Below are 57,671 nucleotides of genomic sequence, written 5' to 3' on the forward strand. Positions count from 1 at the left end.
TCACCGAGGAAGAGTACGACGAGGCCCACAAGGACTTCCAGGATCGCCTCGAACGTGCCTTCGCGGAGACGCATGCGGCGCAGACCAACTCGATCCCGATCATTCCTGCCGACGGCAGCGCGCCCAGCGATCTCGGTCAGCCCGAGGCACAGCAGGCATCCGATAGCGCCGTCGAGCTCGACACGACAGGCATCGACACCTCCGTGCTCAGCCTGATCGGTGATGCGTTCAACAACCCGCCTGCCGGCTTCACGGTGCATTCGAAGCTCAAGCAGCTTCTTGCCAAGCGCCTCGAGATGAGCCGCAACGGCAACATCGACTGGGCGTTCGGCGAGTTGCTTGCGCTGGGTTCACTGCTCGTTGAGGGCACGCCCGTGCGCATGGCCGGCCAGGACACGCGTCGCGGCACCTTCGTGCAGCGCCACGCCGTGCTGCATGACCGCGAGAACGGTCAGGAATGGCTGCCGCTGGCCAACCTCAGCGACAACCAGGCGCGCTTCTGGATCTACGACTCGCTGCTCAGCGAATACGCGGCCATGGGCTTCGAATACGGCTACTCCGTCGAACGCCCGGATGCCCTCGTGCTGTGGGAGGCGCAGTTCGGCGACTTCGCCAACGGCGCACAGACCGTCATCGACGAGTTCATCTCCTCGGCCGAGCAGAAGTGGGCACAGCGCTCCTCGCTCGTGCTGCTGCTGCCGCACGGCTACGAGGGTCAGGGCCCCGACCACTCCTCGGCACGCATCGAGCGCTACCTGCAGATGTGCGCGGAGAACAATATGACCGTGGCCCGGCCCTCGACGCCGGCGTCGTACTTCCACCTGCTGCGTCGTCAGGCTTACGCCCGGCCGCGCAAGCCGCTCGTGGTGTTCACGCCCAAGGCGATGCTGCGTCTGCGCGGCGCAACCTCGAACGTCGAGGACTTCACCTCCGGCCGTTTCGAGCCGGTCATCGATGATGCACGCGTCACCGACAAGGCGGCCGTCAAGCGGGTGCTGATTGTGGCAGGCAAGCTCTACTACGACCTGCTGCAGGCGCTGGACAAGAACCCGAATCCCGAGATCGCGCTGGTGCGCCTGGAGCAGTACTACCCGCTTCCCGGTGCCGCGCTCAAGGCCACCGTCGACACGTACCCGAATGCGGAACTGTTCTGGGTGCAGGACGAGCCGGAGAACCAGGGTGCGTGGCCGTACATGATCCTGGAGACGTCGAAGCTCGGCCCGCGCCCCCTCGGCGTGATCTCGCGTTCGGCCTCGGCGTCACCGTCCACCGGTTCGGCCAAGGTTCACGCGGCAGAACAGAGCGAGCTGATCCAGCGCGCCCTGAGCCTGTAGGTCTTTCGGTCGCTGAGCTTGCCGAAGGGCCCTTCGGCAAGCTCAGGGGCCGGGCTACCTGAGGTTGCCCTCGCTCGCAGGCTCGCTCGGCGCTGGGGTCGCGGAACGCTGACGCGTTCCCCCAAGCTCCACCGCGCGCGACAGCGCGCTCGGCCACCAGATCGCGCGGCCGATGTCGTGACCCAGCGCCGGCACGAGAAGCGAGCGCACGATGATCGTGTCAATGAGCACGCCGAACGCCACGATGAACGAAATCTGGGCGAGGAACAGCACCGGCAGCACGCCAAGCGCCGCGAACGTCGCCGCGAGCACGATGCCCGCCGAGGTGATCACGCCGCCCGTCGCCACGAGCCCGCGGCCGATTCCCGAACGCGTACCGTGCAGCACCGACTCCTCCCTCACGCGCGTCATGAGGAAGATGTTGTAGTCGATTCCGAGCGCCACGAGAAACACGAAGCCGAACATCGGAACCGTCGGGTCCGCGCCGGGAAATCCGAACACGCCGTTGAAGACGAGCGAGGAGACGCCCAGCGCCGCCGCATACGACAGCACCACGGTGAGGATCAGCAGCACCGGCGCCAGAATCGAGCGCAACAACAGCATCAGAATCACGAGGATCACAGCGAGCACCAGCGGAATGATGAGGTTGCGGTCGTGAATGGCCGCGTCGTTGGTGTCGATGGCGGTGGCCGTCACGCCGCCGATGAGCACGGCATCCGCCCCCTGCTGTGCATACGGGGCCTTCGCGAAGGAGGCCCTCAGCGCGCGCACGGTCTTCTCGGCCGGTGCGGTATCGCCGGCGTCGTCGAGTGTCGCCTGCAGCATCACCGTACCGTCGATCACCGTCGGTTCCCCGGATGCCCCATCCGGCCCCGGCTGCACGCCCGCGGTCGTGACCGGCAGCGTTCCGCTCGGCGAGTCCGCGGAGATCACGGTCAACGAGGAGACCCCCTTCGTTCCGAGAACGGTGTCGGACATGTCCTTCAGCCTGGACTGCGGGCCAATCACCATGGCGGGAGTGCCCGCCCCACCGGGGAAGTGAGCGCTCAGCGCGGCCTGGCCGTCGCGGGCCTCGGAGTGGCCAATCACGAAGTCACTCTGTGGCACCCCGTCTGCCTTCAGCCCCGCGAGGCCGAGTGCGGCGACGCCCAGAAGCACCGCGCACGCCACCCACACGGTGCGGGAGCGCCTGGAGACCAGCCGCGCGACGCGGGGCCAGATACCCCGGGCACCGGCGCCATCCACCGACGGATGCGTGGAGCCGAGTTTCGGACGCACCGGCCAGAACGCGGTGCGACCGGCCCACAGCATGAGCGCCGGCAGCAGGGTGAGCGCCGCGAGCAGGGCGAAGCCGATGCCTATGGCCGCGACGGGGCCGAGCGCCTTGTTGGAGTTGAGCTCGCTGAAGAGCAGGCAGAGCAGCCCGACAATGACGGTTCCCGCCGAGGCGAGAATCGCCTGCCACGAGCCGCGCAACGCGGCCCAGGTGGCATCCCATTTGTGTTCATAGTCGCGCAGCGCCTCACGGAAGCGCGCCACGTACAGCAACGAGTAGTCGGTGGCGGCTCCGATGACGAGAATCATCAGGATGCCCTCGGTCTGTCCCGAGAGCACGACGAGATTGGCCTTCGCCAGCGCCACGACCGTGAACATCGCACCGGTGAGCGCCACAAGACTGGTGCCGAGCACGATGAGCGGCAACAGCGGAGAGCGGTACACGATGATGAGAATGATGAGCACCGCGGCGAGAGCCACGAGCAGCAGCATGCCGTCCAGCCCACTGAACGCACCCACAATATCGGCCGAGAGTCCCGCCGGCCCGGTGACAAAAACCGAGAGTCCGGCGGGCAGACCGGTCGTCAGCATCGCGCGCACGGTCTTCACGGTGTCAGCAGGCTTGACGCGGGTCTCCATCGGCACGATGACCTCGGCCGCCTTGCCGTCCTGTGACACGATCGCCGGCGAGACGCCCTTCTTCACGACGCCGTCGAGCGCGGAGACCTGTGCCAGTTGCGCATCGATCGCCGTGCGATCGGCGGCGGTCAGGCCGCCCGTGCGCTGATACACCACGACGGCCGGGATGACGTCGTCACCGCGGAACTGCGACTGCAGCTTCTGCACCTGGGTGGCATCCGCGCTGGCGGGCAGATGCTGGATCTGGTCGTTCTTGGCCACCGTGTTCACCTGGCTGAACGAGGAGCCGCCGGCGGAGAACACCGCGAACCACACCGCAATCAGCACGACGGGGATCAGCACGCGCAACCAGCGCGGAACTCCCCTTCTCGGTGGTCGGTGTTGGAGAGAGGTAGGCGGGGCAGAGGGTTTGGAGTCAGTCGTAGTCACACTTCGACGCTACGGATGCCACCCTGCCCCGGTCTTCCGTCGAAAGTTTGAATCTGCGAGCGTCAGTGCGTGGCCTGGAAGCCCCGGAGCCTGGCCAGCACTTGGGCGCGCAGTTCCTCCGGTGCGGTCTCGCTGCAGGCCCGCTTCACGGCCTCCGTCAGCACAAGCCCCACGTGGTGTTCTTCGGTGCAACTCGTGCAGTTCTCCAGATGCTCGCGAATGTCGCTCGCATCCGCACCGCGCAACTCGTTGTGCAGGTATTCCTCGAGGTCCGCCTTGGCCTTGCTGCAGCCACAATCGGTCATTTCGTGCTCCTGGGGGTTCGCGCGGCGGGTACGGCCGAGACGGCGTGACCACGCTCCTGCGCATAATCGGCCAACAGGTCCCGCAACATGCGCCTGCCACGATGCAGTCGGCTCATCACGGTTCCAATGGGGGTTTTCATCATGTCGGCGATCTCCTGGTAGGAGAAGCCCTCCACATCGGCGAAATACACGGCCATGCGGAAATCTTCGGGAATCGCCTGCAGCGCGTCCTTCACGGCACTGTCGGGCAGGTGGTCGATGGCTTCCGCCTCGGCCGATCGCGTCGACGACGACGCGGTGCGCGACTCGGCGCCGCCCATCTGCCAGTCCTCGAGCTCGTCGATGGCGCCCTGGAACGGCTCGCGCTGCTTCTTGCGATAGGTGTTGATGAAGGTGTTCGTGAGAATGCGGTACAGCCACGCCTTGAGGTTGGTGCCCTGCTCGAACTGCTTGAACGCCGCAAACGCCTTGACGAAGGTCTCCTGTACCAGGTCCTGCGCATCCGCGGGGTTTCTGGTCATGCGTAGCGCAGCCGCATAGAGCTGGTCCATGAACGGGAGTGCCTGCTCTTCAAAGAGTGAGCCGAGGTCTTTCGTCGCGGTCGTCATCACCGCCCAGTCTAGTTCTGCGGGCATGAGAGACGGCGGCGCGTCGAGAGCAGCGGATGCTGTGGTCACTACTCGTCCTCCGTTTCAGACCAAACGCCTATACCCTGAATAAACAATGCTGATCTCGAAATATTCCTCTCCGGACTTCAACCCGTACGGTGACACCGATCCGGTAGACACCGCCGCGTTGTGGCCGGCGCCGACGAGCGCGGGACCCGTCGACGCCGTTGTCGCGTTGCCCGGGTCCAAGTCCCTGACAAATCGGGAACTCGTGCTCGCCGCCCTCGCCGACGGACCCTCGCTCTTGCGCGCGCCGTTGCACTCGCTCGACAGCAGCAATATGGTCGGCGCGCTGCGGGCGCTCGGCGCGAGCATCGAGGAGCGGCCCGCGTCCGGTGCGTTCGGTGCCGACTGGCTCGTGACGCCCGGCGAATTGATCGGCAGCACCACCATCGACTGCGGCCAGGCCGGCACCGTGATGCGCTTCGTGCCGCCGGTGGCCGGCCTGGCGCTCGGCCCGACCACCTTCGATGCAGATGACTCGGCCCGCGGCCGCCCGATGGCGACCGTGATCCAAGCGTTGCGCGCGCTCGGGGTCGACGTCAACGACGACCGGCGTTCGCGCCTGCCGTTCACCGTGCACGGCACCGGATCTGTCGCCGGCGGCGCCGTCACGATCGACGCCTCCTCCTCCAGCCAGTTCGTTTCCGGGCTGCTGCTGGCCGCCCCGCGCTTCACGAACGGCCTGCAGCTGACACATGAGGGCGAGCGGCTGCCGAGCCTGCCGCACATCGACATGACCGTCGCCGCTCTCGCGGCTCGCGGTGTCGAGGTCTCCTCCCCCGCCGTCGGCCAGTGGGTCGTTGAACCGGCACCGATCTCAGGTGCCGAGATCGATATCGAACCAGACCTCTCCAACGCCGCACCGTTCCTGGCGGCGGCGCTCGTCACCGGGGGCAGGGTCACCATCAGCGGATGGCCGCAGGCGACCACGCAGGTCGGCGCCCATTTGGCCGAGCTGCTGCCCCTTTTCGGGGCGAGCGTGACACTCGAGAACGGCGCCTTGACGGTGAACGGTGGCGACGGCATCCGTGCGGTGCAGCTTGACCTGACGACCGGCGGCGAGTTGGCTCCGACCCTGGTGGCGCTCGCGGCGCTGGCCGACGGGCCCAGCGAGATCACCGGCATCGGCCACATCCGGCATCACGAGACCGACCGGCTTGCCGCGCTGGTCGCCGAGATCAATTCTCTCGGCGGCAACGTCACCGAGCTGCAGGATGGCCTGCGCATCGAGCCGCAGCCGCTGCACGGCGGCGTCTGGCGCAGCTACCACGATCACCGCATGGCGACGACGGGTGCTCTACTCGGCCTGGTCGTGGCCGGCGTCGAGATCGAGAATGTGCAGACCACCGCCAAGACGCTGCCCCAGTTCACCCAGCTGTGGCACGAGATGGTGGGCGGGAGCACCGCCTAGATGACGTGGTGGGACGCCGACCCCGACGACGACGATGAGGACGACGAGTTCGACGAGTCGGATGTTCGGGTGCGCCCGAGCCGCAAGGGCTCACGACCGCGCACCAAGATTCGGCCTGAACACAACGACGCGCAGACCGGGCGGGTTCTCGGCGTCGATCGTGGCCGATATTCGATTCTCATCGACGAGAGCACACGGGATGAGCGCCAGCTGACAGCGGCGCGAGCCAGCGAGCTGCGACGCAAGTCCGTGGTCACGGGTGACCGCGTCGACCTCGTCGGCGACCTGAGCGGCGACGACGGAACCCTGGCCCGCATCGTGCGCATCCAGCCGCGCACGACGTTGCTGCGACGCAGCGCCGACGACACCGACGAGGTCGAGCGCGTCATAGTGGCCAATGCCGACCAGATGCTCATCGTGGTGGCCGCCGCGAACCCGGAGCCACGCATCCGTCTCGTCGATCGTTATCTGGTGGCCGCCTACGACGCGGGCATCTCCCCCATCCTGTGCATCACCAAGACCGACCTGGCCGACCCGGCCGAGTTTCTGCGGAACTTCGCCGGCCTCGACCTGCCGATCTTCACGAGCAGCGAGGGAAATCTGCCGGTCGACGACATCACCGCATCGCTCATCAACCACGACACGGTCTTCGTCGGCCACTCCGGTGTGGGCAAATCGACGCTCGTCAATGCACTGGTGCCCGAGGCGAAACGCGCCACCGGCGTTGTGAACACCGTGACAGGACGTGGGCGACACACCTCCTCGTCGACCGTCTCACTTCGATTGGCAACGGATGCCGGTCGCGGCTGGGTCATCGACACCCCGGGCGTGCGCTCGTTCGGCCTCGGCCACATCGACACGGACAACATTCTCAAGTCGTTCACCGACCTGGCCGCCATCGCCGAGGACTGCCCGCGTGGCTGTACCCACCTGCCGGATGCGCCCGACTGCGCGATCAACGAGGCCGTCGCGGCGGGTCGCCTCGGCGAGACCGGCAAGGGCAGGCTCGACTCCCTGCAGCGCCTGCTCACGACCTTCGCGAAAGCACCCGGTCACTGATCGCCCGCGCGGCGGGTCGAGTAGCGTGGAGTCATGACTTCACCACGCCTCGAAGCCGGCGACACGGCCCCCGCATTCACCCTCACTGACCAGGACGGGGCATCCGTCTCACTCGGGGACTACTCCGGGCAGAACGTCATCATCTACTTCTACCCGGCGGCGATGACGCCCGGCTGCACGAAGGAGGCCTGCGACTTTCGGGACAACCTGAATTCCCTGCAGGCCGCCGGCTACCAGGTGCTCGGCATCTCGAAGGATGCCCCCGCGAAGCTCAAGACGTTCCAGGAGCAGGAGGGGCTCACCTTTCCGCTTCTCTCCGACGTCGACCTCACCGTGCATCAGTCGTACGGCGCCTACGGCGAGAAGTCGCTGTACGGCAAGACGATCACGGGCGTGCTGCGTTCGACCTTCGTCGTGGGCCCGGATGGCACGCTGAGCCTCGCCCTCTACAACGTGAAGGCCACGGGGCACGTCGCCATGCTGCGCAAGCGGCTCGGTCTGGCCGCCTAGGGCCGCGTTCCGTCGTCCTCGGGCTCGCGGATGCGCGCCGTCGCCGCGATCACCGACGGGGAGACGGCGAGCGCTATACCCGCCAGCGCCGGCACGAGCAGCGCCCACGCCACGCCCGGGCGGGCATCCGCGCCCTGAAACAGTCCGATGGCCACGGCGATCTGCAGAACCTGCCAGGTGACCGCCGCCGCGCGCACCCAGGACCGTGCGCGCAGCGTGTTGAACGCCGTGATCGAGAGCCAGACGGCCGCGATGACGGCGAGCACCAGAATCGCCAGGCCGCCCGCAAAGGAACTGGCCCGGGTGGTGAGCAGTTCGATGAGCAGCCACACCGCAATTCCGGTGAGCAGTGCCGCCTCTGCCCAGAGCAAGCCGGCAAGAATGCTCAGCAGTAACGGTCGTCGGTGGGCCGCTGTGGTGTCGTCGTGCATACCATCCCAAGGTTTCGTATCGGGGGTTAACAGGGTTATCCCAAGTAAAACCCTTGATTTGACCGATGCTCTATGGGAGCATATTTGAGGTCGAGTTATCGCTCACAGGGTCGTGGGCAGGTCTAATCCCCATGGATCACCCACCCTGAAACTCGACGCTTCCCTCGCATTCTAGGCCGTTCGGCCATGCACTCAGCAATAAAGGAGCACCCCCATGGACTGGCGCGACAAAGCCGCCTGCCTGACGGCCGACCCGGAACTCTTCTTCCCCGTAGGCAACACCGGCCCCGCCGTCGATCAGATCGACAAGGCAAAGGCGGTCTGCGCCCGCTGCACCGTCACCGAGGTGTGCCTGCAGTACGCACTCGAGACCGGCCAGGACTCGGGCGTCTGGGGTGGCCTCTCCGAAGACGAGCGCCGCGCGCTCAAGCGTCGCGCCGCTCGCGCCCGCCGCGCCTCTTAGGCCGCACCGCCGACCTGTTCGGCCTCACCCTCATTTCGCAGCGCACCCCGTCCTGGCGAGGGGTGGCACACGAAATTGTCGTGATTTCGCGTTACTTGGCGTTGAGGTAGCGCAGGGGAACCTCGATGGTGACCTCGGTGCCCTGGCCCATCATGGTGTGCCAGTCGATGATTCCGCCGAGTTCGCCCTGGATGAGGGTGCGCACGATCTGCGTGCCGAGGCCCGAGCCGACCTTGCCTTCGGGCAGCCCCGATCCGTTGTCGACGACCTTGACCACGAGGGTGTCCTCCGAGCGCTCGGCCGTGATCTCGACCTCGCCCTCGCGCCCCGCCAGGCCGTGTTCCACGGCGTTCGTCACCAGTTCGGTCAGTGCCAGGGCCAGCGGAGTGGCGTACGCACTCGGCAGCTCGCCGAAGCTGCCCGACGACTTCGGGTGCACCGTTGTGTTGTGGCTCGCCGCCACCTCGGCCACGAGCAAAAGAACCCGGGCGAACACGTCATCGAAGTCGACGATCTGCGCCAGTCCCTCCGAGAGCGTGTCGTGCACGACGGCGATGGCCGCCACACGCCGCTGCGCCTGATTGAGCGCCTCCCGCACCTCGTCCGAGTGCGAACGCCGGGCCTGGATGCGCAACAGCGACGCGACGGTCTGCAGGTTGTTCTTCACCCGATGGTGAATCTCGCGGATCGTCGCATCCTTCGTGATGAGTTCACGCTCCTGATGCCGCAGCTCGCTGACGTCGCGACAGAGCACGATGGCGCCCACCCGCTCGCCGCGGTTGCGAATGGGGATGGCCCGCAGCGAGACCGTGACCCCGCGCGCTTCGATGTCGGTGCGCCACGGCGCCCGGCCGGTGACCACGAGCGGCAGCGACTCGTCGACGGTCATGCGGCCCGCCAGAAGCTGCGTCGTGACGGCCGCCAGCGACTCGCCCTCGAGTTCTTCCGTGAAGCCCATGCGGTTGAACGCCGAGAGCGCGTTCGGACTCGCGAAGGTGGTGATGCCATCGACGCCGAGCCGAATCAGACCGTCGGATGCGCGTGGCGCGCCCCTGCGCGGCCCCGTCGGCGCGCCCAGATCGGGAAAATCCCCCGAGGCGATCATCGCAAAAAGATCGTTGGCACACCCGTTGAAGGTGAGCTCCTGGCGACTGGGTGTGCGCGCCTCGCTCAAGTTGCTGTGCCGGGTGATCACCGCGACTGGAATGGGGTCGGTGTCCGGAGAATGCGCGCTCAGGCGACGGATGACGGGAACCGCGCGCACTCGCGTCGGGGTCTCCTCGTACCAATCCGGCGCAGCCGAGTCGACGATGACCGCCGTGCGGTATGCCTCGGTCACCTGGGCGCGCCACTCCGCCTTGATCTTCTGCCCGACGAAGTCCCGGTAGAAGAGGGTGGCCGCACTCGACGGCCGGGCGTGCGCGACGGCGACGAAGTCGTCGTCATCCGTGGGAACCCACAGCACGATGTCGGCAAAGGCAAGGTCGGCCAGCAGCTGCCAGTCACCGACGAGCATGTGCAGCCATTCGACATCCACCGAGGAGCGGCCCTGGGCAAGGATGAGTTCACTGAGCGTCGACACGGATCTACAGTAGCCGCTTGCGCGTCGACGATCAGCCGTGACCGGCGGACTCCGCCGGGGATTCGGCTGGCGATTGAGACGGCAACCGTCGCGGTTGCCGTCTGCTGAATCGGGCGGCCCGTCTTCCGGCGCGGGGTGCCGGATCACCAGCGGGCAGCAGGGTCGAGTCGACCAGGCGCCGTACGGCGGCCCTTGCCGGTGATCTCGGTGCGGTATCGCGCAGTGTCTTGCCTGCGAGCACCGCAGCGTCGAAGGCCTGGGCATCGTGCGGCACCAGCACCGGAGACTCGATGCCGGCGAAGCGGGCCAGGGTCGAGGAGACCTGCCCGAATGGGTTCAGCCCGACGGCCGCCGCACGCACCCGGTTCATCACCACGCTCACGCGAGCCTGGGGAAACTGCTCAACGAGGTCGACGTGGGCTCGCAGGAAACGCGAAATGCCCACCGGGTCGGCGAGCCCCACCGCGACTATTCGATCGGCCGCCCCCAGTGCCGCGATGGTTGCAGCGTTGCGCCTCGGTGCGAAAAGATCGCTGGAGATCTCCTCATCGCTCTCAATGCTGAAGCCGGTGTCCATCACGAGATAGTCCACCCAGTGCCGGCATGCCTCGATCGTTGTCGTGACCCGATCCGCCGTGAGCTCCGGCCATCGCGTCGGGCGGCCGATTCCGCTGAGCACCCAGAAGGCCCCCTGTGGTGAGGAATAGCGACCCGCGATGCGCTCGAGTTCGGACTGGTTGAGGCTGTCGGTACCGGCGAGCCGGCAGGCCGCGGCGAAGCCGGGCGCCTCGTCGAGCATTCCGAGCGCGGGTGCAACGCATCCGCCGTAGGTGTCGACATCGGCAAGAGCCACCCGGTGCCCGCGCGCGGCAATCTCCGCGGCGATGGTAATGGCCAGCGAGGTGCGGCCGGGCGCCCCTGCCGGGCCCCAGACGGCGATGACGGTTGCCGCCCTGCCCGTCGTGCGCGGGCCGAGCCGCGAGGGAACGGCGGGCCCACCGGTCAACACCGTCTCGATCTCTCCCCAGGGCGCCGCCGCATCGACGACCTCATACAGGCCGAGGGATGCCGCGTGCCGCCTCTCCAGGTCGCTTGAGGCGAGGGCTATCAGACGAACCGCGCGGGCGTCGCAGGCCGCGATGAGCCCCTCGCTGAGATGTTTGCGCGAGGCGCCGACAAGCACGACGTCGGGCAGGTGCTCCTGGAGCAGCGCGATGATCTCGGCCGCTGAACGCAGCCGCGCGATGATCTCATGGCCGCCTGCCACCATCTCCGCGCCGAGCCGGTCTTCCACCCGGTGGTCCAGGGCCAGGGCGAGGGTGACCATCTTCAGTGCCCCAGCGGCGTGCTGACCGCCACGACCGAGATCACGTCGCCGTTGGCCTGGGCCTGCAACACCGCAGCGATCTTCGACTTGGGCACCCGTACTTCGAGCGAGGCGGAGTCGCTCGTGCTCACCATTCCCTTGTCGGTGATCAGCCGCACCACGGTCGAGGAGCCCGCGAGCACCGTGGGTGCACCGTAACTGCCGTGTTCGAGCTCCGATGCCGACCACACGTCGACGACCGCCCCGGGCACTATCGAGGCGGCGAGCACCCCCTGAACGCTGAGCACGACGCTCGCGGTCGTGGCCGAATCGACGGTGCCGACTGCCGAGAGCGGTACCAACTCTCCCGGAGCAATCGCACGCGTCACCACGAGACCGTCTTCGGGGAGACGGTCCACGCTCAGGTAGCGCTTATCGAGGGCTCCGAGGCGCACCTCCGTGCGGTCGAGATCAGACGCTGTCACCCGTTGCCCCGCCGTGAGTGCCGAAGACGCGGCATAGACGGTGGTGGTGTGATCGGCGGCGGAGACGACGGCGTACACACCGCCGACGGAGGCGACGACGAGCAGAATTCCTATGGCGAATCGGGGATCGAACCAGAACGTGCGGCGGGCGCGGCCCGGGGCGGCTTGGGTGGCCATCCGTCTCCTTCGCGGTGCATCATCGGTGGATGTTCGTGTCTCTATGGTGGCTTTTCCGACAGACGCGCGTGAAAGTTATCCACAGGCGCGCGATGAGGGGTGGCTCGGGGCGATAATCGAGTCATGGGGATCGACACACCTGAATCGCTCGGCCGCTTTTTGACGGTCGCCGACGCTGCGGAGATCCTCAACGTGCTGCCCGCAGACGTGCTCACCATCGTGCAGTCCGGCGAATTGCCGGCCATCAAGCTCGGCGCAACGGGCAAATGGCGCATCGAACGCGTCGTGCTCGAGGCGTACATCGACGCCATGTACGAGGAATCCCGGCGACGCAGCCTCTGGCAGCAATCCGACTTCGCCAACATCCCGGAACTCTCCGGAGGCAAGATCATCCGTTCGGAGGGCTGAGCCGGGCCGCACGCTCGCTCACGGTCGCTGCGGCATCCGCCCGCCATACGGAAGAATCGCAGGATGCCCACGACGCCATTCGCCATCGCCCAGCTTGTCGTCTGCGTCGCCCTCGCGATCGTCTTCGTCGCGATGGGGACCGCCCATTTTCGACCGAGGTCTCGCCGTGTCATGGCACGAATGATTCCCCCTGCCCTGCGCTTCGACGGCCTCGCCCGTCCGGAGATACTGGTGGCATTCACGGGAGTGTGCGAGATCGTCGGCGGCGTGGGGCTGCTGATTCCTGCCGTGCGGCTTGCGGCCGGCGTCTGCCTGGCCGTCTTCCTCGTCGCGGTTTTTCCGGCCAATGCCTATGCCGCCCGCAATCGCGACCGCTTCGGCGCGCTGGCCGTGCCGCTCATTCCGCGGCTCATCGCACAGATCCTGCTCATCGCCCTCTGCATCGTCGCGGTCATCTAGGGCTCCAGCGACGAGCACCCATCCATCGTCAGAGGCGCACGAGGCAGAGCTGCTCCAGCGGAATCACGCGGAGTTGTGCGACGGCGCTCGCCCGCCGGGCGACACCCGATTCGTGCACGGCCAGATCGAGATGATCGCGCCCGACACGGTCGATGGTTCCGTGCAGGATGCCCGCACGCGTGTGCACTTCAACACCGGCCCTCCTGCGACACAGGTCACGCAGCACGAACGCGATACCGATGCGATCGACCAGCTGTGGGGCGCTCGTCTGCCGCGTCTCGGGCTCAAGGCTCTGCCGGGCCTGGGCGGGAGTCAGCAGCACTGCGGCTATTGCGCCCAGCGGAAGCACACACTGCGAGTCGCGTCTCGATTCCTCGATGAGGTCGGCGGCGAACCAGTCTTTGCCGAAGGTGCCGGGGCGCACGTTCACGATCAGGCCCGTCACGAGTTGCACCGAGATGCCACCGTATGACCCCGGCGGCAACCCCCTCGTCAGCGCTGAGATACGCTCACGCAGCGAGATGCGGCCGAGGCGCAGCCTCTCTTCCTCCGCGCGCAGGTCGACCTCCTCGGCGCCAAGCTCTTGCTCAAGCTGCGACTCGAGGTCGTCGAAGAGGTTGTCCCAGCGCATGCAGCGACCGTACCGAATACGCGCGCCGCGCAGGAAAGTTATCCACAATCACAAAGTGAACGTAGACAGTGGCGGGCGAAATCTGGTTGAGTTACCTCTCGTAACGGGTCTACCCCCATTAAGGGGTAGACCCCGAGAACGTCACTCGAACCACCCGCATGTTTTGGGCATCCGGCCCAGACAGCAGCCCCACGGGAGTCAGCATGAGTCACGCCGCGTCTTCGTTCCGTCCCGAGGACGGACCACGCAGAAACGGCGCGAGCAGCGAGAGCGAACCCTTCGACCCGGAGTCGTTCTTCGGACTACAGCGAACGCCCGGCCATGAGCTGCCCGATCCGGCGCCCCTTCTGGAGAACCTCAGCCGCTGCGTCATCGAGGTGCTCGCGGGCGCCAGGGAACTCGACCAGCTGGCGCGGTGGGTGACCGACGATGTCTATCGCCATCTGCTCAAGCGGGTCGTGCTAGCCGCCCGCGCCAGGCAACTGAAGTCTGCGCCGATTCGCCGACCGCAGATCACGATAGGCCGAACGCTGCTCTGCCGCCCGCGCCCCGATGTCGTGGAGGCCGTGGTGATGGTGCACAACCGGGCGAGGTCCCGGGCGGTGGCCATTCGGCTCGAAGGACTCGACAGCCGCTGGCGGGCCAGTGTGGTCTCGGTGCTCTAAGACACCACCGCGGCGGCGTCTGCCGTCTTGCCCGCCGCGGTGACGCGCGAACCAAGGGCGAGGAACAACAGCACCATGCCCGCGGTAAGCAGAATGTGACCCAGACCTGCGATGCCGGAGATGGCGGCACTCGTCTCGGCGCCCACGACGCTCTGCATTCCGTGCACGACCATCATGGCGGCCGTCACCAGCAGGCCGACGTTGTACACCCAGAAGAACCACGAGAACAACGGACTCTTCGAAAGCGTGAAGACCTTCTCGAGCACGAGCACTATCAGCAGCACGACGAAGCCGAGCACGAGCAGGTGGGTGTGCACGACGGAGAGTTGCGTGAACGTCGCATCCGTGACGTGGTTCGCCTTGGTGAACTCACGGTAGAAGAAGCCGGATGCGACTCCGAGCACCATATAAGCGAAGGCGGCGTAGAACAGTTTCCTCATGGGGTTTCTCCATCTCTTGACGATGGATCCCAGTCTCACCGAACACACCCGCACGGCGAATCGTCCGAAAGTTCTAATCGCCGCGTGCCAGCGGCGGCAGCAGGCTACCGCGGTCGCGTTAGTTCTTCTTCTTGCCCTGGGCTCGACGCTCGGCACGATTCGCCGGCGCCTCGGCGTTGCCATCGACCCGCTGGCCGAATGCACCGCGCTGCGGAGGCCCCTGCTGCTCGGGCGCCTCTTGCTGGCTCGCTGCGCTCTCTGCCTGCCGCTCCGCCCGCTGCGCGCGCGCCGTCGCCGCCTGCTCGATCTGGCCCCGGTCGTTGCGCACCTCGACGCCGCCGGAATCACTCGGCGCGGAATAGCTCAGCTTGTTCTCGTCGGATTCGCCACGCGCCAGGCCCTTCGCGGCAACCTCGAGCTCGCCGGGAGCCTGGTTCACCTCGACCTCGAGGTTGAACAGGAAGCCGATGGTCTCTTCGCGAATCTGCCCCATCATCTGCTGGAACATCGCGTAGCCCTCGCGCTGGTATTCGACGAGCGGATCGCGCTGAGCCATGGCCCGCAGGCCGATGCCGTCTTTGAGGTAGTCCATCTCGTACAGGTGGTCTCGCCACCGGCGGTCGATGACCGAGAGAACCACACGGCGTTCCAGCTCGCGCATCGCCGGGGAACCGAGCGTCTCCTCGCGGCGCTGGTAGGCGAGCCGGGCATCCGAGAGAATCTCGCGGCGCATGAAGTCGCGGTTGACGCGGCCGCGGCTGCCCGCCTCGGTGATGACCTCGTCGATCGAGACGTCGACCGGGTAGAGCGTCTTCAGCTCGTTCCACAGGGCGTCGAAGTCCCAGTCGTCGCCGTTGCCGTCGCCGGTGTGCACACCAAGAATCTCGTCGACGACGCTGGTGAGGAACGCCTGCGTGCGCTCGTGCAGGTCGTCGCCCTCGAGAATGCGCCGACGGTCGCCGTAGATGGCCTCGCGCTGCCGGTTGAGCACGTCGTCATACTTGAGCACGTTCTTGCGAATCTCGGCGTTACGCGCCTCGACCTGGCTCTGGGCGCTGCGGATGGCTCGGCTGACGACCTTCGATTCGATGGCGAGGTCATCCGGAACATTGCTGCGACCCATGAGGCTCTCGGCGGCACCCGAGTTGAACAGGCGCATGAGATCGTCGGTGAGCGAGAGGTAGAAGCGGCTCTCCCCCGGGTCGCCCTGGCGGCCCGAGCGTCCGCGCAGCTGGTTGTCGATGCGGCGGGATTCGTGACGCTCGGTGCCCAGCACGTATAAGCCGCCGGCATCCCGAACCTTCTCGGCCTCTTCTTCGACCTCGGCCTTGACACGGGCGAACGCCTCATCCCAGGCGGCCTCATATTCCTCGGGCGTGTCGACGGGGCTGAGCCCCTGGGCGTCGAGTTCGGCGACGGCAAGGAATTCGGCGTTGCCACCGAGCATCACGTCGGTGCCACGACCGGCCATGTTGGTGGCGACGGTCACGGATCCGAGCCGGCCGGCCTGGGCAACGATGGCCGCCTCACGCGCGTGGTTCTTGGCGTTCAGCACCTCGTGCCGCACGCCCTTCTTGGCCAGCAGCCTGGAGAGGTATTCGCTCTTCTCCACGCTCGTGGTGCCCACGAGAACCGGCTGGCCCTTCTCGTGACGCTCCACGATGTCTTCAACCACCTGACCGAACTTCGACTCCTCGTTCTTGTAGACGAGGTCGGACTGGTCCTTGCGCACCATGGGCTTGTTCGTGGGAATCGGCACGACGCCGAGCTTGTACGTCGACATGAACTCGGCGGCCTCGGTCTCGGCCGTACCGGTCATGCCGGAGAGCTTCTTGTAGAGACGGAAGTAGTTCTGCAGCGTTACCGTTGCCAGTGTCTGGTTCTCGGCCTTGACCGCCACGCCCTCCTTGGCCTCGATGGCCTGGTGGATGCCCTCGCTGTACCGGCGACCCATCAGGATTCGACCGGTGTGCTCGTCGACGATGAGAACCTCGCCGTTCATCACGACGTAGTCCTTGTCTTTCTTGAACAGCGCGTTCGCCTTGATGGCGTTGTTCAGAAAGGAGATGAGCGGCGTGTTCGCCGACTCGTACAGGTTGTCGATGCCGAGGTAGTCCTCGACCTTCTCGATGCCGGGCTCGAGCACGCCGACGGTTCGCTTCTTCTCGTCGACCTCGTAGTCCACCTCGGCGGTGAGCCGCTTGGCCAGGCTGGCGAACTCGTTGAACCACCGGTTGGCCTCGCCGGATGCCGGCCCCGAGATGATGAGAGGGGTGCGCGCCTCGTCGATCAGGATCGAGTCGACCTCATCGACGACGGCAAAGTAGTGGCCACGCTGCACCATGTCGCTCTCCTGCCACGCCATGTTGTCGCGCAGGTAGTCGAAGCCGAACTCATTGTTGGTGCCGTAGGTGATGTCGGCGGCGTACTGTTCGCGGCGTTCCTCCGGGGTCTGACCGGCCAGGATCACACCCGTGGTCATGCCGAGGGCGCGGAAGATGCGGCCCATCAGCTCGCTCTGGTAGCTGGCGAGGTAGTCGTTGACCGTGACCACGTGCACACCACGGCTCGTGAGCGCGTTCAGGTAGGCCGGCAACGTTGCCACGAGGGTCTTGCCCTCACCGGTCTTCATCTCGGCGATGTTGCCGAGGTGAAGAGCGGCACCACCCATGAGCTGCACATCGAACGGTCGCATGCCCAGCGTGCGCTTGGATGCCTCGCGCACCGCCGCGAACGCCTCGGGCAGCAGGTCGTCGAGTGATTCGCCATTGGAATAGCGCTCGCGCAACTCGACGGTCTCGCTCTTCAACTCGTCATCGCTGAGGTGGCCGAAGTCTTCCTCGAGCGCGTTGACGGCCTTCGCGTAGTTCTGCAAACGACGCAGGACGCGCCCCTCACCAACACGAAGAACCTTTTCCAGAACTGAGGCCACGGATGCACTCCACTTGTTGTCTCGGCGCCGCCGGCGCCTGTCGTCCGGTCGGACGCGCGAGCAACCGACCGCAGCCGGCAACTATAGCAATGCTAGCGGGGTGCAGGGTGTGTGGCCGCTCAGTTCGCGAGCTTGCGGCTCGCGGTGGCGACCTCCTGAAGTTCTTCGGCATTCTCGTCGAGGGCTATCACGCCGTAGTCCCAGCCCTTGCGCCGATAGACGACGCTCGGCCGGTTGGATTCGTCGTCGATGAAGAGATAAAAATCGTGGCCGACGAGTTCCATGTAATAGAGCGCGTCGTCCACCGACATCGGAACGGATGCGAAGACCTTCTTGCGAATGACGACGGGACAGTATTCGTCGTCAGCGTCGACGAGCTGCTCCGACTCGGGTGCCGTGGATCCGGCGCCGACTCGCTCCAGCACCTCGGCGGATGCCGGCGTGATGTCCACGACGTCGAAGCCTCCCGTGCTCGCCTCGCGCAGCGAGGTCGGCCGGTGGTTGCCGCGATGGATCTTTCGTCGATCCTTGGCCCGACGCACGCGTTCGAGCAGACGCCCCATGGCAACATCCAGCGCGGAATACTTGTCCGTCGCTGTGGCCTCTGCGCGCACAATCGGTCCCGGCCCGATGAGGGTCAGCTCAACCCGGTCTTCGCCGCTCTGTCCGCTCGGCTTCTCGTTGTGGCGACTGACTTTGATCTCCAGGGCGAGCGCTCGCTCCGCAAGATGAGAGACCTTGCCGGCCTTCTCGGATGCGTATTCCCGAAATCGATCAGTAACCCCCAGGTTGCGTCCGACGATGTCAATTTCCATGACGACCTCCCTGATCTAACGTGCCACCCGCCCGGCTCGTCAGGGCGGGTCATCCACGCCTTTACCCCTACCGTAGTGCCGACGTCTGGATAAGTCATCAGCCGAGCCGAGACTCACAGTCGCCTCGCTCGCCTCAGCGGCGTGTGGGCTATCACGGCCGCCCCGAGAACCCTGCCACCGCACGCCCGAATGGCCCGCTCGGCCTCAAGCAGGGTTGCACCGGTGGTGAGGATATCGTCGATGAGCAGCCAGTCACTACCCGCTGCATGCGCGTTCGACCGCAGGGATCCGCGGCGGTTCTCGGCCCGCGCCGAGAGCCCGAGCCCGGCCTGGTCTTCGGTCTGTCGCACGATGCGAAGCGGATGCGCGGCGCGCAGCCTCGCACGCGCGAGCACGAGTTCCACGGGATGGTAGCCACGCCGTCGGTACGCCAGCCGCGTGGACGGGATGGTTGCCAGCCGCACCGGGCGCCCGGGTGGGCTCGGTGATGGCCGGGTGGCGAGCGCCGCAACGACGGCGGCTCGCAGGGCAGGCGCGAGGGCGGAGGCGGCATCCGTTCGCCCGCCGTCCTTGTATGCCAGGAGCACACGACGCGCCACGTCGCCGTAGTCGAGCGCTGCGCACACCCTCAACGACGCCTCATCCCCGAGCTGGATCTGCCGTGGCACCGGAGTGAGCGCGCCCCGGCAGGAGTCGCAGAGCGCACGGTCGTGTGCGCCGCATCCGCTGCATTCGGTGGGGGCGAGTACGGCTAGCGCATCGAGTAACGCGGGAATTCTCACCCGGCAATCGTGGCCGAGCGCGGGGAGCCGCGGCCGGTATCGGGTTCACTCTGTGCGATCTGCCCTCGATCGCCCCGCTGTGCAGGAGGGGTTCACGCGGCGCGTCAGCGCGGTGCGCCGAGCTGGGTCGCCAGCACCGTGACCTTGCCCACCCGTTCCTGCCATCCGGTGCCACTGACCGCCTGCACGGAACCCGCAGCGGTGAGCACCCAGTACGCCGGAGACCCGGCCGCGCCGACAATCGTCTTTCCACCGGCCGGGCCGCTGATCTGCTGGCTCACTCCCCCGATCTGCTGGGTGGTCACGGTGGTCTCACCGCTTGCCGACGTTCCGAGCATGGCAACCGTCAACTGGTCGACCCAGGTGGCCGACACCGGGGTGCCCGCGCCGATGCTCAGTTCGAGAGGCTGGCCCAGTCGAGTGGGCACATTCCCCTCACCGCGAATGACGGCGGCCGCCACGAACGTGGTGACCGAGCCGGTGCGCAGCAGGGCGATGACCCGCGTGCCGTCGCGCGAGACCGAGAGCGAGATGATCGAATCGGCCCCGGTCCAGTTCGTGGCGACGGCGGTCTGCACACCATCGTTCGACGTTGCCATCAGCGCCCCGGGCTGCCCGCCCGGCACGCTCCACGTGTAGCCGTACACATCCAGAGCCGGCGCTATCAAGCCCGGCCGCGCATCGACCCGTGTCGCCGTCTCGGAGGCGCCGTTCACCGCGAATACTCCGGTTTCCGCGAGCACGGCTGCGGCATCCTGTGCGGCCGAAACCGTGACGGACTTCGGATGCAGCGCCGCAATCTTGGTGGACAGCCCCGGGAGCATTGCGATGCTGTTGCCGCTGGCGAAGCCGAATTCGGAGGCGTACTGAACGAGCGGTCGCGGGTCGACCTGCGGATCGCTCACGGGCAGATTACCGCCGGAGAGGTCTGGAATAGGCTGCTTCGCGCCGTCGATGAGCACGTCGACACCGCCGACGGATGCGCCGTCGAGCAGGCTGCGCTGAAGCTGATACTTCATGCGTTCGAGAGTGACCTGGTCCGCCGCGGCGGCCGCATCGTTGAGGTCGACCTCGGCCCGCCCGTTGGGCGCAGGAACGGAATCCACGGTCAGTTGTGTGCCCTGCGGGAAGGCGGTGGCTACCGCTCCCTGGCCAAGCCATTTCGCCGGGCCCGCCAGTAACGCCTTGACGATGCGCGTCGGGGTCGACACGCGCGCGGGGAACCAGCGCAGGTCGGGCACGAGCGAGGTGAAGTTGGGATTGTAGAAGTACAGCGTGCGTGAGCTGAACACCGTCTTGAACGTGGAGAGGTCGATGACCACTCCGTTGGGCGCGGTGGAGATTCGCCACTGGCCTGCGGAATTCTTGACGAACTGATAGCGCAGCGTGACAGGCGTCGACGCCTCCGATTCACGGTAGGCTCCCGTCGCATCGATGTCGGCCACCGGGCGCACGGAGAGCTGCCAGCCCGCCGAGGCAAGCTCGCTGTAGTCGCGGCCGGAGCCCTGGTCGACGGTCACGCTCTCGTCGGGATTCCACGTTGCCTGCAGCTTCGGTGTCAGGTATTTGCGCGCCGTCGCATAGTCGCCCTGCGGGCTCGACGCCGCCTCGACGAAACCGTGCAGGATGTCACTCTGCGATGCGTCTTTCGCGGGGCCCGCTGGAATGTAGTCGAGCGTGAAATCCTGGTTGTTCGAGGTGATGGCCGCGCCCTCCTTGACGCCGCCAGAACTCGGAATGCTGGCGCATCCGGCGAGCGCAAGAACACCGACAAGAGCGAGAAGTCGGATGCCGTTCCTCATGATTCCCTCTCTTCCGTCTCGCGCACCGCTGTCTCGTGCGCCGCCGTCTCGTGCGCCGCCGTCTCCTGCTCCGCCGTCTCCACGGCAGCGGTGCCGAGCGATCTGCCGTCGACGACCGGCGCGGTCTCGATCGTTCCCGCGTCCTCGGGCGGCAACGGAAGCGGCGAGCTGAGAATTGCACCACCGGTCTCGCGGGGCAGGGTGAGCCTGAAACACGAGCCCTCTCCGGGGGCAGACCACAACTGCAGCCAGCCATTGTGCGCCGTCGCGTCCTCCAGCGAGATGGCGAGTCCGAGCCCGGTGCCGCCGATGGTGCGCTTGCGCGAGGGATCCGCCCGCCAGAAGCGGTCGAAGACATGCGTTGCCGCCTCCGCACTCATGCCGGCCCCGTAGTCACGCACCGAGAGAGCGACGGCGCCCTCGTTGCTGTCCACCGAGACGACGATCGGCCTGCCCTCCCCGTGCTCAATCGCGTTGCCGAGCAGATTGCGCACGATGCGACGGATGCGACGCGGGTCGAGCGCCACCTCACCGTAGCCGCCGGGGGCATCCATTCGAATCGGCGAGCCGTTCTGCTCCGCCAGCGGTTGCATGTCTTCCACGCACTCCTCGACCAGCCTGACGAGGCTCGTCGGCTCGGCATCGAGCATGGCCGAGCCGGCGTCGTAACGGCTGATTTCCAGCAGGTCGGAGAGCAGCAGGTCGAAGCGTTCCACCTGGGTGTGCAGCAGCTCCGCCGTACGCGCCGTCGCCGGCGGAAAATTCTCGCGCTGGTCGTAGATCACGTCACCGGCGAGCCTGATCGTCGTGAGGGGCGTGCGCAACTCGTGTGAGACATCCGAGACGAAACGCTGTTGCAGCTGCGAGAGCGTGGCCAGCTGGGTGATCTGCTTTTGCAGGCTGTCTGCCATGCCGTTGAACGAGGCCGCGAGCGATGCGAAGACATCCTCGCCGTGTTGCGGAATGCGCACGGCAAGATCTCCGGCGGCCAGCCGTTTACTGGTCTCGGCCGCCACCCGGATCGGCTGCACGACGAAGCGCACGATCACCCAGGTGACGGCGCCGATCAGCAGGATGAGGGCCAGTCCGGCCAGCAGCAGGGTGCGCTGCACGAACGCCAGGGTGCTCTCGGCGTCGCTCAGGTCGTAGCCGATGTAGAGCTCGTAGCGACCGGCCGTGGGCAGCGAGAGTTCTGAACCGACGACGATGCCGGGATCGCTCGAGCCGTCCTCCGCGTTCAGCGCAACGGACTGGTAGTACTGGTTCACCGAATCCTTCTGCGTGCCCGACTTCTGCACCGCCGTGCGCAGCTCCGCGGTGATGTCCTGTTCGCTCAGGCCCGGGCTGCGAAAGTCCTGCGGAGCCAGCGCCGCCGCATCCTGGCCCGGGGCGCGATAGGCCGCCACGAGCCGGCTCGAGGTCGCCGTGCCGATGGATGCGAGGGCGTTGTCGAGCAGGTGGCGCACGGCCGCACCGTCGGAGACATCCGCGGCATCGAGCGTGCTCTGCGCCGACGAGGTGGCCCGGGCCGAGTCGCGCAGCGCCTGATCGAGCCTGGACTTATAGAGGTCGTTGCCTATCGAGAACGACATGTAGATGCCGGTCAGCAGAATGGCGAGCCCCGTGAGCAACAGCGTGATGGCCACGGTGCGCAGCTGCAGTGAGCGCCGCCACGAGCCGGCCACGGCCGACGGCCACGACCGCCAGTTGCGCCAGTCGACACCGAAGAGTCGACTCAGATCGGTCATGATCGGCTGAGCTACGCGACCGCGGCGGCCGCGCGGTATCCGACCCCGCGCACCGTCATGACGATCTGGGGATTGTCCGGATCGTCCTCGATCTTGGCGCGCAGGCGTTGCACGTGCACGTTGACCAGCCGCGTGTCGGCCTTGTAGTGGTATCCCCACACCTGCTCGAGCAGCATCTCGCGGGTGAACACCTGCTGCGGCTTGGAGGCGAGCGCGAGCAGCAGGTCGAACTCGAGGGGCGTGAGGTTGATACGAGTGTCGCCACGGCGCACCTCGTGTGCCGCAACGTCGAGGTGCAGATCACCGATGGCCAGCCGTTCCGCGGCCGGCTCGGTGGCAGGTGGGCGCAGCCGAGTGCGGATGCGTGCGACAAGCTCCTTCGGGTTGAACGGCTTGACCATGTAGTCGTCCGCTCCGGATTCGAGGCCCTTGACGACATCCGCCGTGTCTGTTCTGGCCGTGAGCATGATGATGGGAACACCCGATTCGGCCCGGATGCGCCCACACACCTCGATGCCGTCCATGCCGGGCAGCATCAGGTCGAGCAGCACCAGGTCGGGTCGCGCACTGCGGAATGCCTCGAGGGCCGCCGCCCCGTCTTCGCAGAACTGCGTGTCGAATCCCTCCGTGCGCAGCACGATGCCGATCATTTCGGCCAGGGCCGTGTCGTCGTCGACCACCAGAATTCGACCGTTCATATACCCGTTTTCCGCCGGGGCCCGTTGCGACAGTGCCGTGGGCCAGAGTGTGTCTGGCACAAGAGTAGTCGAGACACCTGCGCGGCGGGGTAGACGATGCCTGCGCGAGGCCCCGTGTGTGCCAGCATGGAGGCGCACACACGCACACCTATCCCGTTGACGAGGAGAACCCGCGTGGCAGACGATCAGGGCTGGCAAGCACCCGGTGAGACGCCGAGAACACCACCGCGCTACGGCGAGTACGCGCCGCCTGGCCAGCACGCCGGCGCCGACCAGCCCGGTTTCGGTGCGGGCCAGCAGCCCGGCACACCATACGGTTCGGCCCCCGGCTGGACGCCGCCGCCGAAACCCGGGCTGATCCCCCTGCGACCGCTGGGCTTCGGCACACTCATCGGGGCACCATTCCAAGAGCTGCGGCGCAACGCGAGGGCCGTGGTGGGCAGCGCACTGCTCATCCAGGGCATTCTGCTCGTCGTCTCCGTCGTGGTGGTCGGCGTGGTGAGCGCCATCGCCCTGACCCGCATCAGCATGGCGGATGCCGCCGATCTCGACGCGGTCACCAGCGGTTCCGTCGCATCCATCATCGTCTCGGCACTCGTGCCGGTGGCGCTCAGCCTGGTGGGCTCGGCCTTTTTGACGGGGATCATCGTGAGCGACGTCGCGCGCGGAACCCTCGGTGAGAAGCTCAGCCTGAAGGAACTGTGGCGTCTCGCCGGTCGTCGGCTCTGGCCGCTGACCGCGTGGGTGCTCATCGTGGCGGGTGTGCTGCTGGGTCTCATCGCCGTCGTCGGCGGCGCGGCGACGGCGCTCATCCTGGTCGGCAACGCCGTGACTCTCGCACTCGGCATCGTCGTAGCCATACTCGGTGCGCTCGCGCTGGTCGCGCTCGGGGTGTGGCTGTACACGAAGACCTCGCTGGTGCCCTGCCTCATCGTGATGGAGCGGCTCGGCGTGCGCGCATCCATTCGTCGCTCCTGGTCGCTGACCCGTGGATACTTCTGGCGAACGTTCGGCGTGCAGTTTCTGGTTGCGGCCATCGTGAACATCGTGGCGCAGGTCGTGACGACGCCCGTGGCTCTCGTGTACGGCTTTCTCGTGTCCCTCATCGACCCCACCGGCAGCGGTCAGCTCAATGGCGGGGCCATCACGGCGGCGATCGTCTCCTACGCGGTGCTGCTGCTGGTGTCACTGGTGATCGGCGCCGTCACGACGGTGGTGCAGTCCTCGGCCATCGCGCTCATCTACATCGATCTGCGCATGCGCAAGGAGGGGCTCGACCTGAAGCTGGTGCGCTTCGTCGAGGCCCGGCAGACCGGGCGCACGGATGTGGCCGACCCGTACCTTGTCGAGACCGCGGCTGCGGAAGCGCCAGGTACTCCGGGTACGCAACCGCCGGCCGAGGGCTCGCCCTGGGCATGATTCTCGTGCCGGTCGGGGAAACGCTCGCGCTGGGGGCGGCGGCCGTCGTAGCGCGCCTGGAGGACGTGCCCGTCACGCCCGACGGGCCGGATGCGCGCCGCTGGCTTCTCGACGAGCTCTCGAAGGCGCCCTACCAGGCCGCAAAGCCGAACTGGTTCGACCTGCTCTCCCAGGCCGTGAAGGACTGGATCGGCTCACTCTTCGGCCCCAGCTCCGGCACCCTGGGACCGCTGTTGATCGTGGTGCTGGCCGTGCTGATCGTCGCGCTCATCGTTGTGGCGTTCGTGGTGTTCGGACTCCCCCGGCTGAACCGCCGAAGCCGCACGCCCGGCGAGGTCTTCGGCGAGACGGACAGGCGTGACGCGGATGCGCTGCGGCGCGCCGCCGAGGCGGCAGCGGCATCCGGGGACTGGACGACGGCGATCGAGGAACTCTTTCGCGCGCTGGCACGCGGGCTCGCCGAACGCACGATTCTCACGGTGAACCCCGGAACGACGGCGCACGGTTTCGGCGCGCGCGCCGCATCCGCGTTTCCGGCGGAGCGCGTGCGGCTGGGCGAGGCGGCCGGGCTCTTCGACAGGGTGCGCTATCTCGGCGTGGCGGGCACGCAACACGACTACACGACCCTCGGTCAGTTGGAAGCCCGGCTGCGCACGGCACGACCGGATGCGCTGGCGCCGCTCGATGAGCAGGCCGTCGAGCAGCGCGTCGGGCAATCCGGCGCGCATGGCGGTGCCTCACGATGAGCACGGCGCTGCGACCACGCGCGGCCGCCTCATCGACGCCCTCGCTGCGCCAGGCGGGCCGTCGCGCCAGGTTCTGGGTGGGGTTCGCCGCCGTGGCGCTCGTCATCGTGATAGTGGCGATAGCGGTGCGCGGGGGCGGGGATCCGGCGGCCGGCAGCCCTCTCGCCGCCGACAGCGCCGCGCCGGGCGGGTCGCGTGCCCTCGTGCAGGTGCTGCAGCGGCACGGCGTGAGCGTGAAAACAGCCGCGACGCTGTCAGAGGCGCGAGCGGCGGTCACGGCAGCGGGCGCCGCTGATGCGACGGTGCTGCTCGCGGATCCCTCGAACTATCTCTCGAGAGCACAGCTGCGGAGCGTGGCCGAGCTCGGCGCCGCCGTCGTCATCGTGCAGCCCTCCTTCGCTGCGCTCGAGGCGCTGGCCCCCACGGTCTCGGCGGCGGGTGCGGCGAAGAAGTCCTCTGATCTGCCGACCCGCTGCGAGGTGCCTGCCGCCGTGCGAGCCGGCAGTATTACCGCACCGGGTCAGGCCTATCGCGTGGCCGGCGCGGGCTCCACATCGGGCACAGCCGACGTCGTCGGCTGCTTTCCAACGAGCGACGGGGCGTATGCGTACGTGCACACGCGGAACGCACAGAGCGGCTCCAGCGTCGATGTGCTCGGTTCCACGAAGGTGCTCAGCAACGACGGCATCGACCGCGCGGGGAACGCCGCCCTCGCTCTCAATCTGCTCGGCGGCACCCACACGCTCGTCTGGTATCTGCCCACCATTGCCGACGTTGCCGCCACCGGGCCGCCGAGCCTGGGCGCGCTCACTCCGGGCTGGGTCACGGCCGTGATGGTGCTGCTGCTGGTCGCGGCGCTTGCCGCGGCGATCTGGCGCGGTCGGCGCTTCGGACCGCTCGTCGTCGAGAACCTGCCCGTGGTGGTGCGCGCCGAGGAGACCATGGAAGGCCGCGCGCGGCTCTACCAGCGCTCCTCCGCCCGGCTGCGGGCGCTGGACGCGCTTCGTGTCGGCGCCGTCGCCCGGCTCGCGAGGCTGGCCGGGCTTGCACGCACGGCGAGCGTCATCGAGGTTTCGGATGCCGTTGCCGCGCTCATCGGAGGTGACCCCGCCACCGTGCGTGGCATCCTGCTCGGCACCGTGCCGCACAGCGACGCCGAACTGCTGCGGGCATCCGACCGGCTCGCCGAGCTGGAGACCGCCGTCATGAGGCGGACCCGCCCAACGGCTTCTCCGACACCGCAGAACTCGCCGCCCCGATCGAACGAAGGAGAATGAATCCATGACCGAGACCGCAGAAACAGACCGCCTCCGTTCCGCGCTCACGCAGGTGCGCACCGAGGTGGGCAAGGCCGTCGTGGGCCAGGACGGCGCGGTCACGGGCCTCATCATCGCGCTGCTGGCGCGTGGCCACGTGCTGCTGGAGGGCGTGCCCGGCGTCGCGAAGACGCTGCTGGTGCGCTCGCTCAGCCACGCGCTGAACCTGCAGACGAAGCGCGTGCAGTTCACCCCCGACCTGATGCCGGGCGACGTGACGGGCTCGCTCGTCTACGACCCGCGCGCCGGCGAGTTCGAGTTTCGCGAGGGTCCGGTGTTCACCAATATCCTGCTGGCCGACGAGATCAATCGCACCCCGCCGAAGACGCAGTCTGCCCTGCTCGAGGCCATGGAGGAACGCCAGGTGAGCGCCGACGGGGTGAGCAGGCCCGTGCCGGACCCGTTCATCGTGGCCGCCACCCAGAACCCCATCGAATACGAGGGAACGTACACGTTGCCCGAAGCGCAGCTCGACCGCTTTCTGCTCAAGCTCACACTGGATCTGCCCGAGCGCGAGAGCGAGGTGGAGGTGCTGCGCAGGCACGCCGCCGGATTCAACCCGCGCGATCTGGCTGCGGCCGGGGTGACTCCGGTGCTCGACGCCACCCGGCTGGCCGAGGCGCAGGCGGCAGTGGCATCCGTCGGCGCGAGCGCGGATGTGCTGGCCTACATCGTCGACCTCGCCAGGGCCACCCGGCAGAGCCCTTCGGTGAAACTCGGCGTGAGCCCGCGCGGCACCACCGCGCTGCTCGCCACCGCGCGCGCCTGGGCATGGCTCTCGGGCTACGACTCGATCACGCCGGATCATGTGCAGGCCATGCTGCTGCCCACGTGGCGGCACCGGCTTCAGTTGCAGCCCGAGGCCGAGCTGGAGGGCGTCGCCGTCGACGCGATCCTGCGCTCGATCGTGCAGCAGGTCCAGGTTCCGATCTAGGCCGGCTCTCATGACCATCTCCGGCCGCTTCGTTCTGCTCCTCGCCCTCGGCGTGGTGCCCGTCGTTCTGCTCGGGCGCGACGGAAACGTGGCGGCGCTCGTGATGGTCGGGTGGATCGTACTGTGTCTGGTTCTGGGCTTCGTCGATCTGTCGCTCGCGGCATCCGCCCGCCGGCTGTCGGTGCAGCGGGCGCTGCCCGCCCGGGTGCGGCTCGGTGAGAGCGTGACGAGCGAGTTGTATCTGACGAATCTGGGCGCGCGCGCGCTGCGCGGGGTGGTGCGCGACGGCTGGGAGCCGTCGGCGGGCGCCCCGACATACTCGCCGGGCTCGACTGGCTCGACTGGCTCGACGCGGGGGTCTGGGTCGACGCGTGGGTCTGGCTCGACGCGGGGGTCTGGGTCGACCTCGACTGCGGTGCGGATGCCGGTGCGCATTCCCCCGGGCGAGCGTCGGCTTGTCTCCCTTCCGCTCACCCCGACACGTCGCGGCGAGCGTCGCGTGCACCAGGTGACGGTGCGGTCGCGGGGACCGCTCGGGCTGTTCGGCCGGCAGGCCACGCTGGTGGCGCCGGGGCGCATCCGGGTTCTGCCGCCGTTCACCTCGCGCAAGCACCTGCCGTCTCGGCTCGCCCGCCTGCGGGAGCTCGACGGGGCGACGAGCGTGATGGTGCGCGGACCGGGAACCGAATTCGACTCGCTGCGGGAGTACGTGCGCGGCGACGACGTGCGCTCCATCGACTGGCGAGCGACGGCGCGGCGAGGGGCGGATGTCTCGGGAAGCGTCGACCGGCTCGTCGTGCGCACCTGGCGCCCCGAGCGCGACAGGCGCGTCGTGATAGTCATCGACACGGGCCGTACCTCGGCCGCGCGCATCGAGGACGAGCCGCGCATCGACACCGCCTTCGAGGCCTCGCTGCTGCTGGCCGCCCTGGCGACACGGGCGGGCGACCGCGTCGATCTCGTGGCGTACGACCGCCGCGTGCGGGCTCGGGTGCAGGGCGCGAGCGGCGCCGAGTTGCTCTCGCGCATGGTCGACACGCTCGCGGTCGTCGACCCCGAGCTGATCGAGATGGACTGGACGGCCGTGCCCGGGCAGGTGCGCGCCCTCACGAGCCAGCCCGCGCTCGTGGTACTGCTCACCTCGATCGACTCACCGGGCGCGAGTCGCGGGCTGCTGTCGGTCTTGCCGCAGCTGACGAGACGGCACACAGTCGTCGTCGCATCCGTCACCGACCCCGAGGTGCTGCGTGCGGTCGCCGAACGGGGGGACAGGGAGCAGGTGTATCGAGCGGCCGCGGCCGAGCGGGCGCTGCTCGACGTCGCGCGCGTGTCGGCGGCCGTGCGCCGTCTCGGTGCGGAGGTGGTCACGGATGCCCCGGCCCAGCTGCCGCCGGCGCTGGCCGACCGGTATCTGGCGCTGAAGGCGGCGGGCCGACTCTGAGGGTGCGACCGCCGAGGCGAGCGCTGGCCGACGGCGGCCGGGGTGGTTTCAGTTCCACGATGATGCACTGAGCGCGCCCTTCGAGCCCGTTTCGACATACGGCGAGATGTTCGGCGTTACCGTCCTGCTCTCCAATACGGTGCTGTATGCATCACAAAGCATATTCACGGCTTAACTGACATAAAGGAATCGCTCATGGCCGACACCACGGCATCCGCTGAACACACAACCGTCTCAACGCTCGGCGCCCGGCTCGGCGCCGAGGCGCTGGGAACATTCGTTCTCGTCTTCGGCGTGGTCGGGGCCGTACTCTTCGCGGCCGGCTTCAACGGCGGCGAGGGCGGCCTGAACATCGGATTCGTCGGTGTCTCGCTCGCGCTCGGCCTTACGGTCGTGGTCGGAGCGTACGCCTTCGGGCCCGTCTCGGGCGGCCACTTCAACCCGGCAGTGACCATCGGTCTCGCGGTCGCCGGTCGCTTCGCCTGGAAGGACGTGATCAGCTATATCGTCGCGCAGATCGTCGGCGGTATCATCGCCACCGTGTTGCTGTTCGCGATTCTGGCCGGCGGCAAGAACAGCGACCTGACGGCACAGTTCAAGGGTGCCTCCACCGGATACGACGCAATCTCCCCCGGGGGTTACAACCTCGTTGCCGTGCTGCTGATCGAGATCATCACGACGGCGATCTTCCTGTACGTCATCATCGGCGTGACCAGCTCGCGCGCGGCATCCGGCTTCGCACCGCTGGCCATCGGCCTCACCCTGACGCTGCTGGCTCTCATCGCCATCCCGGTCTCGAACGCCTCGTTCAACCCGGCCCGCGCCATCGCGACAGCGATCTTCGGAGGCCCGGAAGCGCTCGGCCAGCTCTGGGCGACCGTCGTCGCCCCGATCGTGGGCGCCATCATCGCCGGCGCCACCTACAAGTTCATCTTCGACCGCACGAAGAAGGCCTGACCCCACCCCCCCGGGGTTGACCACAACGACGGAGATTCTGCGCGATTTGGGGCAATACGCATCCCTTGCTGCCCGATATCCGCAGAATCTCCGTCGTTGTGGTGTGCGCGGTGGGGTGCGGGCTGGGCGGGACCGGCCGGGGCGTCAGGGCTCGGGGGCGGCACCCGGCAGGGTGCGCATGCCCAGCAGTGGAGAGAACACGGCGAAACCGGATGCCGCGAGCGTGCCGATTGCGCCGATCCACAGCGTCGGCACCACTCCGATGCTCGAGCCCAGCACCCCCGCGATCAGGCTGGCGATGGGCATCACGCCCCACACCACGAAGCGGATCGACGCGTTCATGCGCCCCAGCAACCGCGGCGGGCAGACCCTTTGGCGAAAGCTCACCTGGGCGATGTTGTAGACCAGCACCGAGAACGAGAACAGAAACTCCGCGAGAATCAGCAGCGGCAGGGAGAAGGCGGGCTCCAGCGCCGCGGCGGGCCAGAGCAGAATGGCGAGGCCGCTCACGACCGCCGCGAGCGGGATGACGGTGCCCTCGCCGAGCCGGCGCGACAGCCACGGCGTCGCGAGCGCGCCGAGCAGTCCGCCGATCGAGCCGACCGACATGATGATGCCGAGGCCCACGGCGCCGAGATCCAGCTCGCGCAGGATCAGCAGCGTGAGCAGCGTCGAAGCGATCCCGCCGAAGAAGTTGCTGGCCCCGGTGGTTGCGGTGATGGTGCGGATCAGTTTGTGGTGCCAGACGAACGACAGGCCCTCACGAATCTCGTGCCATAGCCCGGCGCGCTCGGCAGGATCGGCCGGCTTCTCTTCGTCCCGGATGCGCCACAGGAACAGAAACGACAACACATAGCTCAGCGCGTCACCCAGCAGCAGCAAGGGCGCACTGACGATCGTGAGCAGTCCGCCGCCGAGCGCGGGGCCGCCGATGCGCGCGATCTGGGCGGTGGATTCGAGCCGGGCATTGGCATCCGGAACCTGCGTGTGGCGCACCAGGATGGGCACGTAGCTCTGGTAGGAGACGTCGAAGAAGACGGTGGCCATGCCGATGACGGCGGCCACCACGTAGACGTGCCACATCTGCAGAGCGCCGAGAACCCACAGCAGCGGGATGGCGATGAGGGCTATCGCGCGCACGGCGTCGGCCGCGATCATCACGCGGCGCTTCAGCCAGCGGTCGACCCAGGCACCGGCGGGCAGGCCGACCACCAGGAATGCCGCGGTCTCGGCCGCGCCGAGCACGCCGACCTGGAACTCGGTGGCCTGGAGCAGGTTGATGGCCAGCACGGGAACGGCGAGCTGGGTGAGCTGGGTGCCGAGCTGACTGGCCGATTCGCCAGCCCACAGCTTGAGGAAGCCGCCGTGCCGCCACAGGCTGGGGCCGGATGTTTCGACGGAAGCACTCGTACTCGTTGCGTCTGCCCGATGGCTCGATTCGGGGTCGGAATGGGCGAGAGACTCGACGACCGGTTCGGCGATCGATTCCTCGCCACCCTCAAGAAATTGCTCGCTCACGAATCAAGTATCTCCGACGGCGCCCCGCTCTCGGTCATGATCGCCATGCACCCCGACCGCCAGGCCGGCTGAACGCACCCCGCACCTACGCCCGACCCGTCGTCCTGTCAGCTTCCGGCCTGTCACCGCGCGCCGCTCCCGCACATAACTCATGCAGTTCCGATGCAGCCACGGACGGCGGCCCGAAAAGACGCGGAAGTCCGACGCCGCCGCGTCAGATTGCATGAGTTATGCGCAGCGCTGGCCGCTCAAAGCGAGGTGGCCGGGCGGGCCAGGAGGCCGGCTGAGCGCGGCTCAGCCGACGATGAGGCGGCGGGCGCCGGCCTCGAACTCGTCGAGGTCCCCGGTCTCTCCGGCGCGCACGGCGCGGCGGCCGACGACAAGCATGTAGACGAAGAATGCTGCAAGCGCGAGTGCGCCGATGCCGATCTTCACGGGCCATGGCCAGGGCGCCGGGGTCACGAAACCCTCGATGACACCCGAGACCAGCAGCGAGAGCACCAGCCCGATCACCACCGTGAACAGTGCGCGGCCGTCTTCGGCGAGCGCCTGCCCGCGCGTGCGCGCCCCGGGCGCCACCCACGCCCAGAAGATGCGCAGTCCGGCCGCAGCGGCCACAAAGATTGACGTGAGTTCGAGCATCCCGTGCGGCGCGATGTACAGGAAGAACACATCCCCCTTGCCGTAGGCGAACATGATCGCGCCCGTCACGCCCACGTTCATCGCGTTCTGCAGAATAATGACCGGCACGTACAGCCCGAGAATGCCGAAGGCAATACACTGCGCGGCAATCCAGGCATTGTTGGTCCACACCTGGCCCGTGAACGACGCTGCGGGGTTCGCCGAGTAATAGTCGGTGAAGCTGTGGTTCACGAGTTGCTTGAGGTCGGCATCCGACCCGTAATTGGCGAGCACCTGATGGTCGCCCAGCGTCCAGGCCGCGTAGAGGCCGCCGACGACCACCGTCACGAGCGCGACGGCGAGCGTCAACCAGCGCAGCCGAAACAGCGCGGCAGGCAGCTGGATGCCGAAAAACCGTGGCAGCTGCGAGAACAGATTGCTGCCCGCGCCCGTGAAGCGCAGCCGGGCCGTGGACAGCAGGATCGACAGGCGGTCGCCCTGGGGCGTCGACCCCGCCTGCGTGCGGATCGCCGACAGCTCGGTGGCCCCGGATTGGTACAGGTCGATGAGCTCGTCGGCCTCCACCCCCGAGAAGGTGCGTTTGCGACCGAGCGCGGCGAGGCGATCCCACTGATCACGGTGGGCAGCAGTGTATGCGTCGAGGTCCATCTGCTTAGATGATATCCATGGTCGACAGCGGTGCGCCCGAAGTGCCGGGTCTGGGCGACAGCGGCGCGCCCGGGTTCTCCGGCATGGATGACGGCTCCGAGAACGAGTTGATGACCGGCGAGGCCGTCGCGCTCGACGTTCGGCCCGCGAGCTTCATTCTGCGCGCGGCCGGATCAATGATCGATTGGCTGGCGTACGTGGCGCTGCTGGTGGGACTCGTGCTGGCGATCCTGTTTCTCGGCGGCGGCCTCGACACGGCGTTGCAGACGGCGCTCGTCACGATCAGCCTGGTGTTCGCCCTCGTGATAGTTCCGATGACGGTTGAGATCGCCTCCCGGGGCCGGTCACTGGGCAAATGGGCGGTGGGCGCACGTATCGTGCGCGACGACGGAGGCGCCACCCAGTTTCGGCACGCATTCATTCGCGCGCTCACCGGGGTTCTCGAGATCTTCATGACCTTCGGCGGGCTTGCCGCGATAGCCGCGCTGCTCAACGGCCGCTCGAAGCGGCTCGGCGACCTGCTCGCCGGAACCTACAGCCAGCACGAGCGCGTGCCGCGCATTAACGACGTCATATACGGGGTGCCCGAGCCGCTCACGCAGTGGGCGACGATTGCGGATGTCGCGCGGCTGCCCGACCGCCTCTCGCGCCGCATCGCCGCGTATTTGCATCAGGCGGCGCAACTCACGCCTCTCGCTCGGGCCGGGTTAGCTGTGGAGCTGGCCGGGGAGGCATCCGCGTTCGTGGCGCCGTTGCCACTCCCGTCGAGTGGGTCCGCGGTGGACGCCGAACTCTTTCTTGCGGGGGTGGCTGCGCTGCGTCGCGAGCGCGACACCGCCGCGCTGCGCCTCGAGGCCGAGCGGATGTCGCGCCTCGCGCCGGTGCTCACCGAGCTTCCGCACGCCTTCCCGTCCCGCTGACCCACGCCTCGCCGCCCGCCCGAGGCGGGTCAGTAGCGGTAGTGGTCGACCTTGTATGGGCCCTCGACCGGCACGCCGATGTAGGCGGCCTGCTCCGCGCTGAGCGTCGTCAGCTCGACGCCGAGGGCGTCCAGGTGCAGCCGCGCCACCTTCTCGTCGAGGTGCTTGGGCAGTACGTACACGCCAACCGGGTAGTTCTCGGGCGACACATACAGCTCGATCTGTGCGAGCACCTGGTTGGTGAACGAATTGCTCATCACGAACGACGGATGCCCCGTGGCGTTGCCCAGGTTCATCAGCCGCCCCTCAGAGAGCACCAGCACCGACCGGCCGTTCGGCAGCCGCCATTCGTGCACCTGCGGCTTGATCTCCACCTTCTCGACACCGGCCAGCGCCTCGAGGCCGGCCATGTCGATCTCGTTGTCGAAGTGGCCAACGTTGGAGACGATCGCCAAGTGCTTCATCGCCAGGATGTGCTCGAGCGTGATCACGTTGAGGTTGCCCGTGCACGAGACGAAGATGTCCACCTCGCCCACCACGGACTCGAGACGCGCCACCTGAAAACCGTCCATGGCCGCCTGCAGGGCGTTGATCGGGTCGACCTCGCTCACGATCACCCGAGCACCCTGGCCGCGCAGCGCCTCGGCGGCCCCCTTGCCCACGTCGCCGTACCCGACAACGAACACCACCTTGCCGCCGATGAGTACATCGGTGGCGCGGTTCAGCCCGTCGGGCAGCGAGTGCCGAATGCCGTACTTGTTGTCGAACTTGCTCTTGGTGACCGAGTCGTTCACGTTGATCGCCGGGAACAGCAGCTTGCCGTCGCGCGCCAGCTCGTACAGGCGGTGCACGCCGGTCGTGGTCTCCTCGGTGACACCGCCGATCTCCGCGGCAATCCGCGTCCAGCGGTCGCCGGATGCCTTCAGCGACTCCCGAAGCGCCTCGAGAACCACGCGGTATTCGTGGGAGTCGCCGTCGGCCGCATCCGGAACAGCGCCGGCCTCTTCGAAGTCGCGACCGAGATGCACCAGCATGGTGGCGTCGCCGCCATCGTCGAGAATCAGGTTGGGGCCGATCCAGTCGGCACCGGAGCTTTTGGCTTCAGCCGACCAGTCGAAGATCTGCTGGGTGCACCACCAGTACTCCTCCAGGCTCTCGCCCTTCCAGGCGAAGACCGGCACGCCCGCGGGCGCGTCAACCGTTCCGTTCGGCCCGACGACAACGGCCGCCGCGGCTTCGTCTTGCGTGGAGAAAATGTTGCAGCTGGCCCAGCGCACCTCGGCGCCGAGGGCGACGAGCGTCTCGATGAGCACCGCGGTCTGCACGGTCATGTGCAGGCTGCCGGCGATGCGCGCTCCGGCGAGCGGCTGGGATTCGCCGAACTCGGTGCGCAGGGCCATGAGGCCGGGCATCTCGTTCTCGGCCAGGCGCAGCTGGTGGCGGCCCGCGGGTGCCAGCGAAAGGTCGGCGACCTTATATGCGAGCGCGGTCGTGTCGGGGGAAGCGGCAAGAGTCATGCGTCTATTCTCGCATCACCGCGCTGCTGTGCGTGGAGGCCTACGCGCGAATGAGCGCCAGCACGTGGTCGCGGATGCGTGCCATCGTGGGCTGGTCCGCGGCCTCGACGTTCAGGCGCAGCAACGGCTCCGTGTTGGAGGGGCGCACGCTGAACCACCAGAACGGCTCATCGGGGCTCACCATGCCGGTGACGGTCAGTCCATCGAATTCGTCGAGATCGGCGATGGACGAATACGCCTCGACGATACGCGTATACGCGGCCGGAACATCCGCAACGGTTGAATTGATCTCGCCCGAGCCCGCGTACGGATCGAAGCGCTCGGCAAGCTGCGAGAGCGGCGCATCCTGCGTGCCGAACTCGGCGAGCAGGTGCATCGCGGCGAGCATGCCGTTGTCCGCACTCCAGAAGTCGCGAAAATAATAGTGCGCCGAGTGCTCCCCACCGAAGATCGCGCCGGTGGCCCGCATCTCATCCTTGATGAGCGAATGCCCCACCTTGGTGCGAATCGCGGTGGCTCCAGCCGCCTCGATCGTCTCGGCAACGATATTCGACGTGATCACGTTGTGCAGCACGGTGATCTCCGCATCCGGATCGGCGGCACGCACGCGCGTGATCTCCCGCAGGGCGACTATCGCCGCGACGGCCGAGGGGGTGACGGCCCGGCCGAGCTCGTCTACGACGAAGCAGCGGTCGGCGTCGCCGTCGAACGCCAACCCCAGGTCGGCGCCGTGCTGCACCACCGCCTTCTGCAGGTCGACAAGATTCGAGGGCTCGAGCGGGTTCGCCTCGTGGTTGGGAAAAGATCCGTCGAGTTCGAAATACAGGGGGATGACCGTGAGCGGCAGCGCGGGCAGCCCGGCAGCCTCTTCGAGCACGGCGGGAACGGTGAGCCCGCCCATGCCATTGCCGGCATCCACCACAACGGTGACGGGGCGGATGCCGCTGAGGTCGACGAGAGAGCGCAGGTACCCGGCGTATCCGGCCAGCACATTCTGCTCGCGGAACGTTCCCGGGGCCGGAGTCGAGACAAGGCCATCGGTGAGATACGCCTCCGCCCTGTCGCGAATGGTGCCCAGCCCGGTCTGCATGCTGATGCCCTGCGCACCCGCACGAGCCAGCTTGATGCCGTTGTACGTTGCAGGGTTGTGACTGGCTGTGAACATCGCCGAGGGGGCGTTCAGAATGCCGGATGCGTAGTACGACTCGTCCGTGGAGCACAGCCCGATCGACACCACGTTGGCACCGCGGGCCTGTGCTCCTGCCGCGAATGCCGCCGCGAACTCCGGCGAGGAGTCACGCATGTCATGGCCGACCACAACGTCGCCGCCCGCCGCCCCGACCTCGTCGACGAAACCCGCCGCGATGGCCGTCACGATCTCAGCCGTCAGTGATTCGCCGACGAGTCCGCGTACGTCATAGCTCTTGACGACGGCATTCAGCTGGGCCCGAATGCTGCGGGCCGACGAGCTCATGCCCCGAAACCGCTCTCACCGAGCACCGAGTGGCGCACCACCTGCCAGCCCTTCGGGGCGGAAAGACGCTCGGCATGAACGGTGCACAGATCGTAGCTGTGTGGCTCGTGCGCCATGCTGAGCGGCCCGAGCACGGCCATCGAATCCGCGTACACATAGGTCAACGTGGAGACGGCATCGTTGCTGCACGCGGCTCGGGAACACGGACGATTCGGCATCGCCCTCCAGACTATCCCGAGCCCTTCCGCCGTAGGATGTCGACATGCCCCGTTCCCGTCATGCCAGCGTCGAGCCGTCCCCGCGCAGCGCGTGGCGCAGCAGGCACGGACACGGCGCACGAGGCCCCGTCACCGGACCCCACCTGCCCATGCTGCACAGCCGCATCGACTTGTTCGAGTCGACCGTGGCATCCACCGCCGACTACCTCAAGGGGCTCTGGCCGACAGACCTGGCGCAGGTGCGCTTCGAGGTGGCCTCGGCACCGATCTCGACCACGGATCCGCGCGGGGTCGAGCGCTGGCGGGTCGACCCGCAGACCCACACCGTGATTCTCTACAGGGTGCCGATCCAGCGGCTCAGCAAGCTGCACCGCAACGACGAACTGCACCAGCGGATGCTCGTGGAGAGTTGCGTTTTCCGTGCCGTCGCCGAGTTGCTCGGCAAGGACCCGTGGGATTTGGCTCCCGAGAGATTTCGCCACTTCTAAGCACGGGACGGGGCCGCAATGCGGCCTACGCAACGCTGAACCTTGACGCCCGAGCGGTTCAGGCGCTTCTAGGCGTGGCCGGCCGGTATCCGGCGCGCCACGCGTCTACCGCGGATACACCGTGATGGCACTCGCCAGCGGCGCGGCAGGCTGCAGGGCGAATGACGCGAGCTGGCCGTCGCCGCTGTATCCGACCGAGGCGACGAGGCCCGCGGCGCCAGCCACCGCGTACACCCCCGCGGTCGGGAGCGCGACGCTCGTGCCGGCGCCAGCAGGCACCGTGACCTTCTGCGCGACGCCCGCCCGCGAGGTGATGGTGAGCGCGGCATCCGTCGTCGCGGTGTTGAGCAGATGCAGCGTGGCACCGGGGCCGGCGCTGATCGGCGCGAGGAAGGCATCCGACAGTGGTGAAGACGCCGTGAACCAGGCGAAGTCTTTTGCGGTGGCGCTTGCCGTCGAGGTGCGCGCGGCGGCAACGATCGGCTGATCGGAGGTGACATCGAGCGTGTAGTTGCCGTCGCTGAGTGCGTCGAGCGGGATCTCGGTGACCACGCCTGGCTTCAGCGTGGCAGTGTAGGCGTCGCCGGTGGCCGTGCCGGTCTCGCCTACAACGCCGACACTCACCTGGGCCGGCTTGCTGCCGGGCACGAGCACTCGCAGGGCGGGGAGGTTGCTGCCGTAGCCCTCGCTGGACTGGCTGGCCTTCAGGGCGGACAGCGTGCGCACCATCATCCCGGCGATCTGCTGGTGGGTTGAGGGAGCGCCCGTCGCGGCGGTCATCTCGACGCCGCCCGGTTCGATGCCCTGAACGACGCTCTGCTGCATGGTAGCCAGCACGCGGCCCCCATGGGTCTGCACGTGCACGACGGGGGCACTGACGGATGGCGCCAGCCCCGCGAGCGGCACGATCTTCTGCGCGCCGGCGGGCACCGAGATGCCGGTTCCGCCGGGGGCGCTCACCGGACCGGATTCGCCGTAGACGGTGAGGTCGACGGTGGCGAGCGCCGCGCCCGGATTGGTGAGGAGCACCAGGCTGGTCTGGCCGAGGCTGGTGGCTCCGGCGACCAGCCAGCTGTCTGCGGAGGCGTCGTCGCAGGCCGCTGCCGCGAGCCCGCTCAGATCCTCCTGGGTTGCCCGCTGGCTCTGGCTGCCGACGATGAGCGGCGGCCGGGTCGCGCCGGGGGCCACCGGAACGGTGATCAGCAGCGGCGCGCCGTTGTGGGAGCTGCTGCCTCCGGTCTTGAGCGCCTTCCTCTGCGGATTCGCCTGTTCGGCACCGGTTTCTGTTCCGGTGCCCGTGGCGGCTCCGGCGTCTGTTCTGGCGCCGGCGACCGTCGCCGGCGTTCCGAATGCGGATGCCGCTGCGGCGTTGCTCGAGTCGGCCGCAAGCGCCAGGATCGGCCCGGGGCACACGCGTGCCTGGTCAGTCGGAACGGGCGTGACCTTCACCGCCGGTGGCGCGACGGTGTGGGAGGGCAGGGGTACCCAGAGCGCCACCGCGACGGCCGCCGCCGCGACGGCGATGCCCACGACACCGGTGACCGCGCGCGCGCTCCCGCGCACGATGCCCTGTCTAGTCGACACGTTCGCCCCCGCTCTCCCCCGCCGCGTGGCTCTCGCCCGCCCCTGGGCTCTCGCGGCCGTGGCCGCGTTCGTCCCCCCGACCGTGCTCGTCGAAAACGACGGAATTATTGGCGCTGTGCGCATCTGACGAGGCTTGAGCACGCGCATCCGCCTCTGTCTCCGTCGTTTTGGACGGGACCGGGCTCAGGTCGACGCCTGCAGAAGCGGATGCGCGCGGCTCGCCCGCGGCATCCGGAGCGTCCGCCTCTCCCCGGCCTCGTTCCAAAACGACGGAACTATCTGTTTTTTCGTCCGTTATTGAAGGATCGCTCGACCCTTCATCGCTTTTCTCCGTCGTTTTCGACGGCACGGCCGGGGACGGGACGGAGGGCTCCACCGGGTCGGGCGGCGGCGAGCCCTTCGGCGACGCGGCGGCGCGCGAGCGGGGCCGGCCGCGGCGCGGCTCGGTGAACTCGGTCACGCGACCGGTCGGAAGCGCCAGCAGCAGGAAAATTCCGAAGATCACACCGAGCACAACGAGCGACAGCGGGCGCGCCGCGCCACCGGCATCCGGGGGAATACGTGCGGCGGCAGGAATCGCCTTCTCGTCACCGGCATCGAAGCTGAACAGCGCACCGTAGCCAGTCTCGGCCACGTCGGCCAGGTGCGCGTTGGCCGTGAGAGCAGTGGATGCCCGCGTGCTCGTCGCCACGGCCTCACGACTGGGGTCCTCGTGCGCCGCGTGCGCGGCCGGCGCGAGCAGTACGAATCCGATGCCCAGCCGGGACAGCTGCTCAGACGGGTCCTGCCCGCTCTGCGAGGCGAGATTGCCGGCCAGGGACGCGAGCGCGCGCTCGCCCGATCCCGCACCCTCCCGGGTACTCAGCAGGGTGCTTTGGCTGTCCAGGGTGTTGCCCGTTCCGCGAAGCAACTCCGCAGCGATGCCGCCGTCAGCTTGTGGGGTCAGGCGCAACGTTCCGATGCGCGGGTTTGTGGCGGCATCCGCTGTCACGACGGCGGGCAAGGTGCGCCCGTCACCGCCTGCGACGACGGTTGTGCCGAGCGGCAGGCTGATGGCCGCGGGGGTGATGGCGACGGCAACCGCAACGACGACGACCCACGCGGGCACCAGCGCCGCGCGACCGAGAGCGCCGAGCCCGATAGTGGCCGCCCCGACCAGCCCGAGCCAGTAGAGGCTCAGCCCTGCCCCCGCCCACACCGCAACGGATGCCGAGCCGACCGTCGCGACGGCCAGCTGGCCGGCAGCAATGGCCGTCAGGAAGCCGAGCAGTGCCACGCCGAGACTGAGCATCGCACGAGCCGACCCGCGCAGGAACATGGCCAGGAGTGCCAACACCCCGAGCGGGATCAGCAGGATGGGCACGATGAACACGGGAGCGACGCCGGATAGTGAATGTTCGGACAGGAACTGCGCCCAGCCGCCGAGCGAGGCATCCGGGAACCCGCTGACAAGCTCCCAGGCGTGAGGTCGGTTACTGGCGAGTGGAACCGCGGGATCCGCCATGAGCGCCAGCCAGTTGCCTACGGCGCCCTGCTGCCACACGAGCGGCGCGAAGAGCGCCAGCGCCGGCAGGGGCATCACGATGAGCCGCGCAATATGGCGGCCCGCCAGCACGAGGCTCACGATCCAGAGCACGATCAGCGCCGGCCCCAGCGAAGGTGCGCAGGCCAGCGTCGCGGCCGCAAGAATCGCCGTGGTCGCCGCAGCCGCCCACGATCGTGACGCCGAAACGCCGGCGAAGAACAGCCAGGGCAGCAGCAGGTGCACCAGAACCGCGGATGGCCGGCCCGTCTGCAACCCCAGCAACAGGCTCGGCGCGAGAGCCCACACGACGGCGGCGGTCGCACGCAGGCCCATTCGGTCGGTGACGCGGCTCGCGGCGATCCAGGCGCCGAGGGCGGCCAGAGGCAGCGCGGCAATCCACACGATCGTCAGAGAGAACGACGGCTGCCAGAAGGTCAGCGAGCCGAGAACGGCAAGCACGGCACTGAACGGATCCGCCGCGCCGACGAATCCGAGGCCGATGTCGCGCCATCCGTAGCCCACATGATCCCAGAGGGCGGCGACGCTGCCGGAAAGCGGCAGCAGGGATCCGCCGGTCAGAACGGATGTGCCGAGAAGCGGAACGCTCAGCGCCACGCCGATGACGGCCATGACCAGAACGACCCAGACTCCACCGCCCGAGAAGAACCGCAACTCCTTCTTTTCTCCGCGATAGCGCAGCAGAGCGGCCTCGCGCTTCAGCGCGCGTGCCCGACGCTCCTCGGCATGCGGAATGCGCAGCGGCTTGACGGCGGCAAAGCCGACGACCTTACTCCGGGCGATGGCACGGCGTGCGGAAGTGGTGCTCACCGCATTGAACGCGGTGGCGAAAGCTGCCGCGAGTTCACCGATGATGGCGCCGGGCTCCTTGCGCACCAGGCGAGCGAGCGAGCGAGCGATGGCGAGCGGCACCAGGGACAGCCAATGCAACGGCACGGCGGCGGCGGGCGCGTATGCCATGCGCCGGTGCAGCTGCGCGGCGCGGCGCACACGGAAGAGTCGCCGACGATTTCTGCCCTTCGTGGAGCGGCTCGGCCCCGCAACGCCGTCGGCAGCGAACCCCACGCGCGCGGCGGGAACAAGCACGACCCGAGATCCGGCCAGACGCACGCGCACACAGAAATCGAGGCCGTCGTCAACGAGGGGAAGGCCCGGGTCGAAGCCGCCCAGCCGCTCCCACAGCGTGTGTCGCACGAGCATGCCGCCGGGCGCCACTGCCAGCACGTCGCTCAGCCCGTCGTGCTGCGCCTGGTCGAGTTCGTCCTCGACCAGGGGCACGGATGCGCCGAGCGGCGTCATCGCCTCGCCGAGGCCGCGCAGTGTGCTCGGTTCGTTCCAGTCGACCAGCTTCGGCCCCGCCACCGCGACCGATGGCGACACCTCGACCGCCGCGAGAAGCATTTCGAGTGCACGAGGCTCGGGTGCGGTGTCCTGCGCCAGCAGCCAGAGCCACTCGTGATCGGAGACGGCCTGCCCGACCGAGCGCAGGCCCGTCGCCACCGCCGCGCCGAACGGCAGCGTTTCGCGCACAGAGACGATCTGGGTCAGCGAGTAATTCGCAAGAACAGCGGCGGAATCGTCGCTGGCCGAGCACATGACGGCGACCACGACATCCGGCTGCCTGCTTTGGGCTTTCAGGGCGTCGAGCGTTCGCGTCAGGTGCTCGCCGCCATTGCGGGCGACAACAATCGCGGTGACTCTCGGATACATCGGGGCAAGCCTAGGTTGCCCCCGGCGAATCGCCGCTCAGGCTGCGCGGGTGTCGCGCATCGAGATGCCTCGACACGGTTCGCGCCGCGTCACGCTAGACGGCGCGTTTGCGCAGCTTGCGCCGCTCCCGCTCCGAGAGGCCGCCCCAGATTCCAAAACGCTCATCGTTCGCCAGTGCATACTCAAGGCACTGCGACTTGACCTCGCAGGAGGCACAGATCTTCTTGGCATCCCGCGTCGATCCGCCCTTTTCGGGGAAGAACGCTTCGGGATCCGTCTGCGCACACAGCGAATCGGACTGCCATGCCAACGGGTTCTCGTCGTCGGTGACGGAACGAACCCCAGGCACCCCCAACCGGACAGGATCAATGAACCAGTCATCGGGTACCCCAGAGCGATATTCAGGTATAGCCATATCGATCTCCCACCCATGTCTTGCGTTTACAACGGCAAACGCGTTGTTAGTAATTACACCGGTGTAGTTCAGTCGCGTCAAGTCGCGAATCGTAAAGCCTCAACTTGCGATAGAGAGTTTGCGACGCGCCGCAGCTCTACAACATTCGCGCCACGACCATCACTTCCACCCCCGTGCCGTTGTCCCAAAACGACGGATGTTTTGCTCGCGTGAGCGTATTTGCTGCGTTTCGCATCGCGATCCGCCTCTTTCTCCGTCGTTTTCGTTCGGCGCACCACCCCGTCCCCTGCGACCCCTCCCGTCGCCACGGCGCGATCCAAAACGACGGGGATACACGTAATTCGCGGGTATTCAGCGCGCTTTTTTGCGGCGGAAGCCACATTCTCCGTCGTTTTTGGGCGGAGGAGCGGTGGGAGCGCCAGCGGACTCGCCAAGCGCAGCTCGCCCAGGCCGGGCGCGGTCGGTCTGCCCTAGCGGACGGCCTGGCGCGCCGCCCACGCGCTGGAGACCATCTCGGCGAGCGAGTGTCGCATCCGCCAGTCGAGGTCGCGGGCCGCGAGTTCACCGGATGCGACGATCCGCGCGGGATCGCCGGCCCGCCGCGGCCCCACTTCTGGGGTAAACGAAATTCCCGTCACGACGGCGACCGTGGACATGATCTCGCCCACGGAGACGCCATCGCCACTTCCGAGGTTGTACACGGCCTCGATCGACTCGCCGCCGTCGAGGCGTTTGGCCGCGGCCACGTGCGATACGGCGAGGTCGGCGACGTGGATGTAGTCACGCACGCAGGTGCCATCCGGGGTCGGATAGTCGATGCCGTTAATGCGGGGCGCCCTGCCTGCCACGAGCGCATCGAAGACCAGCGGGAACAGGTTATGGGGGCTCGTATCGGAGAGCTCGGGGGTTCCGGACCCGACCACATTGAAATAACGCAGGCTGGTGTGCCGCAACCCGGCCGCGACTGCCTGGTCGCGCAGCAACCACTCGCCGATCAGCTTCGACTCGCCATACGGGGACTGCGGGTTCTTGGGGGTGTCCTCGGTCACCAGATCCGCATCCGGGGTGCCATAGACAGCGGCACTCGACGAGAACACGATCTCGCTAATACCCGCATCCTGCATCGCCGCAAGCAGCGTAGACGTGCCCGTCACGTTCTGTTCGTACGTATGCAACGGTCGCTGCACCGAGACACCGGCGTATTTGAAGCCGGCCACGTGCACGACGCCGGTGATGTCGTGGTCGCGCAGCGTCGCATCCAGCAGCGGGCGATCGAGAATCGTGCCTCGCACAAAGGGCACGGACGCCGGCACGAATGACTCGTGCCCGCTCGAGAGGTCGTCGATAACGACGGTGTCGATGCCTTCGCTCTGAAACGCCCGCACGACATGCGCACCGATGTAGCCCGCTCCTCCGGTGACCAACCACGCCATGGGCATCCTCCGCTTCGCCTTCTCCGCGTCACACTGCGGCGAGACGGATGCGGCCACGCGCTTCGCAGCCACCGCCACACTACCGTCTCGCCCCGCTGCGCCTCCCTGCGCCACTCGACGTCTCGTGCCCGCTTCGGCCCTCCACAAAACGACGGACTTTTCGATCCAAAGACCCCTTCTGCGCCTGCCATCGCGGTGATTCGTATCGCTTTACCGTCGTTTTCGCGAGCGCGAGGTCTTCGGCGAGGGCCTGGCGTAACATCGCCTCGCAGAGATGCCATTTGCCGCGGAACATGCGGTAGCGAATCCTGAGCGTGCGTGTGCCCAGCACCGTCGACTTTGCGTCGCGGTCGCGATCCGTCTCGATCGCGTCGAAGTTGTCATGCGCCGAGCCGCCGTCAATCTCAACATAGGTGTGTGGGCCGATCTGGCCATCGGCATGGCCCACACCCGGCAGAAAGGGCTGAGGGAGAAAGGGAAGACCAGCCGCCTGGCAACGGAGTCGAAATTCGGTCTCGCCTCCGGCGCCTGCCCGGCCGTCGACGTCGTATCGCCACGATTGCACGCGCTGTGGCGCCCGTGCAAAGATCTCTTCGAGCTGGCCGGAGGTGATTCCCTCCAGACCTTGATCGCTCGCGTGCAATGCAGCATCCAGGCACACAATCGCCGTCACGCGCTCGGCCGTTCGGAGCACGTGCACGAGGGCATCCACCACGGGTACGCGCCAGGCGCAGGGGTCGAATCGTTCGGCTGCGCGATCGGTCCACGAGACCACGCAGTTCTGGTTGTCGGACGGTTTTCGGCGAACTCTCATGTCGTTCATCGAGCGCAGGGCGCGCGCATCCGCCGGAACCGTGACATGCAGCGCTTCAGTCTCCGGAGTCCAATGCCCGTAGCTCTTGAGAGCACTCAACCCGGTGAGCCGGCCGCCAACGCGAACGGCACGGATCGCATCCGGTGGAGCGTTGCTGGGGCAATACCATCCCTGTCGGGCGCGCATGATGACGCCGCCACGGCGAGCATTCCGGATCTGCGCGTCACTGTGTCCGAGTGCGAGCAGGTCGCGCCGTCGCAGGAAGAGTCCGTTGCCTCTGAACGTCTCGAGAATCGACTGCATGTCACGATCATGCCGAGCCGACGCCTCGCGCATCCGCACCTGCTGCCATTCTGTGCACAACTCGTCACGCGCACCCCCTGTGCAGGACGGGCGGGCCTTGCGCGCAGCCTTGAGTGCCGTCCCGTCCAAAACAACGGAGAAAAGCCCTCCAACGCCCGATTCCTGCGCAAAATCAGCTCTGCAGTCAACAAACTCCGTCGTTTTGAAGAAGCTCGGGCGGGGACACGAGCGCGCGAAGGCCGCAGCGCTACGCGTTCGCAGTCGCGAAGAAGACGGCGCCGGCGCCCGAAACAGTGATGGATGCCTCCTGGGGCGTCACGTACACCGACTCGCCACGCCGCAGCACGCACAGGCCCGTTGCGCCATCGAGTTCGACCGCGCCGTCGACGCAGAGCGCAATCGCGGCTCCCCTCAGCGGAATCGTCGCGGGCGGTGCATCCGGCACCACCGGCGCCGGGACGACCAGAAGGTCAGGCGACCCGGCCATCACCTCGGCGAGTGGAATCCCCGCGGTGCTTGTCGAGGCCACGAACCCGGCATCCGACGCACCATTCGTCAGCGCAGCATCCGCACCGTCCCAGGCATCCGCAGCATCTCCGGCTCCCCCGGCATCAGCACCATCCACGCCGTCCGCGGCTCCCTCGGCACCCCCGCCGTGCCAGCCGCCCGAGGCGCCCGCACCGTCCGCGCCTCCCCCCGCACCTGCCCCGTCCTTGCCAGCCTCGACATCCGCCCCCACCTCGACACGCCACAGCGCGAAATCGGGCACGTCCGGCCGAAACTCGTCAACTCCGGGCGCGACATGCACCGCGGCAATATACGGCACGGGAAGCGGCGTGAAATCGAGCACCGCAAGCAATTCCGGCACATCAATGTGCTTCGGTGTCAGGCCGCCCCGCAGCACGTTGTCCGACGCCGCCATCAGCTCGACGCCCAGCCCCTCGAGATAGGCATGGATGTTGCCCGCCGGCAGATACAGCGCCTCACCACGCCGCAGCGACACCCGGTTCAGCAGCAGCGACAGCACGATGCCGGCGTCACCCGGATACGCCTCGGCGAGCGCCCCGACCGTGCGCAGCTCGCGATCATGCGAGCCACCGCCACCGCCAGCCACCAGCCGAGCGGATGCCGCGACCACGGCGTCCACGAGCGGCTCGACATCGGCGCCACCGCCCAGCAGCCAGCCGACGGTCTCGCGCAACATCTCTCGGGCGGCATCGACGGATGCCACACCCCGCGACACCCGCACCCGGAACGCCGCGAGCGCCGCGGCACCAGCCGCCACACCGGCGGCACCAGCACCAGCACGCGTTGCAGCACCAGCGCCCGCTCCCGCTCCCGCACCCGCACCCGCATCCGCATCCGCGATCAGTCGATCAAGGATCGCCACGCTCTCGCCCACCTCCCGAAATCCGCACAGCGCCTCGAAGCGGTCGCTCAGCGCGTAAATCAGCTCCGGCTTGTGGAACGGGTCCTTATAGTTACGCGACGGCGAATCCAGCGGCACCCCGGCGGCATTCTCGGCGGCAAAACCCGCCGCCGCACGCTCCGATGACGGATGTGCCTGCAACGACAGCGGCCCGGCCGCCGCCAGCACCTTCAGAAGAAAGGGCAGTCGCTCGTGGCCCTGGCCTAACGCGGCCATCGGATCCGCAGCGATCCACGCCGCGAGGTCGTCTGCCCCGCCCGTCTGTTCGGGCGACAGCACGCGGCTGGGCGAGCCGGCATGCGCCCCCAGCCACAACTCGGCCTCCGGCTTTCCCGATGCGGGCGTGCCCAACAGCTCCGAAATCGCGGTGGTGGAGCCCCACGCGTAGTCGCGAGGCGTGTTGCCGATGCGCACAAACATCCGTTGCCCGCCCCTTTCGATTGTTAGACCAAACTACCAATCGCTTTCGCGCGCGCCACCACCGCGCTTAGGCTGACGCTGTCCCAGCGGTCGGGCCACGGATGCGCGCCGCCGGGCCGGCCACGACACCGACAGCGCGTCACCTTGAGGCGCCCCTCACGCAATGGAGCAGACATGGCATTCGAGCCCCTCGCCAGCGACTTCTACGGATTCGAGAACCTCCTCACCGATCGGGAAAAGTCGTTTCTCACCGATCTGCGCGCCCACCTCGAGACCGAGGTCAAGCCGCTCGTGAACGAGTACTGGGAACGGGCAGAATTTCCGATGTCGATCATTCCCGGCATCCACAAGGCGGGCGTGATCGGGCTCGGGGATGCCGAAACGCAGGCGTTCGAGAACTCGGCCGTTTTTCGCGGCTGGGTGGCTCTGGAACTCTCTCGCGTCGATGCCAGCGTGAGCACCTATGTGGGCGTGCAGAATGGGCTCGCCTTCGGCTCAATAGCCCTCACCGGATCGGACGAGCAGCGCGCCAAGTGGCTGCCGAAGATGGCATCCGGTGAAACGATCGGTGCGTTCGGGCTGACCGAGCCGCTGTCGGGGTCGGATTCGGCGCAGGGCCTGCGCACTGTCGCGACCCGTGACGGCGACAACTGGGTGCTCAACGGCTCCAAACGCTGGATCGGCAACGCGACGTTCAGTGACATCACCGTGATCTGGGCCCGCAGCGCCGAGGACAACCAGGTCAAGGGCTTCATCGTGCCGACGTCAACTCCCGGATACACGGCGACGAAGATCGAGGGCAAGCAGAGCCTGCGCATGGTGCAGAACGCCGACATCACGCTCGAGAACGTGGTCGTGCCCGAGAGCCTGCGGCTGCAGAATGCCAACTCGTTCAAGGACACGGCCAAGGTGCTGCGCCAGACGCGCGCCGAGGTGGCGTGGGCCGCGGTCGGAGTTTCGGTCGGGGCCTATGAGGCCGCACTGAAGTATGCCCGTGAGCGCATACAGTTTGGCAAGCCGATTGCGTCGCATCAGCTCATCCAGGATCTGCTGGTCAAGTGCATGGGCAATATCACCGCGAGCATCGCGCTCTGCGTGCGGGTCTCGGCGATGCTCGATGCCGGGGAGCAGAGCGACGAACACTCCGCCCTGGCCAAGGCATTCACGACGAGCCGCATGCGCGAGACCGTCGCGTATGCCCGCGAGATTCTCGGTGGCAACGGCATCGTTCTCGAATACGACGTGGCGCGCTTCTTCGCCGACGCCGAGGCGCTCTATTCGTACGAGGGCACCCGCGAGATGAACACCCTCATCGTGGGGCGGGCCCTCACCGGCCACGCCGCCTTCGTCTAGTTCCTCGCTCCCCGGCCCCTCCCGCACCCGGCCCGCCCCACCTGCGGCCTGTGCCCAAAACGACGGACATTTTCACAGTTAGCGGATGCGTTCCCCATTTTCGCGCGCAAAAGCCTCCTTTCTCCGTCGTTTTGGGCAAGAACTCCGGCGGGCGGGCGGGGGCGGGAGGCCCGGGCGAATACGCTGGGGGCATGCCCGTGGAACCCAGCACCCCCGCCCGAGCGGCCGGCACAGCGGCGGCCGACACGGCTGCGGATGCCGCGCGGGCCCACCCGGCACTCGTTCCGTTCGCCTCGCTGCTGCTCTTCACCCTGCTCGCGGGCGAATTCTGGCGCGATCTGCTCAGTTGGTGGGGCTGGGGGGTGCTCGCCGGCATCCTGCTCATCGCCAGCGTGGTGCTGCTCGTGCGCGAGCGCCGGAGAATCATCTGGCACCGGATGCCCACGATGCTTGGCCTGTTCCTGCTGCTGGCCACGGTCTCGCTCGTGTGGTCGTTCTATCCGGGGGCATCCGCGCTGGGCCTCGCCGCCCAGTGGGCCACAACGGCCGCCGCACTGCCGCTGGCACTCTGCCTCGACTGGCCGCAGCTCCTGCGCGTGCTCAGCGCCTCGCTGCGCTGGATCATCGGACTCTCCCTGGCCTTCGAACTGTTCGTCTCGGTCTTCATTCGCCACCCTGTACTGCCGTTCTTCACCGACTACGGCCACGAAAAGGTGCCCAACGCCTTCTACTGGAGCCGCGACCTGCTCTTCCACGGCGGCCAGATTCAGGGCATCCTCGGCAACAGCAACCTGCTGGGCATGTGCGCCCTGCTCGCCCTCATCGTGTTCGGGGTGCAGCTGGTCGACCGCACTGTGCGGCGCGGCAGCGGCATCACCTGGCTCATCCTCGCCGTCGTCACCTTCGGCCTCACGCGCTCCTCCACCGTGATCATCGCCACCGTCTTCACCGCCGTCGTGCTCATCTTCGCCCTCTGGACCCGTGCCGCGCGCCCCAACAAAAGACTGCCCATCTACGTGACGGGGCTGGTCGTGGCGGCGGCATCGGTGGCATCCGTCGCCGTCGCCTGGAACGGCATTCTGCAGATCTTCGGCAAGAGCGAAGACCTTACCGGCCGCATCACCATCTGGCAGCACGTGATCGACCTGGCCGTGCAGCGCCCCACATTCGGCTGGGGCTGGGTGAGCTACTGGGCACCCTGGGTCGAACCTTTCACGCATCTGGCCGAACGTAAGGGCGTCACCTACCTGCAGGCCCACAATGCGTGGCTGGATGTCTGGCTGCAGATCGGCATCGTCGGTCTCGTCATCTTCGCGCTGCTGGTGGCCACCACCCTGCTGCGCACGTGGTTCTTGGCCGTCGACCGGCCCCGCACAGGCATCACCAACGATCAACCGTTCACGGCGACAACCCTGCTGCCGCTGCTGATCCTCGCTGCCCTGCTCGCCCAGAGCGTGGCTGAGAGTCGCATTCTTGTGGAGGCAGGCTGGGTGCTGCTCGTCGTCTTCTCGGTGAAGACAAAAATGGCCCGGCCGTAGAATAAAGCATGACGACTACGCCGCCGCGCAGGCCTGTCATTCCGGCAATGGCAACCGAGTTTCTCGGATCGCCGCGATTCGCATCCGCTCTCTCGCTCATTGCGGTCGGCACCGCCTTCTGTACGAACCTGCTGCGGGACACCATGGGGTGGGGCGGCCTGCTCGGCATTCTCGGCGCGCTCGCCCTGCTCGCCGCGCTGTCCCTCGTGGCGCACCGCGGCATGATCGAGTGGCAGGGCATTCTGCCGATCTCGATTCTCGTCTTCGTGGCCTGGTGCGCCATCTCCATTTTCTGGAGCATGTACCAGTGGGCGACACTCGCCGCGATCATCTACCAGGTGGCGTTCTTCTTTCTCGGCGTCTACGTGGCGCTCGTGCGCGACACCATCCAGGTGGTGCGCGCGGTCGGTGACGTGCTGCGCGTGCTGCTGGCGGCATCCCTGGCCCTTGAGGTGTTCTCGGGCGTGATCATTGACATGCCCATCAGATTTCTCGGCATCCAGGGCAACATCGCCACGGGGGGCGCCATCCAGGGCCTGTTCGGCACCCGCAACCAGCTCGGCCTGGTGGCGCTCATCGCGTTCGTGACATATCTCATCGAGTGGCGCACCCGATCCGTGCGCCGCAACACCGCCATCGTCTCCGTTCTGCTTGCCGTCGTCAGCCTGTACTTCAGCCATTCGCCGGTGATCATCGCCGTGCTCATCGTGGTGCTGCTGGCGACCCTCGCGCTCTATGGCATGCGCCAGCTGAAGGCCGAGCACCGGCTCTTCGGCCAGTTCACGCTCGGCGTGCTCGTCGTCGCCGGCATAGCCGCCACCTACGCGGCGCGCGAGTGGGTCATCGCTTTTCTCAATGCGCAGGATGTGTTGACCGTGCGCTATTCTCTCTGGTTGCAGATGTGGCATCTCATCTCCGTGAACCAACTCCAGGGCTGGGGCTGGATCGGGTTCTGGCGCGGCGATCTACCGCCATACTCGATCATCAACGCCAACACGGGAGCCTGGCACGCCAACGGCCTGAATGCGTTCCTGGATGTCTACCTGCAGGTGGGTCTCATCGGCTTCCTGCTGTTCAGCGCCATGGTCGCCCTCGCGTTCAGCCGCTCCTGGCTGCTGGCCTCCAACAAGCGCAGCGTCGTCTACGCCTGGGCGCCTCTGATCATCATCGTGCTGGTGGCCACCTCCATGGCCGAAAGCGTTCTGCTCATCGAGGTGAGCTGGATGCTGATGGTCGTGTGTGCGGTGAAGGCCGCGCAGGGCATGAGCTGGCGCACGGCGCTCACGGCGCCCGTTCCCGCACCGACCGAGCGGTGACGCATCCGCTGGTACTATCAACCGATCTGACGCAACGCCGATGTTCACGTCGTTGTGATGAGTTCCTGCGGCCGGCAGTGAGTCGAACAGCGAATAAGGTGCGGTGATGGTGGCGTGGTGAGCAGGCGCAGCATCGCACGTTTCGGTGGCGGCTACGGGCTATCGGTCATCGTCGGCGGTGTGCTCAGCGTCGCGGTCATTCCGGTCGTCATCATCGTCGCGGGCACCACGGCGTGGGCCACCATCGCCGTCGCGCAGGCCGTTGCCGGCTTCGGCTATGTGCTGGTCGCGGCCGGTTGGGGCGTCACCGGCCCCACGGATGTCGCCTCCCGCACCCCTGAACGGCGCGGCCAGTTCTATATGGACTCCCTCGCCACCAGGGGCTGGTTGTTTCTGCTCGTGCTCGTGCCCGCCGCCGTCATCGCCATTCTGCTCACCGGCCATGATGCCGCGCTGGCCGCCGTCACCGTCGCATCCGGATTGCTCGCCGGGCTCTCCGGAGGCTGGTTCTTCGTGGGCGAGGGCAGCCCGATTCGATTCCTGTTGATCGAGACACTGCCGCGCAATGTCGGTACGGTGCTCGGTGCGCTGGCCCTGATCCTCACCCAGAATCCGCTCTGGTATGTAGTGCTGCAGGGGGTCGCCGCGCTGGCATCCACCGTTCTCACCTCGACGAATGTGCTGCGCCGCTACCCGGGCTGGGTGAGCGATCTCTCGTTCGTGCGTGGCATGAGGCGGCTGAAAGAGCACGCCTCGGCCATCTCGATGTCTGCCACAAGCACCATCTACGTGAACCTGCCGATAGTGATAGTGCAGGTCTTCCTGCCGCAGGCGACGGCGGTGTATGCGCTGGCCGAGCGCATGATGCGCCTCGCCCTGTATTCCACTCGGCCGCTGGTGCAGGTCTCCCAGGGTTACGTGCCGCACCCGGACATCGCTGAACAAACCGTGCGTGGCCGCCGCGTTTTCGTGATCACCACGATGCTCAGCGTTGCCGGTGGTCTGCTCTACGCTGCGTTTGGGCCGCTCGCCGGAGACCTCCTCTCCGGATCTGCGCTGGGCCTGCCGTTCTCCGTGTCGATTCCGATGGGAACGGCCCTGGCCGCGATACTGCTCTCCCAGGTCACCGGCTTCACCCTTCTGAACTCCTTCGGGCTCACCCGTTCCCTGGCGATCAGCACTATCGCCGGCGCCATCGTCGGCGCGGCATTCCTCATCCCCGGGGCGATCCTTTTCGACCTTCCGGGCCTCGCATGGGCTCTCGCGGCATCGGAGGTCGCCGTGCTCATCGTTCAACTGTTCATGCTGAGACCCCACCTCTTCAGCGGGCCGCAGGTCACACGCAGCCAGCGCGGGTAGGCTCTACCGGGTGCGGGGGCGAGTGCCTTGCGCGCACCGTATTCCCCGCGACGAATCGGAAGTGATCACGAGTGAGCCAGTGGACGACAATTCAGAACGTGGTCTTTCCTCAGGATCATGACGCCGATGTGTTGCCGCTGTACGCCGATCCCGAGACGTGGGCCACCATCGGAGGCGCGGCTGTTCGCGTGAGCGCCCGGTCGCACATCGACGACATCATTTCTCGCTCGAGCGCGCGCATCGGCGCGGGCAGGCGCACCTCCTTCGCCAGCTACTTCAATGCCTTCCCGGCGTCATACTGGCAGCACTGGACAAATGTGCAGCACGTGCGCCTCAGCTTGCGCACCACCGGGGTCGGCACCGTTCTCGTATACCGTTCCAACGCCCAGGGCATCGCCCAGCGCGTGGAGTCCCGCTCGATCTCCGGCGACGGCGTGACAACCGAGTTCGAGTTGCCCGTGCGCGGCTTCGGCGACGGCGGCTGGTACTGGTTCGATATTGTCGCCAACAACAAGGCTGTCGTGCTCGAGGGTGGCGAATGGCAGACTTCCGAGAGCCCCGTGCAGAGCGGCAAGGTCTCGCTCGGCATCACCACCCTGAACAAGCCCGACTACTGCGTGCGAACCCTGGCCACGCTCGCCTCCAGCCCGCAGCTTCTCAACGAGGTCGACCGCATCTTCATCGTCGACCAGGGAAGCAAATTGGTCACCGATGAGCCCGGCTTCGCGGATGTTGCGGCGCAACTCGGCGACAAGCTGCAGGTCATCATCCAGGCGAATTTGGGCGGATCCGGCGGCTTCGCACGATCCATGGCCGAGACGCTCGACCGAGAAGACAGCGCCTATGTGCTGCTGCTCGACGACGACGTGAAGGTCGAGCCCGAGAGTATCCTGCGCGCGCTGCACTTCGGCAGGCACTCACGCAAGCCGACGCTCGTGGGCGGGCATATGTTCGACCTGCTCGATCGCCCGGTGCTGCACGCCTTCGCCGAGGTCGTCGATCTCAAACCCTTCATCTGGAAGGCGACGTTCAAGAAGGATGTGCCTCACGATTTTCGCGTGGCCAACCTGCGCCAGACCCGATGGATGCACGCGCGCATGGACGCGGACTACAACGGCTGGTGGTTCTGCCTGATTCCCACCGCTGTGGTGCGTGAGGTTGGTCTTGCGCTGCCCGCCTTCATCAAGTGGGACGACGCCGAATACAGTCTGCGGGCACGCGGACACGGCTTTGCCACCGTGAGCATGCCCGGGGCGGCGCTCTGGCACGTCTCCTGGCTTGACAAGGACGACACGCTCGACTGGCAGGCCTATTTTCACGCTCGCAACCGCATCGTCGCCGCGCTGCTGCACTCGCCGTACAAGCACGGTGGCCTGCTGCCGCGCGACAGCCGGCGCTGGGATCTCAAGCATCTGCTCGGCATGCAGTACTACCCCGTCACGCTTCGTCACCGCGCCCTGCGCGATGTGCTCAGTGGCCCCGCTCACATGCAGCAGGGCATCGACACGATACTTCCAGAACTGATTGCCGCCGCGAAGGACTTTCCCGAGAAGCGTGTGCTGCGCACCGATGACGAGCTGCCTGTGACGAACCGCGGCAAGCAGGTCTATCCGATCGCGCCGGGCACGCAGCAGAATGAGGGTCCGACCGGCCTTCCCCTGATCGTGTTCACCGCGAAGATGGTGCTGCGGCACTGGTTTACGAAGCCGAGCAGGGCCAACATCGAGCACCCCGAGGTTGAGCTCTCCAAGCGGGACGCGACCTGGTTTCACACGCCGTACTTCGACAGCGCGCTGGTCTCGACGGCTGACGGCACCGGCAAGAGCTGGTACCGGCGCAATCCGCGCACCTTCCGCCGGATGCTCGCGGAGAGCATCCGGCTGCACCGCGAGCTCTCGCGCAACTGGGAGACGCTCTCAAAGCAGTACCGCGAGGCGCTGCCTGAGATCACCTCCGTCGAGGAGTGGCGCAAGACCTTCGAGCGCTAAGCCCGGTGCTTACGCGGTGCGCGCCCGCAGTTCAGGCTCAAGCTTGTTGCTGAACATCGTGAGAGCCGAGGCGATGGCCATGTGCATGTCGAGGTACTGGTAGGTGCCGAGGCGGCCGCCGAAGTAGACGTCCTTCTCCCCGGCCTGCAGCTCGCGGTATTTCAGCAGGCCCGCGCGGTCATCCGCGGTATTCACCGGGTAATATGGCTCGTCGTCGCGGGTGGCGAAGCGCGAGAACTCCCTCATGATGATCGTCTTGTCGCTCGGGTATTCGGTGCGTTCCGGGTGGAAGTGGCGGAATTCGTGGATGCGCGTGTACGGCACGTCGGCATCCGCGTAATTCATCACCGGGGTGCCCTGGAAGTCGCCGATGGGCAACACCTCCTGCTCGAAGTCGAGCGTGCGCCACGACAGCGCGCCTTCGGAATAGTCGAAATAGCGGTCGATCGGCCCCGTGTACACGACGGGCACGCGACCGACCGTGGCGGCCTTGTTGATGGGCTGCGACTCGTCGAAGAAGTCGGTGTTCAGCACGACCTCGATGTTCGGGTGGTCGGCCATGGCCTCGAGCCACGCCGTGTAGCCGTTGACCGGAAGGCCTTCCCACGTGTCGCTGAAGTAGCGGTTGTCGTAGTTGTAGCGCACCGGAAGCCGGCTGATGACCTCGGCGGGCAGCTCGGTAGGGTCGGTCTGCCACTGCTTGGCGGTGTAGTCGCGAATGAAGGCCTCGTAGAGGGGCCGCCCGATGAGGGAGATGCCCTTCTCTTCGAGGTTTGCGGCGTTCTTGGTGTCGTATTCGGAAGCCTGCTCGGCGATCAGCGCGCGCGCCTCGTCGGGCGAGTATGCGGCCGCGAAGAACTGGTTGATGGTGCCCAGGTTGACGGGCAGCGGAAAGACCACGCCGTCGTGGTTCGTGTAGACCTTGTGCTGGTAGTTGGTGAACTTCGTGAAGCGGTTGACGTAGTCCCACACGGTCTGGTTCGAGGTGTGGAACAGGTGCGCGCCGTACTGGTGCACCTCGATGCCGGTCTCCGGATCGGCCACGCTGTACGCGTTGCCGCCGATGTGCGGGCGCCGGTCGACGACCGTGACGGTGAGCCCGAGTTCGGTGGCGGCACGCTCCGCGATGGTGAGCCCGAAGAATCCGGACCCGACGACGACGAGATCCACTAGCTCACTCCCCCGGCGCCGATGACAAGCCGGGGAACCCCGACCCAGTTCTGTGCCGTCGTCGTGTTGCGGCCGTCGACGATCAGGCGGATGCCCGGAAAATCGGCTGCGGTCAACTCGCCGTACTCAGCATGGTCGGCCTGCACGATGGCCAGATCGACCGGCGCGCCGTCGTCATATGGGGTGAACCCCAGCTTCGTGAGCTCATCGTCTGAGTACAGGGGATCGTGCACCAGCACCTTCGCGCCCCGCTCGGTGAGCGCGGCGACCGTCGGGAAGACTCCCGAGAACGCCGTCTCCTTGACGCCGCCGCGGTAGGCGGCGCCGAGCACGACGGCAGTGAGTCCGTTGAGGTCGCCGAGCACACCGGCCGCCTGCGCGACGACGCGCTCGGGCATCGACGCGTTGAGAGCGCGAGCCGTGCGCACGATTTCGGCGTCGTGATCGGTCGAAAGGTAAAGCCGGGGATAGACGGGGATGCAGTGGCCGCCGACAGCGATGCCCGGCCGGTGAATGTGGCTGAACGGCTGCGAGTTGCACGCGTCGATGACGGCGTAGATGTCAATGCCAACGGTGTCTGCATAGATTGCGAACTGGTTGGCGAGGCCGATGTTGACATCACGGTACGTGGTCTCGGCGAGCTTGGCCATCTCCGCGGCCTCGGCCGTTCCCATGTCCCACACGCCGTTGGGTCGGGGCAAGTCGCTGCGCTCGTCAAAGGTGAGCACCTGCTCATAGAACTCGGTGGCGCGACGGGTGCCCTCCGCGGAGAGGCCTCCGACGAGCTTGGGGTACTTGCGCAGATCGGCGAAGACGCGGCCGGTCAGCACGCGCTCGGGCGAGAACACCAGGTGGAAGTCGGTGCCCTCGGTGAGTCCAGAGACCTCCTCGAGCAACGGCCTCCAGCGCCCGCGCGTGGTGCCGACAGGAAGTGTTGTCTCGTAGGAGACCAAGGTTCCGGGGGTCAGGTGCTCGGCGAGGGAGCGGGTCGCCGCATCCATCCAGCCAAAGTCTGGTTCGGCCGTCACATCGTTGACGAAGAGCGGCACGACCAGCACGACGGCGTCGGCGCCGGGTACGGCATCCGCATAGTCGGTGGTGGCCCGGATGCGACCGGCCGGCACCAGCGCAGCGAGCTTCTCCTGCAGTTGCGCCTCACCCGGGAACGGCTCGATGCCGCGGTTGACCGAGTCGACCACCGCCGCATTCACGTCGACACCGATCACCTCGTGCCCCTGGTCGGCGAACTGAACCGCGAGGGGAAGACCGATTTTACCGAGGGCGATGACCGCAATACGCATGGGTTCTAGTCTATTGGCTCGGGGCAAGCCGGGCCGCCGCGGTCAGCGCCCCACGCGCACGAGCATGGAGGCTGCCATCATGCGCAGCGGTGCCTCCCGGGCCAGGAGGCGGCCGAAGGTCCGAGGGATGAGTGTCGAGGGTCGCCCGAATCGGCGGCGGCGGACCGCAGCCGCCAGCAGTTGCCGGTCCGGGACATGCGGGTTGCTCATCGCATCGACAAGCGAGCGATCCGCCTGGGAGAGAAAAGTCAGCGCCGCGGGTGCAGCGTCAATGCAGCGCTGCACTCCGAGCGCGAGCGC

50 protein-coding genes (2 of these 50 only partly in view) are annotated in these 57,671 nt (G+C 67.3%); 21 read left to right on the forward strand and 29 right to left on the reverse strand.

The window, feature by feature from the left end; all coding sequences use genetic code 11:
- Nucleotides 1-1,334, forward strand: the 3' end of a protein-coding gene (locus ASC63_RS00260) for a multifunctional oxoglutarate decarboxylase/oxoglutarate dehydrogenase thiamine pyrophosphate-binding subunit/dihydrolipoyllysine-residue succinyltransferase subunit (RefSeq protein ID WP_082486931.1). The gene continues 2,482 nt to the left of window position 1, outside the view; 1,334 of the gene's 3,816 nt are visible here — the last part of the coding sequence; the start codon falls outside the window, past its left edge; the stop codon is at nt 1,332-1,334.
- A gap of 54 nt (nt 1,335-1,388) precedes the next feature.
- Here ASC63_RS00260 and ASC63_RS00265 read toward each other — a convergent pair whose 3' ends face one another.
- From ASC63_RS00265 to ASC63_RS00275, 3 genes are all read right to left on the reverse strand, one after another.
- Entirely contained in the window at nt 1,389-3,596 is a 2,208-nt protein-coding gene (locus ASC63_RS00265) for an MMPL family transporter (RefSeq protein WP_442915059.1), read from the reverse strand.
- A gap of 143 nt (nt 3,597-3,739) precedes the next feature.
- The gene (gene rsrA / locus ASC63_RS00270) at nt 3,740-3,982 is read right to left on the reverse strand and encodes a mycothiol system anti-sigma-R factor (RefSeq protein WP_055808643.1); all 243 of its coding nucleotides are present in this window, start codon (nt 3,980-3,982) and stop codon (nt 3,740-3,742) included.
- Nucleotides 3,979-4,617 carry a sigma-70 family RNA polymerase sigma factor gene (locus ASC63_RS00275; RefSeq protein WP_055814526.1) on the reverse strand — a complete coding sequence of 213 codons (639 nt, stop codon included), beginning with the start codon at nt 4,615-4,617 and terminating at the stop codon, nt 3,979-3,981. The genes rsrA and ASC63_RS00275 overlap by 4 nt, the downstream gene beginning before the upstream one ends.
- An 88-nt stretch (nt 4,618-4,705) precedes the next feature.
- Here ASC63_RS00275 and aroA point away from each other — a divergent pair, with 88 nt between their 5' ends.
- From aroA to bcp, 3 genes are read left to right on the forward strand one after another with little or no spacing between them, the layout of a single operon-like run.
- Nucleotides 4,706-6,064: a 3-phosphoshikimate 1-carboxyvinyltransferase gene (aroA, locus tag ASC63_RS00280; protein WP_055808644.1), complete on the forward strand. Its 1,359-nt coding sequence runs from the start codon at nt 4,706-4,708 to the stop codon at nt 6,062-6,064.
- Nucleotides 6,065-7,123: a ribosome small subunit-dependent GTPase A gene (gene rsgA, locus ASC63_RS00285; protein ID WP_055808646.1), complete on the forward strand. Its 1,059-nt coding sequence runs from the start codon at nt 6,065-6,067 to the stop codon at nt 7,121-7,123.
- 33 nt (nt 7,124-7,156) lie between these two features.
- Complete coding sequence (gene bcp, locus ASC63_RS00290; RefSeq protein ID WP_055808648.1) at nt 7,157-7,633, forward strand: thioredoxin-dependent thiol peroxidase; 477 nt, start codon at nt 7,157-7,159, stop codon at nt 7,631-7,633.
- On the opposite strand, the gene ASC63_RS00295 is transcribed toward bcp, so the two are convergent.
- Nucleotides 7,630-8,064: a hypothetical protein gene (locus tag ASC63_RS00295; protein ID WP_055808650.1), complete on the reverse strand. Its 435-nt coding sequence runs from the start codon at nt 8,062-8,064 to the stop codon at nt 7,630-7,632. The genes bcp and ASC63_RS00295 overlap by 4 nt on opposite strands.
- 214 nt (nt 8,065-8,278) lie before the next feature.
- On the opposite strand from ASC63_RS00295, the gene ASC63_RS00300 reads away from it, so the two are divergent.
- Complete coding sequence (locus ASC63_RS00300) at nt 8,279-8,527, forward strand: WhiB family transcriptional regulator (protein ID WP_055808652.1); 249 nt, start codon at nt 8,279-8,281, stop codon at nt 8,525-8,527.
- A 91-nt stretch (nt 8,528-8,618) separates the two neighbouring features.
- Here the strand turns inward: ASC63_RS00300 and ASC63_RS00305 are convergent, their stop codons facing one another.
- From ASC63_RS00305 to ASC63_RS00315, 3 genes are read right to left on the reverse strand one after another with little or no spacing between them, the layout of a single operon-like run.
- Complete coding sequence (locus ASC63_RS00305; protein ID WP_055808654.1) at nt 8,619-10,109, reverse strand: sensor histidine kinase; 1,491 nt, start codon at nt 10,107-10,109, stop codon at nt 8,619-8,621.
- A gap of 31 nt (nt 10,110-10,140) precedes the next feature.
- The gene (locus tag ASC63_RS00310; RefSeq protein ID WP_200936695.1) at nt 10,141-11,436 is read right to left on the reverse strand and encodes an AAA family ATPase; all 1,296 of its coding nucleotides are present in this window, start codon (nt 11,434-11,436) and stop codon (nt 10,141-10,143) included.
- Nucleotides 11,437-11,438: 2 nt separating this feature from the next.
- Nucleotides 11,439-12,077, reverse strand: coding sequence for a hypothetical protein (locus ASC63_RS00315; protein WP_055808656.1), 639 nt, complete (start codon nt 12,075-12,077; stop codon nt 11,439-11,441).
- A 123-nt stretch (nt 12,078-12,200) separates the two neighbouring features.
- On the opposite strand from ASC63_RS00315, the gene ASC63_RS00320 reads away from it, so the two are divergent.
- Nucleotides 12,201-12,485, forward strand: a complete 285-nt coding sequence (locus tag ASC63_RS00320; protein WP_055808658.1) for a helix-turn-helix domain-containing protein — start codon at nt 12,201-12,203, stop codon at nt 12,483-12,485.
- Between the two features lie 63 nt (nt 12,486-12,548).
- A complete protein-coding gene (locus ASC63_RS00325) occupies nt 12,549-12,944 on the forward strand; it encodes a DoxX family protein (RefSeq protein WP_055808660.1) in 396 nt (131 codons plus the stop codon).
- A 28-nt stretch (nt 12,945-12,972) separates the two neighbouring features.
- Here ASC63_RS00325 and ASC63_RS00330 read toward each other — a convergent pair whose 3' ends face one another.
- On the reverse strand, nt 12,973-13,575 hold the full coding sequence (locus ASC63_RS00330) for a hypothetical protein (RefSeq protein ID WP_055808662.1): 603 nt from the start codon (nt 13,573-13,575) through the stop codon (nt 12,973-12,975).
- 203 nt (nt 13,576-13,778) lie between these two features.
- On the opposite strand from ASC63_RS00330, the gene ASC63_RS00335 reads away from it, so the two are divergent.
- Nucleotides 13,779-14,240, forward strand: coding sequence for an Rv3235 family protein (locus ASC63_RS00335; protein WP_235491683.1), 462 nt, complete (start codon nt 13,779-13,781; stop codon nt 14,238-14,240).
- Here ASC63_RS00335 and ASC63_RS00340 read toward each other — a convergent pair.
- The 7 genes from ASC63_RS00340 to mtrA all read right to left on the reverse strand — a co-directional run bounded on the left by ASC63_RS00340 (nt 14,237) and on the right by mtrA (nt 23,457).
- Nucleotides 14,237-14,680, reverse strand: a complete 444-nt coding sequence (locus ASC63_RS00340) for a DUF2871 domain-containing protein (protein WP_055808663.1) — start codon at nt 14,678-14,680, stop codon at nt 14,237-14,239. The two genes, ASC63_RS00335 and ASC63_RS00340, sit on opposite strands and share 4 nt — an antisense overlap.
- 118 nt (nt 14,681-14,798) lie before the next feature.
- Nucleotides 14,799-17,612, reverse strand: coding sequence for a preprotein translocase subunit SecA (secA, locus tag ASC63_RS00345; protein ID WP_055808665.1), 2,814 nt, complete (start codon nt 17,610-17,612; stop codon nt 14,799-14,801).
- Between the two features lie 119 nt (nt 17,613-17,731).
- Nucleotides 17,732-18,427 carry a ribosome hibernation-promoting factor, HPF/YfiA family gene (gene hpf / locus ASC63_RS00350; RefSeq protein WP_055808667.1) on the reverse strand — a complete coding sequence of 232 codons (696 nt, stop codon included), beginning with the start codon at nt 18,425-18,427 and terminating at the stop codon, nt 17,732-17,734.
- Between the two features lie 113 nt (nt 18,428-18,540).
- Nucleotides 18,541-19,209: a ComF family protein gene (locus tag ASC63_RS00355; protein WP_082486934.1), complete on the reverse strand. Its 669-nt coding sequence runs from the start codon at nt 19,207-19,209 to the stop codon at nt 18,541-18,543.
- A 104-nt stretch (nt 19,210-19,313) separates the two neighbouring features.
- Nucleotides 19,314-21,011, reverse strand: a complete 1,698-nt coding sequence (locus ASC63_RS00360) for a GerMN domain-containing protein (protein WP_055808671.1) — start codon at nt 21,009-21,011, stop codon at nt 19,314-19,316.
- A complete protein-coding gene (gene mtrB / locus ASC63_RS00365; RefSeq protein ID WP_082486936.1) occupies nt 21,008-22,759 on the reverse strand; it encodes an MtrAB system histidine kinase MtrB in 1,752 nt (583 codons plus the stop codon). The genes ASC63_RS00360 and mtrB overlap by 4 nt, the downstream gene beginning before the upstream one ends.
- Before the next feature lie 11 nt (nt 22,760-22,770).
- Nucleotides 22,771-23,457, reverse strand: coding sequence for an MtrAB system response regulator MtrA (gene mtrA / locus ASC63_RS00370; protein WP_055808673.1), 687 nt, complete (start codon nt 23,455-23,457; stop codon nt 22,771-22,773).
- A 174-nt stretch (nt 23,458-23,631) separates the two neighbouring features.
- Between mtrA and ASC63_RS00375 the strand changes: the two genes are divergently transcribed.
- The 6 genes from ASC63_RS00375 to aqpZ all read left to right on the forward strand — a co-directional run bounded on the left by ASC63_RS00375 (nt 23,632) and on the right by aqpZ (nt 30,270).
- On the forward strand, nt 23,632-24,876 hold the full coding sequence (locus ASC63_RS00375) for a hypothetical protein (RefSeq protein WP_055808674.1): 1,245 nt from the start codon (nt 23,632-23,634) through the stop codon (nt 24,874-24,876).
- On the forward strand, nt 24,873-25,622 hold the full coding sequence (locus tag ASC63_RS00380) for a DUF4129 domain-containing protein (RefSeq protein WP_200936698.1): 750 nt from the start codon (nt 24,873-24,875) through the stop codon (nt 25,620-25,622). The genes ASC63_RS00375 and ASC63_RS00380 overlap by 4 nt, the downstream gene beginning before the upstream one ends.
- Complete coding sequence (locus tag ASC63_RS00385) at nt 25,619-26,899, forward strand: DUF4350 domain-containing protein (protein WP_082486939.1); 1,281 nt, start codon at nt 25,619-25,621, stop codon at nt 26,897-26,899. Before ASC63_RS00380 ends, ASC63_RS00385 begins: the two co-directional genes overlap by 4 nt.
- A 4-nt stretch (nt 26,900-26,903) precedes the next feature.
- The gene (locus ASC63_RS00390; RefSeq protein ID WP_055808676.1) at nt 26,904-27,872 is read left to right on the forward strand and encodes an AAA family ATPase; all 969 of its coding nucleotides are present in this window, start codon (nt 26,904-26,906) and stop codon (nt 27,870-27,872) included.
- A 10-nt stretch (nt 27,873-27,882) separates the two neighbouring features.
- Nucleotides 27,883-29,313, forward strand: coding sequence for a DUF58 domain-containing protein (locus ASC63_RS00395; RefSeq protein WP_055808678.1), 1,431 nt, complete (start codon nt 27,883-27,885; stop codon nt 29,311-29,313).
- A 195-nt stretch (nt 29,314-29,508) separates the two neighbouring features.
- A complete protein-coding gene (aqpZ, locus tag ASC63_RS00400) occupies nt 29,509-30,270 on the forward strand; it encodes an aquaporin Z (RefSeq protein ID WP_055808680.1) in 762 nt (253 codons plus the stop codon).
- A 144-nt stretch (nt 30,271-30,414) separates the two neighbouring features.
- Here aqpZ and ASC63_RS00405 read toward each other — a convergent pair whose 3' ends face one another.
- Together ASC63_RS00405 and ASC63_RS00410 are read right to left on the reverse strand one after the other, a co-directional pair.
- A complete protein-coding gene (locus tag ASC63_RS00405) occupies nt 30,415-31,788 on the reverse strand; it encodes an MFS transporter (RefSeq protein WP_235491684.1) in 1,374 nt (457 codons plus the stop codon).
- Between the two features lie 294 nt (nt 31,789-32,082).
- The gene (locus tag ASC63_RS00410; RefSeq protein ID WP_055808683.1) at nt 32,083-33,078 is read right to left on the reverse strand and encodes a stage II sporulation protein M; all 996 of its coding nucleotides are present in this window, start codon (nt 33,076-33,078) and stop codon (nt 32,083-32,085) included.
- A 17-nt stretch (nt 33,079-33,095) separates the two neighbouring features.
- On the opposite strand from ASC63_RS00410, the gene ASC63_RS00415 reads away from it, so the two are divergent.
- A complete protein-coding gene (locus ASC63_RS00415) occupies nt 33,096-33,998 on the forward strand; it encodes an RDD family protein (protein WP_055808685.1) in 903 nt (300 codons plus the stop codon).
- Nucleotides 33,999-34,027: 29 nt separating this feature from the next.
- Here ASC63_RS00415 and ahcY read toward each other — a convergent pair whose 3' ends face one another.
- The 3 genes from ahcY to ASC63_RS00430 are packed head-to-tail and all read right to left on the reverse strand — an operon-like array spanning nt 34,028 to nt 37,207.
- The gene (gene ahcY, locus ASC63_RS00420; protein WP_055808687.1) at nt 34,028-35,515 is read right to left on the reverse strand and encodes an adenosylhomocysteinase; all 1,488 of its coding nucleotides are present in this window, start codon (nt 35,513-35,515) and stop codon (nt 34,028-34,030) included.
- A gap of 40 nt (nt 35,516-35,555) precedes the next feature.
- Entirely contained in the window at nt 35,556-36,989 is a 1,434-nt protein-coding gene (locus ASC63_RS00425) for a phosphomannomutase/phosphoglucomutase (RefSeq protein WP_055808689.1), read from the reverse strand.
- Complete coding sequence (locus ASC63_RS00430) at nt 36,986-37,207, reverse strand: DUF3499 family protein (RefSeq protein ID WP_055808691.1); 222 nt, start codon at nt 37,205-37,207, stop codon at nt 36,986-36,988. The genes ASC63_RS00425 and ASC63_RS00430 overlap by 4 nt, the downstream gene beginning before the upstream one ends.
- 44 nt (nt 37,208-37,251) lie before the next feature.
- Between ASC63_RS00430 and ASC63_RS00435 the strand changes: the two genes are divergently transcribed.
- Nucleotides 37,252-37,695 (forward strand): metallopeptidase family protein, encoded by a 444-nt coding sequence (locus ASC63_RS00435; protein WP_055808692.1) that lies wholly within the window; start codon nt 37,252-37,254, stop codon nt 37,693-37,695.
- Nucleotides 37,696-37,800: 105 nt separating this feature from the next.
- Here ASC63_RS00435 and ASC63_RS00440 read toward each other — a convergent pair whose 3' ends face one another.
- The 6 genes from ASC63_RS00440 to manA all read right to left on the reverse strand — a co-directional run bounded on the left by ASC63_RS00440 (nt 37,801) and on the right by manA (nt 47,346).
- Entirely contained in the window at nt 37,801-39,279 is a 1,479-nt protein-coding gene (locus ASC63_RS00440) for a DUF5719 family protein (protein WP_082486942.1), read from the reverse strand.
- Nucleotides 39,269-42,532 carry a glycosyltransferase gene (locus ASC63_RS00445; protein WP_055808696.1) on the reverse strand — a complete coding sequence of 1,088 codons (3,264 nt, stop codon included), beginning with the start codon at nt 42,530-42,532 and terminating at the stop codon, nt 39,269-39,271. The genes ASC63_RS00440 and ASC63_RS00445 overlap by 11 nt, the downstream gene beginning before the upstream one ends.
- Nucleotides 42,533-42,626: 94 nt before the next feature.
- On the reverse strand, nt 42,627-42,947 hold the full coding sequence (locus tag ASC63_RS00450; protein WP_082486945.1) for a WhiB family transcriptional regulator: 321 nt from the start codon (nt 42,945-42,947) through the stop codon (nt 42,627-42,629).
- A 470-nt stretch (nt 42,948-43,417) separates the two neighbouring features.
- Nucleotides 43,418-44,380 (reverse strand): UDP-glucose 4-epimerase GalE, encoded by a 963-nt coding sequence (galE, locus tag ASC63_RS00455; RefSeq protein ID WP_055814534.1) that lies wholly within the window; start codon nt 44,378-44,380, stop codon nt 43,418-43,420.
- Between the two features lie 79 nt (nt 44,381-44,459).
- The gene (locus ASC63_RS00460; RefSeq protein WP_157487526.1) at nt 44,460-45,497 is read right to left on the reverse strand and encodes a hypothetical protein; all 1,038 of its coding nucleotides are present in this window, start codon (nt 45,495-45,497) and stop codon (nt 44,460-44,462) included.
- A gap of 247 nt (nt 45,498-45,744) precedes the next feature.
- On the reverse strand, nt 45,745-47,346 hold the full coding sequence (gene manA, locus ASC63_RS00465) for a mannose-6-phosphate isomerase, class I (protein WP_055808702.1): 1,602 nt from the start codon (nt 47,344-47,346) through the stop codon (nt 45,745-45,747).
- A 174-nt stretch (nt 47,347-47,520) separates the two neighbouring features.
- Here manA and ASC63_RS00470 point away from each other — a divergent pair, with 174 nt between their 5' ends.
- The 5 genes from ASC63_RS00470 to ASC63_RS00490 all read left to right on the forward strand — a co-directional run bounded on the left by ASC63_RS00470 (nt 47,521) and on the right by ASC63_RS00490 (nt 54,900).
- Entirely contained in the window at nt 47,521-48,699 is a 1,179-nt protein-coding gene (locus ASC63_RS00470) for an acyl-CoA dehydrogenase family protein (RefSeq protein ID WP_055808704.1), read from the forward strand.
- A gap of 191 nt (nt 48,700-48,890) precedes the next feature.
- Entirely contained in the window at nt 48,891-50,237 is a 1,347-nt protein-coding gene (locus ASC63_RS00475) for an O-antigen ligase family protein (RefSeq protein ID WP_055808706.1), read from the forward strand.
- Nucleotides 50,238-50,245: 8 nt separating this feature from the next.
- The gene (locus ASC63_RS00480; protein WP_055808707.1) at nt 50,246-51,553 is read left to right on the forward strand and encodes an O-antigen ligase family protein; all 1,308 of its coding nucleotides are present in this window, start codon (nt 50,246-50,248) and stop codon (nt 51,551-51,553) included.
- A gap of 117 nt (nt 51,554-51,670) precedes the next feature.
- A complete protein-coding gene (locus ASC63_RS00485; RefSeq protein ID WP_157487527.1) occupies nt 51,671-52,912 on the forward strand; it encodes a hypothetical protein in 1,242 nt (413 codons plus the stop codon).
- Between the two features lie 98 nt (nt 52,913-53,010).
- Nucleotides 53,011-54,900, forward strand: a complete 1,890-nt coding sequence (locus tag ASC63_RS00490) for a glycosyltransferase (protein WP_235491686.1) — start codon at nt 53,011-53,013, stop codon at nt 54,898-54,900.
- Nucleotides 54,901-54,909: 9 nt separating this feature from the next.
- Here the strand turns inward: ASC63_RS00490 and glf are convergent, their stop codons facing one another.
- The 3 genes in view from glf to ASC63_RS00505 are tightly spaced (at most 42 nt apart) and all read right to left on the reverse strand, a layout consistent with a single transcriptional unit that may run on beyond the window.
- Nucleotides 54,910-56,070: a UDP-galactopyranose mutase gene (gene glf, locus ASC63_RS00495; protein WP_055808714.1), complete on the reverse strand. Its 1,161-nt coding sequence runs from the start codon at nt 56,068-56,070 to the stop codon at nt 54,910-54,912.
- Nucleotides 56,070-57,371: a nucleotide sugar dehydrogenase gene (locus ASC63_RS00500; RefSeq protein WP_055808715.1), complete on the reverse strand. Its 1,302-nt coding sequence runs from the start codon at nt 57,369-57,371 to the stop codon at nt 56,070-56,072. Before ASC63_RS00500 ends, glf begins: the two co-directional genes overlap by 1 nt.
- A 42-nt stretch (nt 57,372-57,413) precedes the next feature.
- Nucleotides 57,414-57,671 carry the final stretch of a glycosyltransferase family A protein gene (locus ASC63_RS00505; RefSeq protein WP_055808717.1) on the reverse strand. The gene runs 822 nt beyond the window's last position, so only the last 258 of its 1,080 coding nucleotides appear in the window; its start codon lies beyond the right edge, outside the window; it ends in the stop codon at nt 57,414-57,416.

The sequence above is a fragment of the Leifsonia sp. Root112D2 genome, assembly GCF_001424905.1.
In the GTDB taxonomy this organism is placed as follows: Bacteria; Actinomycetota; Actinomycetes; order Actinomycetales; family Microbacteriaceae; genus Root112D2.

Coding starts and splice junctions, on each gene's coding strand:
- mtrA (WP_055808673.1), bottom strand. CDS start 23,457: ATGAACGGTCGAATTCTGGTGGTCGACGACGACACGGCCCTGGCCGAA.
- ASC63_RS00335 (WP_235491683.1), top strand. CDS start 13,779: ATGAGTCACGCCGCGTCTTCGTTCCGTCCCGAGGACGGACCACGCAGA.
- mtrB (WP_082486936.1), bottom strand. CDS start 22,759: ATGACCGATCTGAGTCGACTCTTCGGTGTCGACTGGCGCAACTGGCGG.
- galE (WP_055814534.1), bottom strand. CDS start 44,380: ATGGCGTGGTTGGTCACCGGAGGAGCGGGCTACATCGGTGCGCATGTC.
- ASC63_RS00480 (WP_055808707.1), top strand. CDS start 50,246: ATGACGACTACGCCGCCGCGCAGGCCTGTCATTCCGGCAATGGCAACC.
- ASC63_RS00300 (WP_055808652.1), top strand. CDS start 8,279: ATGGACTGGCGCGACAAAGCCGCCTGCCTGACGGCCGACCCGGAACTC.
- ASC63_RS00410 (WP_055808683.1), bottom strand. CDS start 33,078: ATGGACCTCGACGCATACACTGCTGCCCACCGTGATCAGTGGGATCGC.
- ASC63_RS00390 (WP_055808676.1), top strand. CDS start 26,904: ATGACCGAGACCGCAGAAACAGACCGCCTCCGTTCCGCGCTCACGCAG.
- ASC63_RS00500 (WP_055808715.1), bottom strand. CDS start 57,371: ATGCGTATTGCGGTCATCGCCCTCGGTAAAATCGGTCTTCCCCTCGCG.
- ASC63_RS00445 (WP_055808696.1), bottom strand. CDS start 42,532: ATGTATCCGAGAGTCACCGCGATTGTTGTCGCCCGCAATGGCGGCGAG.
- ASC63_RS00320 (WP_055808658.1), top strand. CDS start 12,201: ATGGGGATCGACACACCTGAATCGCTCGGCCGCTTTTTGACGGTCGCC.
- ASC63_RS00425 (WP_055808689.1), bottom strand. CDS start 36,989: ATGAGCTCGTCGGCCCGCAGCATTCGGGCCCAGCTGAATGCCGTCGTC.
- ASC63_RS00430 (WP_055808691.1), bottom strand. CDS start 37,207: ATGCCGAATCGTCCGTGTTCCCGAGCCGCGTGCAGCAACGATGCCGTC.
- hpf (WP_055808667.1), bottom strand. CDS start 18,427: ATGGAAATTGACATCGTCGGACGCAACCTGGGGGTTACTGATCGATTT.
- ASC63_RS00330 (WP_055808662.1), bottom strand. CDS start 13,575: ATGCGCTGGGACAACCTCTTCGACGACCTCGAGTCGCAGCTTGAGCAA.
- ASC63_RS00415 (WP_055808685.1), top strand. CDS start 33,096: ATGGTCGACAGCGGTGCGCCCGAAGTGCCGGGTCTGGGCGACAGCGGC.
- aqpZ (WP_055808680.1), top strand. CDS start 29,509: ATGGCCGACACCACGGCATCCGCTGAACACACAACCGTCTCAACGCTC.
- ahcY (WP_055808687.1), bottom strand. CDS start 35,515: ATGACTCTTGCCGCTTCCCCCGACACGACCGCGCTCGCATATAAGGTC.
- ASC63_RS00275 (WP_055814526.1), bottom strand. CDS start 4,617: ATGCCCGCAGAACTAGACTGGGCGGTGATGACGACCGCGACGAAAGAC.
- ASC63_RS00450 (WP_082486945.1), bottom strand. CDS start 42,947: ATGGCTATACCTGAATATCGCTCTGGGGTACCCGATGACTGGTTCATT.
- ASC63_RS00385 (WP_082486939.1), top strand. CDS start 25,619: ATGAGCACGGCGCTGCGACCACGCGCGGCCGCCTCATCGACGCCCTCG.
- ASC63_RS00435 (WP_055808692.1), top strand. CDS start 37,252: ATGCCCCGTTCCCGTCATGCCAGCGTCGAGCCGTCCCCGCGCAGCGCG.
- ASC63_RS00325 (WP_055808660.1), top strand. CDS start 12,549: ATGCCCACGACGCCATTCGCCATCGCCCAGCTTGTCGTCTGCGTCGCC.
- ASC63_RS00310 (WP_200936695.1), bottom strand. CDS start 11,436: ATGGTCACCCTCGCCCTGGCCCTGGACCACCGGGTGGAAGACCGGCTC.
- ASC63_RS00460 (WP_157487526.1), bottom strand. CDS start 45,497: ATGCAGTCGATTCTCGAGACGTTCAGAGGCAACGGACTCTTCCTGCGA.
- ASC63_RS00380 (WP_200936698.1), top strand. CDS start 24,873: ATGATTCTCGTGCCGGTCGGGGAAACGCTCGCGCTGGGGGCGGCGGCC.
- ASC63_RS00395 (WP_055808678.1), top strand. CDS start 27,883: ATGACCATCTCCGGCCGCTTCGTTCTGCTCCTCGCCCTCGGCGTGGTG.
- bcp (WP_055808648.1), top strand. CDS start 7,157: ATGACTTCACCACGCCTCGAAGCCGGCGACACGGCCCCCGCATTCACC.
- rsrA (WP_055808643.1), bottom strand. CDS start 3,982: ATGACCGATTGTGGCTGCAGCAAGGCCAAGGCGGACCTCGAGGAATAC.
- ASC63_RS00340 (WP_055808663.1), bottom strand. CDS start 14,680: ATGAGGAAACTGTTCTACGCCGCCTTCGCTTATATGGTGCTCGGAGTC.
- ASC63_RS00475 (WP_055808706.1), top strand. CDS start 48,891: ATGCCCGTGGAACCCAGCACCCCCGCCCGAGCGGCCGGCACAGCGGCG.
- rsgA (WP_055808646.1), top strand. CDS start 6,065: ATGACGTGGTGGGACGCCGACCCCGACGACGACGATGAGGACGACGAG.
- manA (WP_055808702.1), bottom strand. CDS start 47,346: ATGTTTGTGCGCATCGGCAACACGCCTCGCGACTACGCGTGGGGCTCC.
- ASC63_RS00295 (WP_055808650.1), bottom strand. CDS start 8,064: ATGCACGACGACACCACAGCGGCCCACCGACGACCGTTACTGCTGAGC.
- ASC63_RS00470 (WP_055808704.1), top strand. CDS start 47,521: ATGGCATTCGAGCCCCTCGCCAGCGACTTCTACGGATTCGAGAACCTC.
- ASC63_RS00360 (WP_055808671.1), bottom strand. CDS start 21,011: ATGAGGAACGGCATCCGACTTCTCGCTCTTGTCGGTGTTCTTGCGCTC.
- aroA (WP_055808644.1), top strand. CDS start 4,706: ATGCTGATCTCGAAATATTCCTCTCCGGACTTCAACCCGTACGGTGAC.
- ASC63_RS00315 (WP_055808656.1), bottom strand. CDS start 12,077: ATGGCCACCCAAGCCGCCCCGGGCCGCGCCCGCCGCACGTTCTGGTTC.